Annotated in this window: 52 protein-coding genes and 4 pseudogenes (1 of these 56 only partly in view); 30 read left to right on the forward strand and 26 right to left on the reverse strand. The window is 43.6% G+C overall.

Annotation, left to right across the window (positions count from 1 at the left end):
- The 5 genes from luxQ to A3712_RS13210 form a co-directional block, all read right to left on the reverse strand.
- Nucleotides 1-560, reverse strand: partial view of a quorum-sensing autoinducer 2 sensor kinase/phosphatase LuxQ gene (gene luxQ, locus A3712_RS13190; protein ID WP_063523829.1) — the 5' end (the start) only. It extends 2,011 nt beyond the left edge of the window; only the first 560 of its 2,571 coding nucleotides appear in the window; its start codon is at nt 558-560; the stop codon falls past the left edge of the window.
- Entirely contained in the window at nt 560-1,654 is a 1,095-nt protein-coding gene (locus tag A3712_RS13195; RefSeq protein ID WP_063523830.1) for an autoinducer 2-binding periplasmic protein LuxP, read from the reverse strand. The genes luxQ and A3712_RS13195 overlap by 1 nt, the downstream gene beginning before the upstream one ends.
- 309 nt (nt 1,655-1,963) lie before the next feature.
- Nucleotides 1,964-2,278, reverse strand: coding sequence for a GIY-YIG nuclease family protein (locus A3712_RS13200; RefSeq protein ID WP_063523831.1), 315 nt, complete (start codon nt 2,276-2,278; stop codon nt 1,964-1,966).
- On the reverse strand, nt 2,279-2,935 hold the full coding sequence (locus A3712_RS13205) for a YceH family protein (RefSeq protein WP_063523832.1): 657 nt from the start codon (nt 2,933-2,935) through the stop codon (nt 2,279-2,281). It abuts the gene before it with no gap.
- Between the two features lie 63 nt (nt 2,936-2,998).
- Nucleotides 2,999-3,199, reverse strand: coding sequence for a hypothetical protein (locus A3712_RS13210; protein WP_063523833.1), 201 nt, complete (start codon nt 3,197-3,199; stop codon nt 2,999-3,001).
- 195 nt (nt 3,200-3,394) lie between these two features.
- Between A3712_RS13210 and A3712_RS13215 the strand changes: the two genes are divergently transcribed.
- The 3 genes and pseudogenes from A3712_RS13215 (at nt 3,395) to A3712_RS13225 (ending at nt 4,856) form a co-directional block, all read left to right on the forward strand.
- On the forward strand, nt 3,395-3,709 hold the full coding sequence (locus A3712_RS13215; RefSeq protein WP_004742367.1) for a DUF496 family protein: 315 nt from the start codon (nt 3,395-3,397) through the stop codon (nt 3,707-3,709).
- Between the two features lie 145 nt (nt 3,710-3,854).
- Nucleotides 3,855-4,454, forward strand: a pseudogene (locus A3712_RS13220) (hypothetical protein).
- Nucleotides 4,455-4,619: 165 nt separating this feature from the next.
- On the forward strand, nt 4,620-4,856 hold the full coding sequence (locus A3712_RS13225) for a hypothetical protein (RefSeq protein WP_063523834.1): 237 nt from the start codon (nt 4,620-4,622) through the stop codon (nt 4,854-4,856).
- Nucleotides 4,857-4,885: 29 nt separating this feature from the next.
- On the opposite strand, the gene A3712_RS13230 is transcribed toward A3712_RS13225, so the two are convergent.
- Entirely contained in the window at nt 4,886-7,450 is a 2,565-nt protein-coding gene (locus A3712_RS13230) for an ATP-binding protein (protein WP_063523886.1), read from the reverse strand.
- An 847-nt stretch (nt 7,451-8,297) separates the two neighbouring features.
- Here A3712_RS13230 and A3712_RS13235 point away from each other — a divergent pair.
- The 3 genes from A3712_RS13235 to A3712_RS13250 all read left to right on the forward strand — a co-directional run bounded on the left by A3712_RS13235 (nt 8,298) and on the right by A3712_RS13250 (nt 11,711).
- Nucleotides 8,298-9,734, forward strand: coding sequence for a glyceraldehyde-3-phosphate dehydrogenase (locus tag A3712_RS13235; RefSeq protein ID WP_063523835.1), 1,437 nt, complete (start codon nt 8,298-8,300; stop codon nt 9,732-9,734).
- A gap of 535 nt (nt 9,735-10,269) precedes the next feature.
- Entirely contained in the window at nt 10,270-10,500 is a 231-nt protein-coding gene (locus tag A3712_RS13245; RefSeq protein WP_008217274.1) for a hypothetical protein, read from the forward strand.
- 47 nt (nt 10,501-10,547) lie between these two features.
- Entirely contained in the window at nt 10,548-11,711 is a 1,164-nt protein-coding gene (locus tag A3712_RS13250; protein WP_063523837.1) for an alpha/beta hydrolase, read from the forward strand.
- Nucleotides 11,712-11,805: 94 nt separating this feature from the next.
- On the opposite strand, the gene A3712_RS13255 is transcribed toward A3712_RS13250, so the two are convergent.
- The 3 genes from A3712_RS13255 to A3712_RS13265 all read right to left on the reverse strand — a co-directional run bounded on the left by A3712_RS13255 (nt 11,806) and on the right by A3712_RS13265 (nt 13,909).
- On the reverse strand, nt 11,806-12,420 hold the full coding sequence (locus A3712_RS13255) for a LysE family translocator (protein WP_063523838.1): 615 nt from the start codon (nt 12,418-12,420) through the stop codon (nt 11,806-11,808).
- Between the two features lie 113 nt (nt 12,421-12,533).
- A complete protein-coding gene (locus tag A3712_RS13260) occupies nt 12,534-13,454 on the reverse strand; it encodes a LysR family transcriptional regulator (protein ID WP_063523839.1) in 921 nt (306 codons plus the stop codon).
- Nucleotides 13,448-13,909, reverse strand: a complete 462-nt coding sequence (locus A3712_RS13265) for an Lrp/AsnC family transcriptional regulator (protein WP_063523840.1) — start codon at nt 13,907-13,909, stop codon at nt 13,448-13,450. The genes A3712_RS13260 and A3712_RS13265 overlap by 7 nt, the downstream gene beginning before the upstream one ends.
- A gap of 231 nt (nt 13,910-14,140) precedes the next feature.
- Between A3712_RS13265 and yjeH the strand changes: the two genes are divergently transcribed.
- Nucleotides 14,141-15,400, forward strand: coding sequence for an L-methionine/branched-chain amino acid transporter (yjeH, locus tag A3712_RS13270; RefSeq protein ID WP_063523841.1), 1,260 nt, complete (start codon nt 14,141-14,143; stop codon nt 15,398-15,400).
- Nucleotides 15,401-15,421: 21 nt separating this feature from the next.
- Here yjeH and pdxR read toward each other — a convergent pair.
- Nucleotides 15,422-16,741, reverse strand: a pseudogene (pdxR, locus tag A3712_RS13275) (MocR-like pyridoxine biosynthesis transcription factor PdxR); the annotation flags it as partial.
- Between the two features lie 94 nt (nt 16,742-16,835).
- Between pdxR and A3712_RS13280 the strand changes: the two are divergent.
- Together A3712_RS13280 and A3712_RS13285 are read left to right on the forward strand one after the other, a co-directional pair.
- A complete protein-coding gene (locus A3712_RS13280) occupies nt 16,836-17,495 on the forward strand; it encodes a pyridoxamine 5'-phosphate oxidase family protein (protein WP_063523842.1) in 660 nt (219 codons plus the stop codon).
- A gap of 82 nt (nt 17,496-17,577) precedes the next feature.
- Nucleotides 17,578-18,468, forward strand: a complete 891-nt coding sequence (locus A3712_RS13285) for an urea transporter (RefSeq protein ID WP_063523843.1) — start codon at nt 17,578-17,580, stop codon at nt 18,466-18,468.
- A gap of 9 nt (nt 18,469-18,477) precedes the next feature.
- Here A3712_RS13285 and A3712_RS13290 read toward each other — a convergent pair whose 3' ends face one another.
- On the reverse strand, nt 18,478-19,485 hold the full coding sequence (locus A3712_RS13290) for an AraC family transcriptional regulator (protein WP_063523844.1): 1,008 nt from the start codon (nt 19,483-19,485) through the stop codon (nt 18,478-18,480).
- Nucleotides 19,486-19,617: 132 nt separating this feature from the next.
- Here A3712_RS13290 and A3712_RS13295 point away from each other — a divergent pair, with 132 nt between their 5' ends.
- From A3712_RS13295 to A3712_RS13320, 6 genes are all read left to right on the forward strand, one after another.
- A complete protein-coding gene (locus tag A3712_RS13295; RefSeq protein WP_063523845.1) occupies nt 19,618-19,968 on the forward strand; it encodes a hypothetical protein in 351 nt (116 codons plus the stop codon).
- On the forward strand, nt 19,962-21,185 hold the full coding sequence (locus tag A3712_RS13300; RefSeq protein ID WP_063523846.1) for an HlyD family secretion protein: 1,224 nt from the start codon (nt 19,962-19,964) through the stop codon (nt 21,183-21,185). Before A3712_RS13295 ends, A3712_RS13300 begins: the two co-directional genes overlap by 7 nt.
- Before the next feature lie 693 nt (nt 21,186-21,878).
- On the forward strand, nt 21,879-23,117 hold the full coding sequence (gene codB, locus A3712_RS13305; RefSeq protein ID WP_063523847.1) for a cytosine permease: 1,239 nt from the start codon (nt 21,879-21,881) through the stop codon (nt 23,115-23,117).
- A 9-nt stretch (nt 23,118-23,126) separates the two neighbouring features.
- On the forward strand, nt 23,127-24,404 hold the full coding sequence (locus A3712_RS13310) for a cytosine deaminase (protein ID WP_063523848.1): 1,278 nt from the start codon (nt 23,127-23,129) through the stop codon (nt 24,402-24,404).
- 363 nt (nt 24,405-24,767) lie between these two features.
- Nucleotides 24,768-24,980, forward strand: a complete 213-nt coding sequence (gene cspE, locus A3712_RS13315) for a transcription antiterminator/RNA stability regulator CspE (protein WP_004740083.1) — start codon at nt 24,768-24,770, stop codon at nt 24,978-24,980.
- A gap of 422 nt (nt 24,981-25,402) precedes the next feature.
- On the forward strand, nt 25,403-26,419 hold the full coding sequence (locus A3712_RS13320; protein ID WP_063523887.1) for a GGDEF domain-containing protein: 1,017 nt from the start codon (nt 25,403-25,405) through the stop codon (nt 26,417-26,419).
- A gap of 127 nt (nt 26,420-26,546) precedes the next feature.
- Here A3712_RS13320 and A3712_RS13325 read toward each other — a convergent pair whose 3' ends face one another.
- On the reverse strand, nt 26,547-27,146 hold the full coding sequence (locus A3712_RS13325) for a malate synthase (protein ID WP_063523849.1): 600 nt from the start codon (nt 27,144-27,146) through the stop codon (nt 26,547-26,549).
- Between the two features lie 184 nt (nt 27,147-27,330).
- Here A3712_RS13325 and A3712_RS13330 point away from each other — a divergent pair, with 184 nt between their 5' ends.
- A complete protein-coding gene (locus tag A3712_RS13330) occupies nt 27,331-28,848 on the forward strand; it encodes a DUF3612 domain-containing protein (protein ID WP_082856241.1) in 1,518 nt (505 codons plus the stop codon).
- 629 nt (nt 28,849-29,477) lie between these two features.
- On the opposite strand, the gene A3712_RS13335 is transcribed toward A3712_RS13330, so the two are convergent.
- Together A3712_RS13335 and A3712_RS13340 are read right to left on the reverse strand one after the other, a co-directional pair.
- Entirely contained in the window at nt 29,478-31,115 is a 1,638-nt protein-coding gene (locus A3712_RS13335; protein ID WP_063523851.1) for a DEAD/DEAH box helicase, read from the reverse strand.
- 162 nt (nt 31,116-31,277) lie between these two features.
- Complete coding sequence (locus tag A3712_RS13340; protein WP_063523852.1) at nt 31,278-32,633, reverse strand: diguanylate cyclase; 1,356 nt, start codon at nt 32,631-32,633, stop codon at nt 31,278-31,280.
- Between the two features lie 283 nt (nt 32,634-32,916).
- On the opposite strand from A3712_RS13340, the gene A3712_RS13345 reads away from it, so the two are divergent.
- Nucleotides 32,917-34,089 (forward strand): DUF3541 domain-containing protein, encoded by a 1,173-nt coding sequence (locus A3712_RS13345; RefSeq protein ID WP_063523888.1) that lies wholly within the window; start codon nt 32,917-32,919, stop codon nt 34,087-34,089.
- 109 nt (nt 34,090-34,198) lie between these two features.
- Here A3712_RS13345 and A3712_RS13350 read toward each other — a convergent pair whose 3' ends face one another.
- The 5 genes from A3712_RS13350 to A3712_RS13370 all read right to left on the reverse strand — a co-directional run bounded on the left by A3712_RS13350 (nt 34,199) and on the right by A3712_RS13370 (nt 38,993).
- Nucleotides 34,199-34,807, reverse strand: a complete 609-nt coding sequence (locus A3712_RS13350) for a class I SAM-dependent methyltransferase (RefSeq protein WP_063523853.1) — start codon at nt 34,805-34,807, stop codon at nt 34,199-34,201.
- Between the two features lie 31 nt (nt 34,808-34,838).
- Nucleotides 34,839-35,108: a hypothetical protein gene (locus A3712_RS13355; RefSeq protein ID WP_063523889.1), complete on the reverse strand. Its 270-nt coding sequence runs from the start codon at nt 35,106-35,108 to the stop codon at nt 34,839-34,841.
- Between the two features lie 297 nt (nt 35,109-35,405).
- Entirely contained in the window at nt 35,406-36,614 is a 1,209-nt protein-coding gene (locus A3712_RS13360) for a NupC/NupG family nucleoside CNT transporter (protein ID WP_063523854.1), read from the reverse strand.
- A 726-nt stretch (nt 36,615-37,340) separates the two neighbouring features.
- On the reverse strand, nt 37,341-37,616 hold the full coding sequence (locus tag A3712_RS13365; RefSeq protein ID WP_231891807.1) for a hypothetical protein: 276 nt from the start codon (nt 37,614-37,616) through the stop codon (nt 37,341-37,343).
- Nucleotides 37,617-37,718: 102 nt separating this feature from the next.
- Nucleotides 37,719-38,993, reverse strand: coding sequence for an HD-GYP domain-containing protein (locus A3712_RS13370; RefSeq protein WP_063523855.1), 1,275 nt, complete (start codon nt 38,991-38,993; stop codon nt 37,719-37,721).
- 226 nt (nt 38,994-39,219) lie between these two features.
- On the opposite strand from A3712_RS13370, the gene A3712_RS13375 reads away from it, so the two are divergent.
- Nucleotides 39,220-39,756 carry a GNAT family N-acetyltransferase gene (locus tag A3712_RS13375; protein ID WP_063523856.1) on the forward strand — a complete coding sequence of 179 codons (537 nt, stop codon included), beginning with the start codon at nt 39,220-39,222 and terminating at the stop codon, nt 39,754-39,756.
- A 110-nt stretch (nt 39,757-39,866) separates the two neighbouring features.
- On the opposite strand, the gene A3712_RS13380 is transcribed toward A3712_RS13375, so the two are convergent.
- Both A3712_RS13380 and A3712_RS13385 read right to left on the reverse strand, forming a co-directional pair.
- The gene (locus tag A3712_RS13380; RefSeq protein ID WP_063523857.1) at nt 39,867-41,216 is read right to left on the reverse strand and encodes a sensor histidine kinase; all 1,350 of its coding nucleotides are present in this window, start codon (nt 41,214-41,216) and stop codon (nt 39,867-39,869) included.
- Nucleotides 41,209-41,898, reverse strand: coding sequence for a response regulator transcription factor (locus A3712_RS13385; protein ID WP_063523858.1), 690 nt, complete (start codon nt 41,896-41,898; stop codon nt 41,209-41,211). The genes A3712_RS13380 and A3712_RS13385 overlap by 8 nt, the downstream gene beginning before the upstream one ends.
- Nucleotides 41,899-42,433: 535 nt before the next feature.
- On the opposite strand from A3712_RS13385, the pseudogene A3712_RS28875 reads away from it, so the two are divergent.
- From A3712_RS28875 to A3712_RS13425, 8 genes and pseudogenes are all read left to right on the forward strand, one after another.
- A pseudogene (locus tag A3712_RS28875) lies at nt 42,434-42,989 on the forward strand (hypothetical protein).
- Between the two features lie 110 nt (nt 42,990-43,099).
- Nucleotides 43,100-43,426: pseudogene (locus A3712_RS13395) on the forward strand (GGDEF-domain containing protein); the annotation flags it as partial.
- 98 nt (nt 43,427-43,524) lie between these two features.
- Nucleotides 43,525-43,896, forward strand: coding sequence for a GntR family transcriptional regulator (locus tag A3712_RS13400; RefSeq protein WP_063523860.1), 372 nt, complete (start codon nt 43,525-43,527; stop codon nt 43,894-43,896).
- Nucleotides 43,893-44,747 carry an ABC transporter ATP-binding protein gene (locus A3712_RS13405; RefSeq protein WP_063523861.1) on the forward strand — a complete coding sequence of 285 codons (855 nt, stop codon included), beginning with the start codon at nt 43,893-43,895 and terminating at the stop codon, nt 44,745-44,747. The genes A3712_RS13400 and A3712_RS13405 overlap by 4 nt, the downstream gene beginning before the upstream one ends.
- Nucleotides 44,747-45,601 carry a hypothetical protein gene (locus tag A3712_RS13410; protein WP_063523862.1) on the forward strand — a complete coding sequence of 285 codons (855 nt, stop codon included), beginning with the start codon at nt 44,747-44,749 and terminating at the stop codon, nt 45,599-45,601. The genes A3712_RS13405 and A3712_RS13410 overlap by 1 nt, the downstream gene beginning before the upstream one ends.
- Before the next feature lie 910 nt (nt 45,602-46,511).
- Nucleotides 46,512-46,802 (forward strand): putative quinol monooxygenase, encoded by a 291-nt coding sequence (locus A3712_RS13415; RefSeq protein ID WP_063523890.1) that lies wholly within the window; start codon nt 46,512-46,514, stop codon nt 46,800-46,802.
- Nucleotides 46,799-47,353, forward strand: coding sequence for a nucleotidyltransferase family protein (locus tag A3712_RS13420; protein ID WP_063523863.1), 555 nt, complete (start codon nt 46,799-46,801; stop codon nt 47,351-47,353). The genes A3712_RS13415 and A3712_RS13420 overlap by 4 nt, the downstream gene beginning before the upstream one ends.
- Nucleotides 47,354-47,496: 143 nt before the next feature.
- On the forward strand, nt 47,497-47,922 hold the full coding sequence (locus A3712_RS13425) for a bifunctional diaminohydroxyphosphoribosylaminopyrimidine deaminase/5-amino-6-(5-phosphoribosylamino)uracil reductase RibD (RefSeq protein ID WP_063523864.1): 426 nt from the start codon (nt 47,497-47,499) through the stop codon (nt 47,920-47,922).
- A 75-nt stretch (nt 47,923-47,997) separates the two neighbouring features.
- Here the strand turns inward: A3712_RS13425 and A3712_RS13430 are convergent, their stop codons facing one another.
- A complete protein-coding gene (locus tag A3712_RS13430) occupies nt 47,998-48,450 on the reverse strand; it encodes an NUDIX hydrolase (protein WP_063523865.1) in 453 nt (150 codons plus the stop codon).
- Between the two features lie 282 nt (nt 48,451-48,732).
- Here A3712_RS13430 and A3712_RS13435 point away from each other — a divergent pair, with 282 nt between their 5' ends.
- From A3712_RS13435 to A3712_RS13445, 3 genes are all read left to right on the forward strand, one after another.
- A complete protein-coding gene (locus A3712_RS13435; protein ID WP_063523866.1) occupies nt 48,733-50,445 on the forward strand; it encodes an RluA family pseudouridine synthase in 1,713 nt (570 codons plus the stop codon).
- 196 nt (nt 50,446-50,641) lie between these two features.
- Complete coding sequence (locus A3712_RS13440) at nt 50,642-51,025, forward strand: hypothetical protein (protein ID WP_063523867.1); 384 nt, start codon at nt 50,642-50,644, stop codon at nt 51,023-51,025.
- Between the two features lie 124 nt (nt 51,026-51,149).
- The gene (locus tag A3712_RS13445) at nt 51,150-52,163 is read left to right on the forward strand and encodes an alpha/beta hydrolase family protein (RefSeq protein ID WP_063523868.1); all 1,014 of its coding nucleotides are present in this window, start codon (nt 51,150-51,152) and stop codon (nt 52,161-52,163) included.
- A 20-nt stretch (nt 52,164-52,183) separates the two neighbouring features.
- On the opposite strand, the gene A3712_RS13450 is transcribed toward A3712_RS13445, so the two are convergent.
- Both A3712_RS13450 and A3712_RS13455 read right to left on the reverse strand, forming a co-directional pair.
- Entirely contained in the window at nt 52,184-53,254 is a 1,071-nt protein-coding gene (locus A3712_RS13450) for a helix-turn-helix domain-containing protein (RefSeq protein ID WP_082856242.1), read from the reverse strand.
- 107 nt (nt 53,255-53,361) lie between these two features.
- Nucleotides 53,362-54,318 (reverse strand): GlxA family transcriptional regulator, encoded by a 957-nt coding sequence (locus tag A3712_RS13455; RefSeq protein ID WP_063523870.1) that lies wholly within the window; start codon nt 54,316-54,318, stop codon nt 53,362-53,364.
- Nucleotides 54,319-54,408: 90 nt separating this feature from the next.
- On the opposite strand from A3712_RS13455, the gene A3712_RS13460 reads away from it, so the two are divergent.
- Nucleotides 54,409-54,969: a cysteine hydrolase family protein gene (locus tag A3712_RS13460; RefSeq protein WP_063523871.1), complete on the forward strand. Its 561-nt coding sequence runs from the start codon at nt 54,409-54,411 to the stop codon at nt 54,967-54,969.
- A 120-nt stretch (nt 54,970-55,089) separates the two neighbouring features.
- Here the strand turns inward: A3712_RS13460 and A3712_RS13465 are convergent, their stop codons facing one another.
- Nucleotides 55,090-56,448: a Na+/H+ antiporter NhaC family protein gene (locus A3712_RS13465; RefSeq protein ID WP_063523872.1), complete on the reverse strand. Its 1,359-nt coding sequence runs from the start codon at nt 56,446-56,448 to the stop codon at nt 55,090-55,092.
- A 236-nt stretch (nt 56,449-56,684) separates the two neighbouring features.
- The gene (locus A3712_RS13470; protein ID WP_063523873.1) at nt 56,685-57,467 is read right to left on the reverse strand and encodes a 2-keto-4-pentenoate hydratase; all 783 of its coding nucleotides are present in this window, start codon (nt 57,465-57,467) and stop codon (nt 56,685-56,687) included.
- Between the last annotated feature and the right edge of the window lie 204 nt (nt 57,468-57,671).

Raw genomic sequence — 57,671 nt, forward strand, 5'->3', positions numbered from 1 at the left:
ATATAAAGTTGGCCGAGAACTTCGCCTATTTTGTTGTCAACAATGGGGGTTCGGCGAGCCAACAAGTGACGCTTGCCAATCTCGGTCATTACCTGGATAAAGTGCCAGTTACTGCTAAAAGAGACCTCATCAGAAATATGCTCTAGGTTATTTCTGTCTAACCCATAAAACTGAGCGTTACCATCTTCCCACACTAGTCCATCATGTGTTGAGACAAAGCGTAGATCAGGAGCATGATCGGGCTCTCGCTGATCTACGCCAAAGAAGAAGTAGTTCAATACCTCCTCGTCGCCCGTAGCAAAGTACTCACGTAGAGTGTCACTGTGTGAGCTACTGTCTTGATGAATCTGTAAGACAGACAAACGATAATCGAACATGTTTTGAATCAGACTCGACGTCTGTTGTACCGTTCGATTAGTCTCTTGTTTTACAATGTTACTGCTGGTTTCATAATTGTGAATAAGCACGCCAAGTGCCATAACGCCTATCACTAAGATAATGATACGCGTAATAAGCTTAGCTAATGTGTTCCTAGGTGTACTGGCATAGCTTTTCTTCATTATTGACCTGAGTATCTAAATGCTCGCTGTTTCAGTTCAGAAATTCGTTCTGGGGAGTCTTCTTTAGTCACGATTTCAAAATCACCAGAGTAAACTGTAGGAACGGCTTCCCCGGCAAGGTCCCACTTAATGGCTTCTGCCATTGCGATCCCCGTGTCATCGTTCATACGCATAACAGTGACATCAAGGTCACCTCTTTCAATCGCTTCAAGTTCAGCAGAGCCGCCGCCCCAACCGTTAACTAAGATATCTCGACCCGATTCTCGTATCGCATCCGCTGCGCCCAAAGCGACATCGGTTGCACATGCATAAATAAAGTCTAGGTCTTTATCGTTCTCTATGCTGATTTTAGCCGCTCGGTAACCACTCTCTTTGTCCGATCTTGTGTAGAAAGAGGATTTTAAATCGAAGTTCGTGTCACTGTTAACATCGTGAATGAAGGTATCACCACGGGCATCACTAATATAACCTTCTGAGCGATACAGTACCGAATATTTGCTGTTCGGTTTGCTGACTTCTTTGAAGTAATTCGCTAATTTTAAACTGCCCGTCGCATGGTCAAAACCAACATACATGAAGGGTTGTCTATCAGCCCATGCTCGGACTGGCGTAGTGATGTTCTGCAGAATAAGTTTGGTATCAGTAGAGCTCAATACGTGCTCAATAAATTTACGGTGGCGCGTCGTATCCAGCGTAAAGATCAGGTAATCGGTTTTATTTTCTATAGCTTCCTGTAACGAGATACTTTGCTGCACGAGATCTGCGTTCACTCTCGTAAACACTTGGTTAATTTGATAATTAATTCTCAGTTTATCAAGTCGCTTTTCAAAAGCTTGGATGTTACGAACCCAATAATCAGAGATTTGTTGACCCGGATACACGACAGAAATCGTTATCGGTTCATCCTGGACTCGTTTCAGCGGAACGGGGTGGTTTTGCACAGCCTGAACCATTTTATCGGTTAAGGCTTTTTGTTCAGGAAAGTTAGAAAGGTAATCTTGGTACTCCCAATATCCTTTAAGAACATGGGTTCCGTGGGAAAGAGCGGACGCAGAAAATACGGCTAGTCCAAACAACATCAATAAACGTTTCATATTTTTCTCGTTTTATATGAGCTACTTTGGCTCATTTTTTTAACCTAGCATGACACCATCTCTTTGAATGGCTGAAAGATATTATGTAGGACAACGATGATAAATGATAGCGGCTAGAGCTAATTAGAACAACATTCCAAATGAGTGATATATCAAATGAGAGTGGAAACGGAAAAACTTTACTGTCAAGTGGCTAAACACGCCTTCCTAATTTCATATTTTTCAAATAAAAATCAAACACTTTATAAAAACTCTCTCGGAAGTTTTATTTATTACAATTTTATCAGCAGTTACTATTTTAGGTATGAATTATGAGACTTCGATATATTGAATGTTGTCGTCTTGCCACTCAATGATAAGTTTGAGCGATACTAACTTTTCTTTACGAAACTTAGGTAATTGTTTGATCGCGTATTCGGTTTTCAGCGCCTCACTTTTCGACTGAGCCTCCATACTCCAAACTAACTTCAGCGGCCCCTTGCCTTTTAGGGCTTTGGCACCTTTACCAGTTTGGTGCTGCTCAAAGCGGTGTTGTAGATTATTGGTGACACCACAATACAAAGCGTTATGACGATTGCGGATCAGGTACACGACCCAATCCGCCTTATTCTCAGATCCAGACATTTAAAGCAGAGATTCAACCAGAGCTTTCAACTCGGCTACTTCAGCTCTTAGGCTTGCAACTTCGGACTCTAGCTCTTCCAGCCTCTCACTCGATGCTGGCGGTGCTGCAACACCTGCAGATGCCGTCGCAAACGCTTCAACTTCGACTTCACCGCTGAGTAAATGCTGATAACGTGACTCACGCTTACCTGCTTCACGCGGTAGTTTAACAACCAAGGCGCCTGCTTCACGGGTCGCTAACTTTTCAAGCGTTGCTTCCACCTCTTTTACATCAGTGAAATTCGCTAAGCGCCCTGTCCTCGTGCGTAATTCGCCCGGCGTTTGTGGACCACGCAGTAACATACAACAGATGATCGCGCGCTCTTGTTCTGTAAATTGCAGATCACCAAACTCAGTATTGCAGAAGCGATGCTGGTACTTATTAACACGACTATTAAAACTACTTTCGTCACTCACCATGCGGCGAGCAATCAAGCCATCAACGGCATCTAATACTTCTGACTCAGACAACGACAGAACAGGCTCACGGTTGCTTTTCTGATTACAGGCTGTAGTCAGGCTGTTCAACGTTAGTGGGTAATGATCGGGAGTCGTCACTTCTTTTTCGATCAAGCAACCAATGATTCTCGCTTCAATTGGGGAAAGTACTGTGTTCATCGTTATTCCTTTTTATTATTTTGGTGATTCCGTCTCAGCACTAAACAATGCAGTCACCTAGGACTAATGCTCAGACAAAATTGGTACTCGTTTCTTTCTACCCTGTTCATCAATCATTATGATCTTAGAACGGTTTAGCTCTATTTCCACGACTTCCAAATAAGTACGCTCTTTTACATACGCATCACGAAGCTTGTTTTGCTCTGCTGAAGGTTCAGTCGCTTTATCACCTGAATCTTCGGTTTCCAATTGTTGTTGATTCATTTCACATTTCGTATCAATGCAGTATCTACATGGGATACTAACTTGAACGGCGAGATAAAAACAATCACACATCGGTGAGAGTGACGAATAATTAAACAACCTTACTTTTGCTTTGATCTAAAGACTGTTACATCATCAATTGATGTGCTTTAATCAGAACCAGATAACGTATTTGACGAATAGGAAAAGGAATCTATGAGCAGCGTATTTGAAATTGTTAACCAAGCACGACGTAAGAACAAACTTAAGCGTGAACTGCTTGACAACGAAAAGAAAGTTCGTGACAACCGTAAGCGTGTCGACCTTCTTGATAACCTACTTGACTACATCAAGCCAGAGATGACTCACGATGAGATTCTAGGCATCATCAAAAACATGAAAGCTGACTACGAAGATCGTGTTGATGACCACATCATCAAGAGCGCAGAGATTTCTAAAGCTCGTCGCGACATCAGCCGTCGTATCCGTGAGCTGACAGAAGAAGACAAGCAAATCCAAGGTAAGAAGTAATCTTACAAAGATGGATAACTTGTTTAGTAACCCACTCTTTGTAGTGGGTTTTTTTGTACCTAAATTCCAGTGTCTATACTTAAGCCTACGCATTTGATGATAAAAATATCATTATTAGGGTCAGCGTAAGAAATGGAGTCAACTTATGTACTCAACCATTCTGATTACCTTAGCGCTGTCATCAACTCAACCCTATCCACAAGAGTTTGAAAGGCTTTATACCGAAATCACTTATGACGATCTCGTGGTCGACGTTCATGGCTACAAAGTTCCAACTCGCTCGGCATTTCGAGGCTGGATGCTACTTAATCACGCTGAAGACAGAGTAAAAGAAATAGGACAACAGCTCAAAGATGCGGGAATCACCCAAAGCATGCCTTTGCACTTGGTGCTGTTACAAGTAACAGACTGGGCGATGAGTAACACCACCTTGTTTACCCTGCCGGATAAAAAGAATGTATCGAACATGATCAACACCTTGAAATACACTCAACAATACATTGAGCCTGAAATCGGTGTGGTAATTCCTGTATCTGGTGAAAGGACTCAGATTTATAACCAACAAGCAGGCACTTAGAATTTTGCGCATTGAATTTAGTCCCAGCCAATGACATTACTCGCGAACAACTGCATGTAAAGCTCAAAAAAGATTCATGCTGAGTTTGGCCAGAAAAATAACGTTGGCCTAGGTTTGTACTCAGGTGTTCGTTTCCATATCGATACCTGTGGCTTAAGGCAATGGTAAAAAAACACCACAAAGTCAAAAAGACACATTTAACAGCGAAGTCTTTTTGACTACAAAACAAAAGAGCACAAAAACAAACCATTGATAAATAACAACTTTAAAAACTGGAACGCTAATTGCTAGTAGTTAAGTATCAAAAGAACTAATAGTAACTAGGAATTTAATATGAAGACGATGACTCAACGCTTTCAAACTCTACTTTCTGTATCTAACTTCAGCCTAGCGATTACCACTTTGCTTATGCTAATCAGCATAATTATCGCTTACCCAATGGCGGATCATTTCTCATTACCGGTTCAGATCGTGGCGCACATCAGCACCATCATTGTGGCGGCTTTCATCAAAATTAGTTATGTCGGACGCTGCCTTGCTCAATACAATTTGGGAATGGAAGTGCGTTAAAAAGCACTAAACTTTTTTCCAGTTATCAGTTAGACAATATCGAGGCTGCTAAACAAGTCGTAGAGTTGGTGAGATTTATAAGGCTTGGGTAAATACGCATTCATGCCTGCATCAAAGCAACCTTTGATATCTTCTTCTAACACACTTGCGGTTAAGGCGATAATTGGCAGTGGTGTCGTTTGTTGCTCAACCTCCCACTGTCGGATTGCTCTGGTCGCGGTTATTCCATCCATGACTGGCATCATGCAATCCATCAATACGGCGTCAAATTGCGCGCCCTGAGTAATAACATCAACCGCCTCTTGTCCATTACTAGCAATTAAATACTCGTAGCCAGCTTGTTCAAGAAAGAAGCTCGCTATCTTCTGGTTCATCAAGTTATCTTCGACAATCAAGATACGTCGATTCAGAGGACGCACTGCTTCTTTTTCTGATTGCGCTTCGGGTACTGGCTCTTCATTCGCATCAAGTGACAATAGACTATTCAAGAAACGCCGTCCCAGGAATGGCAGTGTATGAGTTGATTGAACGGACTCTGTAATCACATTAATTTTGAATAAGTGGTGCTGACAAACAATCACGCGGTCTAACGGGTACTGTTCTTTCAACGCCGCTAAATCACTCTGCAATGAGTGATGTAAGGTATGACAATACAGTACAAAGTCGCTCTCTTTGATCTCTTTATTTAGCGACGATATCGATCCCACCACCTTGGGTTTTATATTGAGGCGCTCACACTCTTTGACTAGTTGATCGAGATAGTTAAAAGAGTTGGAAATGATCGTCGCACGATTTAAATTTTCAAAGCTTTGAACTTGCGTCTCGATTACATCGACATACAGACAAAACGTAAAGGTAGAACCTTCACCCTTTACTGAACGGGCAGTGATGTATCCACCCATTAAGTCGACAAGCTGCCTACAGATTGCTAACCCAAGCCCTGTGCCACCAAACTGACGCGTGATACTGCCATCCTCTTGAGTGAAGGGCTCAAAGATGGACTCTAGTTTCTCTGATTCAATACCAATGCCTGTATCCGAAACACTGCACTCGAGTTTGCCTCTACCCATCGACATTGGCGTATAGGCGATGTCCGTTGTAATGGTGCCGTTGGAGGTGAACTTGATGGCATTCGACAATAAATTCGTCAGCACCTGTCTAACACGATACTCATCGAAGAAAAGTTGCGGTGGTGTTTGGGAATCAATGTTTACATCGAGCTCAATGTCTTGACTGATCGCCTTAGATAAAATCACGCTCACAGAGTCATAGACGGCTTCACGTAAGTCAGCATTGTGTGGAGAGAGCATGAGGTTACCCGACTCAATCTTAGACAAGTCGAGAATGTCATTCAGCAGCACCAGTAATGAATGCGATGACGACTCAATATCCCCAAGTACCTCTTGTTGGTTAGGACTTAGCTTACTCTGCGATAAAATCTCCGCCATACCAATGATCCCATTTAAGGGAGTTCGGATCTCATGAGACATATTGGCGAGGAATGCACTTTTCGCCTTATTAGCCGACACAGCATCTTCTTTGGCTTCAATGAGCTCTTGATTACGTTGGTAGGTGCGTTCCATCACCCTATTTAAAGTTTCAGTAAACTCTACGAGCTCGTCATTGCCCTCGATTTTTATGGTGTTCGGCTTGCCATCGTTACCAGCGCATTCTAAAACGCCCTTCAAGATCGTTGATAGATTTTTGTTCAAGCGAATAGAGATCATGGCTCCCAACCACAACAACACACCCGAAAGAGCAAGGATCAAGAGCGAGATCACTAAAGTTTGTCTTTTCTGCAACACAATGTTGTTTGTTAAGTCAAACTGCAATTGCTTGGTGTAAGCACTGATCGCTTGAGAAATGGCTCGCTTTTTGACCTCTAGACTTTTTAAGTGCTCATACACTTCGGGCGATGAAAGTTCTCCTTCAAGGATTCGTGTTGCGAACTTGTCTTGAAACCCATCTTGAGAAACTGTATTAAGAAGTTGCCTAATACTCGGAGAGCTCGTATCTGATTGGAAAAAGGTCTCTAATAACTGCTTCTGTCGATCTAACGCACTGATGTAACTCAGTAGATATTGATTTTTTTGCTCAGGCGAACGGTACAAGCTGTAGCTCAACCATGCTTCTCGCTGGCTCCAAAACACATAGTTAGTGAGGTGGACGAACATCGCATCAGCTTGACTAATGTCTTCATCCAATAAAGCCACCCGATATTCGGATAACTGAAGCATCACGCCTTTTAATAATCCAAAAGCCTTCTCTATTAACACCTGATTGCCAGAACCTAGCGTCGCATTAGTCAGGCTCATTACTACATTCTTCAATTCGGTTAGCGGAGGCTCAATATTTAGGTTTTCATCAGACTGCTTTAATCGAGCCCCGTACTGAGAAAACCTATCCAACTCTGATTGCAGGGTTAAAAGCAACTGGCCTTTCTCAGAAGAGTCATTAGACAGAACTAACCATCGATGTGCATTACTTGAAACCGTGTTAAAAGATTGAAGAGCTTCAACCTTAATTCGTGTAGTTTCAAGATTCTTCATCTTCGTATCGTTCTTGATCACTTGGTTGACTGTAAACCCAAACATGGTGAATACAGGCACAGTAGTAAGAAGAATTAGAAGCCATCTAATTGACATGTTTATCATTTTTATAACTACTCCCTTCCAGAAAGTAATTTAACCCAGCCCAAATAAAGAATAGGACATTAACAGCGGTTATTGATCAAATTGGATATGAACAAACGATACTCTGAGTCCGGAAAGGCAAATAATGTGCAGTGTACGAAGCAAACGCTGGTACCAGAATAGTAAATCAATGAAACGTTTCATTTCCGAGAGAGAGTTATTATCGCTCGTATAACACGTAAAGAAGTCACGCTGTCAGGTCAGAAAGGCAACAAGTCAAAGTGCTAGGTACGAACAAATTACTAAATTAAGGCTAAATTTGTGATATCCAAACGTTTGCGCTCTGCATTTTTTTCACGCAACGATAGTTTATTTGAAGGCCAAACAAAAAACAGACTGGCTGGCTTACTTGTTGTTTACTATTTACGTGTAAATTGGGTTGACCCTCACAGCTTTAATGATCACTATGACTTTAATTACATATCATATTTTGATTTGAGTATTTTTTGGCGGAAATTAAGTGCTACAGATTGTTAAAGTCAATAGCCTTTATCTACGCATAAAACTTGATTTATGGCTAATATCACGCCAAGTTACAGATAATTTATCTGCATTTATTTTTCCTAGCAGAATAACTAGTCGTATCTTACAATCCTGCCACATAAAAATTACAAGTTACACACAACGCATATCAAGCACATATAAGTGGCACAAAAGACCAGCGCTTGATAGCTCAACCTCCTATGCTAATTGGCTTCCCTACAATCGCCATGACTGCAGAACTTAACGTGAAAGGTCCCGAGTAAAGATGAGTCCCGAAAAGCACCTCCTAGACTGGCAAACTAGTCAAACTATTGCTGAATCCATCGCTCCAACTTTAGGTCAGTTATACCGCCAAAAAGGCGTAGAAGTTATCCTCTTCGGTAAGACCTTAGTCAACGCAACAACGATCGACATAATCAAAGCTCACCGCATCGCAAAACGCTACACAGGTTCACCGCTAACCGCAGAACAAACTCAACCAATTATCCAACACCTACTATCAATGCGCTTGTCTCCTTGCCGCGTGGATGTTGGTCGTCTAGCAGCTCAATACTGGGAAAACCACGAAGACCTCAGCGCGATGGATGATTTCCTTCAAACGGCTCTAATGGGTTCATTAGAAGGCGAAGCGATGACCACACCTCGCGACGTTGTCTTATACGGCTTTGGTCGTATCGGTCGTCTACTAACTCGTATTCTTGTAGAAAAAAGCGGCCCAGGTTACCCACTTCGTTTACGTGCAATTGTGGTTCGTGGTGGTAAAGACGGTGATTTAGAAAAACGTGCAAGTCTACTACGTCGTGACTCAGTCCATGGCCAGTTCAATGGCAGCATCGTTGTAGACCAAGAACGTAAAGCGATCATCGTTAACGGTAATTTCATCCAAGTTATCTACGCAAATAAACCAGAAGACGTGGATTATACGGCTTACGGAATCAATAATGCTTTAGTTGTTGATAACACAGGTGTCTGGCGCGACGCAGAAGGTCTAAACCAACACTTAGCTTGTAACGGTGCAAGCAAAGTACTGCTTACTGCACCAGGCAAAGGTGACATCAAAAACGTTGTGTTCGGTGTAAATGAAGATGTGATTCAACCTGAGGACACCATCATCTCGGCGGCAAGCTGTACAACGAACGCGATTACACCAGTGTTGAAAGCAGTTCACGACAAGTTTGGCGTTCTGTCTGGTCATATCGAAACGGTTCACTCATTCACCAATGACCAAAACCTGATTGATAACTTCCATTCAGGTGACCGTCGTGGCCGTGCTGCTTCATTGAACATGGTACTGACATCGACTGGCGCTGCAAAAGCAGTATCAAAAGCGATGCCAGAAATGGAAGGCAAGCTAACAGGTAACGCGATTCGCGTACCTACGCCAAATGTTTCAATGGCAGTAGCAAACCTAAACCTTGAGAAAGGTACCAACAAAGAAGAGCTAAACACGTACCTACGTGAAATGGCACTATCTTCCGCCCTATCTGCTCAAATCGATTACACAGACTCAACTGAAATCGTTTCTACAGACTTAGTTGGCTCTCGTCACCCTTGCGTTGTTGACGGTGTTGCAACTATCGCACAAGACAATCGCGCAGTTCTATACATTTGGTACGACAACGAGTTTGGCTACAGCTGCCAAGTTGTTCACTGTATGGAACAAATGATGGGCGTACGCTACAAAACTTACCCAGCGGTTTAATACCTCTGAGTAAAACAAGCTCCACAACATAATAACTATATCCGCGAAGCCTGTTTCAGGCTTCGCATCCCCTTCTGTTTTACTCCCCCGTATAAACAGGAGGGTTGCCACTTAGATCTGATCTCTCTAACGGGTCTAAGTGGCCTTTTTATATCAGAAGTTCTGATAAACAATCACTTCTAAAGCTCTACCTCGATATCAGACTGAATCGCCTAGTGAATTAGCAAATGGCATACTCGGTTTTGCTTCCACTTCTTTGCCAAGCGTTGAGACAAATACTTTGATTGCACTGTTCACATTGAATACAGAACATATAGAGGCTCCAGTAATTTTTATTAACTGTAAGTACTTTGCATACAGTGACTTATTCCAAACCCTATAGAGCATCAAGCGTACCAACTTTTAATTTCTTGATTTTTATGGAATCAAAGCAAACACACTCGTGTCATAGTGACTCTCGGTAATTATTTGCGGCGTTCATGTTTCGTTCAGAAAAGGAGCGATAAAGTAACAACATAGAAAAAGAGGAATGAATATGAAAAATATATTAGTTACGATTGTTGCGCTATTTACTGGCCTTTTGGCGCTATTCACAAGCTTGATCCTTGCTATTCCTTTGGCTATCGCAGCATTAATCACAGGCAAGCGCATTCAAAATCAAATGAAGAAACAAGGCTTCGCAGCTCATATGAACACTCACCACTCATCAACATCTGATGCTGGTGTTATTGAAGGCGAATATGAAGACCTTTCAAATAGAAAATAGTCTGAGCTTTTGCTTCAAGACAACAACCATAGAGACTACACCAAACAATGCACAGAAAGACTATTCTAACTCTGCTCGCTATTACGACTTTAGGTCTCGTTGGCTGCTCTAACGAGACCATCACTCCAGCTTACGAAGCTTCGCCAAGCCTGCCTGAATATCAACAAGGCAGCTTCGATGACTATGTGACCGAAACTCAAGACTGGCTATTAAAAAACCGAGTGTTCATCACCGAAGACAAGCAACTAGAGGTTCAACTTAATTCACCCACTGAGTACAAACCGACCTCACCTAATGGTAAAGCAGTTCTGTTGGTTCATGGTTTAGGTGACTCGCCGTATTCATTTAAAGACATAGCAGAACATTTAGCCGACCAAGGTTACTTAGTGAGAACCGTGCTGCTTCCAGGCCACGGCAGCCGTGCAGGTGACTTAATGCAACCGCATCTCGAAGATTGGCAAGGCGTGGTGGCTCACCATACTAAGTTACTTGAGCAAGAGTACGATTCAGTATGGCTTGGTGGCTACTCTACCGGTGCAAACCTTGTGACTTCACAAGCGATAAAAGATCCAAAGATCGCAGGGTTACTGCTATTTTCACCTGCATTTCAACCGAACTCATCGGCCGTGCAATACGCGGGGCTAGCGAGCTATTTTGTGACTTGGGCGGATCAAGATCCAGAAGACAACATACTGCGTTATAACTCACTGCCAATGAACGGAGCATCGGTATACTATGAGACCTCAGAAATTGTTCGTGACGACTTAAAAGAGAAGCAATTCGACAAACCAGTGTTCATTATGATGAGTGAAGGCGACAGTGTGATTGACACTAATTTCGTCCAGCAGGCGTTTACTGAGTCTATGCCAAACCCAAATAATGTTTTGGTGTGGCAAGGAGAAACGAAACTCGATGACCCTCGCGCTGTTCAATACAGCATGAAGATCCCCGAACAACATATCTCGAACGGTTCTCACATGGGCTTGTTGTTCTCACCAAACAATCCATATTACGGTATCAATGGTAGTGAAAAAATCTGCTCTAACGGACAAGAAGAAGGCTTTGAGGAGAAGTGTAATGCGAACAGCGAAGTGTGGTATTCAGCATGGGGATACCGTGAAGAAGGTAAAAATCACGCTCGCCTAACGTATAACCCTTACTTTTCCGACTCAATGGCCAAACTAGATTCAGTGCTAAACTCGGCAGGTTAGCCAGACAAACTCATAAAAACTAAAAAGCTCACTAGCGATCCACTATGAGCTTTTTTAATACATACCTTTTATTGCGCGATTCCATTGTTTAACGCTATATGGTCCAAACCACGCGCACAGCAAGCAAAATCAAAACCACTCCTGACAGCCGATCAATCAACTGCGCTTTTGAACGGATTCGTTCAACAATGAGAGGGCTAGATAACACCAAGGTGATAAAGGTATACCAAAGGCCATCAACAATCAGCGGAGTCGAGACAATAATCACTTGGTTGGTCAGCTCATTGCCAAGCGCGACAAACTGGCTAAACAGAGCGATGAAGAACAGTGCGATCTTAGGACTCAAGATAGAGATCAAGAAAGCTTCACGAGCAGACTGCATGTAGCTCATCTGTTCACCTGCCTCTAATTTGGCAGCTACACCACCTTTCGAACGCAGAGCATTGACTCCCAAGTACAACAGATAAGCTGCACCCGCCAAGCTAATACCTTTAAATAACGTTGGAGATTGCTCCAATACCACTGCTAAGCCTACGATGGTTGTAAACGCATAAATACCGATACCCGCAGCGTGTGACCAAGCAGCGATAAGCCCGTTAATACGACCACCAGCCAAGCTGTGTTTTGCGATCATTGCTAAACTTGGCCCCGGAGACATCGCTCCCAATAGGCAAATAGCCAATAAAGAAAACCAAATTGTTACCGTCATCATTTCATTCCTAGTCAAACCATGCGTTCTTGCTGAACGCTCTACCATTGATATTTAGCATAATTATTACTAGGTATTATTTGAAATCAAAGATAATCATCATAGCTATAACTTTAATTCATACTGATATTGTAACTCGACTTTTGCATTGCTTGGAATGCCTTTTCTCGAGCCCACTTGTGTGCTGAGTCGTTATCATACTTCGGGTGCCACATTAACCAATAGGTGTGCATTTCGGTTTCGAATGGCAATGGAAAATACTTAACCTCAAGGTGCCTACCTAGGTTATAGGCAATATGTTCCGGTACGATCATCAAATAATCGTCTTGCATTAATACGTTACTCGCCGATGAAAAGAAAGGAACCTTAAATGCCACTCTGCGTTTCAGCCCTTGCTTTTTCAATGCAATATCGGCGTAGCTGTCTTTATCCCCTCCTCCATTCACCTTGATATGAGAGTACTGGACAATATCTTCGGAACTTAACGCCTCTTGCTGAGCCAATGGGTGTGATCTGCGCATTAAACACACAGATTTATCTTCTCCAAGCTTGATACTCGATACATGCTCCGGCTTTTTAGGAAACATGCTGGAAGCCAAATGGATTCCCGATTCATTGAGTGACTTAAGATAGTTTGGCTGCCACAAACGGTAGGCCAAATTGATATTCGGCGCGTCTGCTGATACCTCGGCAACAATCACTGGCAAAATATACTGAGCAACATAGTCACTAGAAGACAATACAAACTCTCCCTGCCACTCTTGTGGTTCAAACTGTTTGTCATCTAGCAGGTGGTCAAACTCACCGAGTAGGTCATCGAGTTTCTCTTTAAGCAAAATAGCTCGATTGGTTGGCACCAGCTTATTACCATCACGCACTAACAGAGGGTCAACACATAAATCTCGTAGTTGGCTAAGTTGGCGACTCACCGCTGATTGTGTGATATGCAGGCGTTGCGCGGCTCGGCTCACATGACACTCTTCAAGAAGGACATGCAATGAACGCAGTAAGTTTAAATTAATATTGCCTAGCATGAATGTACCGTCGGATTCAGCTTGTTAAAAAACTCGGTCAACACAGTATGAGTCATTAGATGGCGAAGCTCTGGATAGCTTTGCAGCTGATCGCGAACTTGATTTAAACGTTCCATACTCTCGACCTCAACATACAGCATCATATCGGTCTCTCCACTAATGGCGTGACACCATTGCACACCATTAATACCATGAATTTGGTTCGCGTAGGACTCGAAGCTATGGTCACTACTCGACAGGTCGAACTTCAACAAAAGATAAGCACTTACGTTTTTAGTTTGGTTGGGCTCAGCGACCAGTGCGCAGTAACCTTTGATTACTTTGTCGCTCTCCAATTTCCTAATTCTCGCATTCACCGCCGAACGAGAGAGGCTAACTGCTCTCGCAATATCGCTCACTGAGCTGCGAGCGCTGGCTTTTAGGATATCCAAAATTTGGCGATCAAATTTATCCATACTTTTACTTCTTCCGATTTATTGTTCTATTTCTAACTTCTAATTTGACACAACTTTGGCACTTATAACAGACGTCGCAGAGGACAGCCGGCACTTTCACACTTAATCCAACAAATACCGTTAAAATGACGGCTGCTTCTGACGTTTCGCTAGCTGTATTACTGATTACGAAAATGTAAGCTTTCATTCACACTCTTACCCAGATAAGAACCATCAAAAGCAGGAGAGCGAATGACACAACTAAAACAAGAAATCACACTAATGTCGGGGATCGGACAGCTTTCAACCACTTTACTTGGTACAGGTTTATTTATGATTCCCGCTATCGCGGCAGGTATTGCAGGTCAATTATCTCTGGTTGCTTGGATAATCCTGTTTATCGCTATTTGCCCTATTGCTCTTACTTTCGCCGCGCTAGGTAAGCGCTACCCGAATGCGGGAGGTACAGCCTATTTTGTTCGCCAAGCGTTTAGCGCCAAACTAGAAACCAGCGTAGCCTGGTTATTTGTCAGTGTTGTTCCAGTTGCAATACCTGCGGGGATCACATTAGCAGGCGGATTTGCTCAACAGCTATTACCAGCCCCGCTCAACACACCGCTTGTTGCTCAGTTTTTTACCGTAATGTTACTTCTCGTGGTTAACCTTATGGGCAGTAAGTCTTCAGGCCGCCTTCAAACCGTGATTGCCCTTTCGATCTTTGCCTTAGTAACCGTTTTTGTTTGGAAAGCAGAGATCACTATAGCCGATATAGCAATACCGAGGCTATCCTCTGACTCTATGTGGTCAATCGGCGCCGCACTGGCCGTGATGTTTTGGTGCTTTGTCGGGATCGAAGCTTTTGCTCATATGGGGGAAGAATTCAAGAACCCTCAACGAGATTTCCCTATTGCTATCGTAGTTGGTTGTTTCGTTGCTGGCTTGGTGTATTGGGCTTGTTCCGTGGTTATCCTCAAACTAGGCGCGTATGGCTCAGCGGAATTTGATGCCGCATCAATCCCATGGGTAACTGAACAAATGTTTGGGAATGGATTTAAAGCTGTTATCAGTGTTCTTGGTTTCTTTGCCTGTTTCGCTAGCCTCAATCTATACACACAAAGCTTGTCCCGTATGATCTGGGCTCAGGCTCGTCAACATCGCCCAGAAGGTAAAATGGCTCAGCTCAATACCCATGGGGTGCCACTTTACCCAACACTAATAGTCTGCTCTATCGCACTTATCTCTTCTATCATTAAGGAGCTTTCCGATTTAGACCTTGAAGTATTTTTGAAGCTCGCAAATGGTATTTTTGTGCTGGTTTATCTACTCGCAATGCTAGCCGCTTGCCGACTTCTGTATGGCGCTTCTCGATACATCGCAATGATTTCATTAGGTATATGTACTGTGGTGTTTATCTGCCTAAGTTGGTCAATGTTATATGCTGTAGCGATTTTTGTGACATTGTCACTCCCTTGGCAGAAGTGGTTTGGTAAACCCGCTGTTTCTATCGATTAGTTGTAAATACTACCGATACCTTTATTGATAAAAAAGCCGAGCGATCTCTTTGATTTTCGGCTTTATTTCTGCCAAACGAACATTCCCGAAACCCAATAACGCTCCATTCCAATCACGCTCAACACTAGAACCATATTCGTAAAAAGAAAATGGGCGAATAATAATACTATCGAGCTCAGCTCTTGTGCTCCATTCATTTTCAGAAATACCACCATCCCATTTGACGGTTACATGCAGTCCCGCCGCTTGGCTTATCACCTTAAGGTCACCATTAAACTCACTTTCAATAGCATCGATCATCGCTTCGTACTTAAGTTTGTACGAACGACGCATCTTCCTAATGTGTCGTAATAAATCGCCTTCACGAACAAAATCAGCCAATGCTTCTTGCGTATGGCTTGCGGTGTCCCCACTGAGCGCATCTTTTATGTCGAGACACTTAGTGACCAAGTGCTCAGGGGCCACTAAATACCCCAAACGAAGGCCATTGAACATCACCTTACTTAGTGAGCCGACATAGATGATTCGGTCATCCAGACCAAGCTTGCCCGCCAACCCTTGCATACTGGTATATGGTCGGTGCGCGAACTGAAACTCACTGTCGTAGTCATCTTCTATGATCCAAGATTGTTTTTTGTTCGCCCAATCAATCAGTTTTAAACGCTGCTCGGTATTAAGCGTAGTCCCAATAGGGTATTGATTACTTGGGGTGACATACAAAGCCTTAGCTTTACTGGAAAGAACTTTATCGATATCAAGCCCAACCTTTTCTCGCACCGCCACACCGTCAAATTTGAGCTTTAACAGAGCAATAATTTTATGGACTTGTCGATACCCAGGTTCTTCCATCAATAGCTCGTCCCCCGTCATCAGCGTTGCCATCAAACCAATGGAAATCGCTTGCTGCGCCCCCGAGGTGATAATAATTCGATCAGCATGACAACGAACAGATCGGCTACTTGCAAGATACCCACTGAGCGCATCTCGCAAGGCCATACTTCCTTGGACATCTTGGTTGCCTGCTATGTTATGACGCGTTGAATGGCGTTGTAATAGCCTTTGCCATTTCGCAAAAGGAAAAGCGTTGAGATCAGGTACTCCGGGGGCGAAACCACTATTGATATCAAGTGTTGTCGCTATGTTTCTACGTGCTACCTGAGCTTGCGCAGCTACCTGACCCGTCTTTTGAACAAGGTTAGGTTGAGAGGAGTTCAAGAAATGTTCAGGCTGTTCGACCGACACATAAAAACCGGAACCTTTTCGACTTTCGATATAGCCTTCCGTGACTAACTGCTCATACGCTTAGATCACGGTATTTCGGCTCACCGACATCGATAGGCTGCATAACTGGATCCAAATAGTGTTTAAAAGTGACTCTATTTAATAGACCAGTTAATCGCTACATTAATCAAAAGGCAATGATTAAGGAGCGATTATGTTATCCAACACGAAAAGAACCACGATTAAAAAAGGGGCTCACAAAGCCGTGTTTGAGCAACAGAAACTGCATCAGATTATTGATGAAAGCTTAATCGCACACATTGCATTGCAAGGTGAACAAGGCCCAATGGTGATACCAATGCTCGCGTGGCGAGTCGATGACATGGTCTATATCCATGGCGCCAAAAACAGTCGCTTACTAAAAGGGCTTAAGAAGGGAGAGCCAACCTGTTTAACATTCACATTATTTGATGGCTGGGTCTTGGCTCGCTCAGCCTTTCATCATAGCGCCCATTATCTTTCTGCTGTGGTGCTCGGATCATTTTCAGTCGTCGACGACAATCAAGAAAAGGATCGCTTGCTGAATATCTTCATTGAGCAGATAGCCCCAGGGAGAACCGACGAGGTTAGACTGAGCAATGAAAAAGAGCTCACTGCGACTGAGTTATTGGCGATACCGCTAGCCGAAGCATCAGTAAAAATTGGGAAGTATGGTGTGAACGACGACAAAGCAGATATGGATATCCCTGTTTGGGCGGGGGTACTTCCTTATCGAACCGTTGTTGGCCCGCTAGAAACTGTACCCGAGCAAGAGGGGCTCATTGAAAAGCCGGATTATCAACAGGCTTATGGTGAACGCTGGTATCAAAATTAACAGACCAAAATGGCCAACGCGTTAAAACTGTATACAATCTGGCTATCAAAAATTTAACATCAGTAAATAGCGTAGCCGAGCGATGCAGACGAATAAGGACTTTCAACAACATCAGGGCTTGCTCAATGGTATTGGGCAAGTCTACTTTACTCCAACAATCATCATGTCTGTTTTATTTCTGATTGCCATCTCAGTCGAATCCCTTCCCCTCTCAGCCCTTACACTATTCGGTGCAGTGAGCAGTTATGTATTTGCTTGCTATACCAGAAAGCCAATCGACAATATCAATAATGGAATGTATGCGTTGAATGGTGCTCTCGTCGCCCTGTTTATCGGAAATATATTTGGGATCACACCCGTCTTAGTGATGGCTACCTTCTTAGGCGCATTGTTTACTGTTCCCATCGCAACCGTAGTATTTGGTTTTAAAAAGTACCTTGGCTATACCAGCGCTTTCGTCATAACAACTTGGTTGATTTATCTAGCTCAGTGGAGCTTGAATCTAACGGTATTTTCTCCTTCTGCCGATGAGCAAGCTACGCACAACAATATAGCGACAATCTTAGAGGCTCACCTACCTCCGTTTATCGTGACCATGCTAAAAGGAGTCAGCCAAGTCAGCTTTATTAACAATACGTGGACGGGATTAATTATTTTAGTTGCTATCATGCTTAACAACATCCGAAACGCTATTTGGGTAGTGTTGGCAGTAGCCATCAGCACTCTGTTTAGTGAGGTAATTGGCGCAGAAGACCAAATGATCACTCAAGGGCTATATGGATACAACGCTGTACTAGCGACACTCGCACTGGTTCTATATCCAAGAGTTTCGTGCTTTTTAGTGATATTAGGCGGTATGTTGAGTTGCCTCGTTACACTCCTATTCCACACTCTTAACTTGCTACCGCTAACCGCACCTTTCATTATCAGCACTTGGGCCATGGTGTACTTATCGAGCAAGCAGCACACCTGATAAAGCTCCCTATAAACCTGTCCTAAACCTTTCGACATACTGCTTCGGAGTCAAGCCACGGTGCTTTTTGAACATTCGCGTAAAGCTTGCCACATTGGTATAACCGAGGCGTCTCGCTACCTCTTCAACAGGTAACGAATAACTCAACAACTCAACGGCAACATTACTCAACGTGTAACCCATAATGGTGGAAAAGTTGACCCCGAGTTTGTGCAGTCGTCGCTGAAACTGCTGCTCAGACAAACCAAGTAAACTCGACACCTTATTCAACGTTGGTAAGCCAAAGTGGCGACTATAGTTGATCATTTCATAGGTCACCTTATGTTCATCACCTGCGTCTGGCATATTGAGATAGTTATCTAAGTCATGGAAATTCATCGCTAAACTCATTTTCCCTTCTGACGGTGAGTGATTCATAGAAAGCCTAGATTTACTCGGTATCCATACCTCAGTTCTTGGTTGTCCCCACTGAATATTGCAACCAAAGTACTCGTGATAAAGCTCAGTATTTTCTCGATATCCGGCAATGGAAACCGCAGATGGCACGAAATCAGGCCCGAGATAACGCCTTAATATCTTCATCATAAAGATCGCAACACGTACGGAATCGTGAACCTTGCCAGTCTCAGAGTATTCAGGGTTGTCATAACACCACTTAATCAAGTTGCCCATTTGCGCCCCATATAAAAAAGCGCCGGATTGCAAGCAATGTAGCCCGATGTTCACGCGTCGAATGGTCGAAGCTAGGTCGTGCCCAGAGAAAAACCAGTTAGCAAGTGGCCCTAATTTCTCGATATCGACTCTATCAGTAAGCTTTAAGATGATGTCTGGATCATTCGTCTTCTGCTCGAGTAAGCCATACCATTTATCCACTTCATTGACCGGAATCAGGTTCATAGCGTTAGCAAATACTGATTTGGGAATGCCCAAAGAGTACATATCTAGCTCGCGATTCGCCGCTGCGTACTGGTATATACCTAAAATTCCTAATGCTCTTAAGAAGTTACAATTATTCATCCGTCGAAAACCCTAGCTGAAAAATCACAGATCACATCGTATAAGAATTATTATTAAAGTAATTAGTAAATTTGCAACCCATAAATCTGATATCAATCACACTCAGCGCTCAATTTAACCTAGGGTATATCAATGAGTTTAGTAAGTGTCCCATTTGTTGGAACTGGCGCTGACACAGCGCTACATGTGGTTGCAGGAGTTGTACTCGTCGCAACGATTGCAGCTGCATGTTACGGGTTCTGGCGTGTCCATGAACTACCAATCAATAAGGCTCACAGTAAAGAGCATCAACAACTCGGTTTGATCACTGCGCTCACTTGGATTGGTTTTTTATGGCACTGGGTGTGGGTACTCGCCGTCATTTTGGCCTTCGTTGATATGGAAAAAGCAATTATCAACCTTAGGGATACATGGAAAGCTCCCGCAACACCGAAAGAAACCAGTAACACTGATAACAAAGATGAGGAGAACCAAGCATGTTAGAAGGCTTAGCTATTTGGGCACTTTTCATCTATTTACTAAGGCTGATTGGTATGCCTTGGAATAAAGGAACGAAAGCCTTTGCGTACCTAGGTGGTACTTCTTGGTTGATGTTTGTGTGGGTAGGACTGATTAACTTTACGCCGATGGATCTCTCAGGTGGTTCCGTCGTTCAATCTCCCCATATTCAATTACGTCCAGATTCAACCAATGTGACGGGGAAAACCACGAAAGTCCATATTCACCCAAACCAAGACGTAGCTGAAGGTCAGTTGGTCTATGAAATTGACGACACCAAATATGTGATCGCTCGAGATAAGGCGAAGGTTCAACTTGAGTCAGCAGAAGTCGCGTTAGACACAGCTCGCCAAGAAGTCAGCATTGCAAAAGTCAGCTACCAATCAGCGCTTGAAGACATCAAAGCCTCGATAGCACAGATTGAGTCAGCAAAAACCGACTTAGTTTTGCAGTCTAAGACACTGGATCGTTATCAAAAGCAAAACAGTGTGGTTGAACACACCATTACAGAATCTGACATCGACCAACAAACCGCAAAGGTCGACTTAGCAACACACAACGTCACTACGCTTGAATCTCAGTTGAGTAAAAAAGAGGTAGATGCAGAGAACGCCAAGTTAAACATCCACAAAGCCGAAACCAATGTAAGTAAGAAGCAAACTGAGGTCGATTCTGCAAAAGCCACATTGGCACAGGCACAGTGGGACTTGAATAGTACCAAAGTAACGGCGCCATCAGATGGCTTTGTTACCAACTTTATTCTTCGTGAAGGGCAACGTGTTTCGATGATACCTCGTATCCAAATGTATACCGAAGAGAAATACGTGTTAATGCGAGTAAACCACCAAGCGATTCGCAACATCAAAGTAGGTCAGCCTGCGGAGTTCGCAACAGCGGTATACCCAGGGAAAATCTTCTCTGCGACAGTAGAAGGAATTGTGGAAGCAACAGGTGAGGCACAAGCCAGCTTATTAGGTATCGATGAACAGGTTCGAGCAACCACAGGTCGAAACCTTCAGAACAAGCACCACTTCGTTCGTTTGAAGATTGATGAAACAGAAGGTTACGACATCCCTGTCGGCTCAGTAGGGCTTGCTTGGGTTAGTGGTGAGAAGCCAATTAGCTTTATGGCCTTCCTCGATGTTATTCGTGGCATCATCATCAGAATGAAGTCTCAACTGTACTTCTTCTACTCTATCTAACCACCTTATGGACTAGAAATACCAAGCCCGAGTGATCATTGATTACTCGGGCTTTTCGTTTGTTGAATACAAACCGATAAGTTTAAACCGGTGAGAAGAGCCAACAGCGTGAACTCCCCACTATTTGTCGTCAAACCGACACCAATTCGCAAAATGCATTTGCATTATGCAAATTGGTAATTTCGAAGCGCTTAAATACGCACCAAATTGCTATCGAACAGCCGATAATCAGGGTTGTTAGAGTTGGCACACTAACTGCAATGTGTGCAGCGACCCTTCTTAAGCCGAGGGTCACCTAGCCAACTGACGTTGTTAGTGAATCAATACTTGTTCACAAAATATATAAGCCAATCGCGGTTATTGTGATTGGCTATTTTTTTACCTATCGTTTACCAAGCTTGCATTTCCTGTATACAGACAACCATTCATACCAATAACATTCAACATTCGTACTCAACCTATACCTTGTTAGTCACCAACAATTGATAGAAAACGTTTTCTGTCAATTTCTATGAAATAATTCACAAAAAAAACCTTATGTTTTATATAAAAATTTTAGCCAAAACTGGTGTTAACGACTGACTACTGACAAATTTAACATTGACTATGTGATTTATATCACCATAATGCGCACGTTTGCCTGCAATATGGCGACCGTTAATTTTAATTTTGATCATTTGCGGAGGTTAAAAAATGGCTGCTGATAATAACTACAGTCTAGGGCCGGTTCCAACATCGGCTAGGAAAGGAGTTGCTTCACTCACCATGGTAATGCTTGGGCTCACTTTCTTCTCTGCAAGTATGTGGACAGGTGGTTCACTGGGGACAGGCCTTTCATTCAACGATTTCTTCCTCGCCGTTCTCATCGGTAACCTAATTCTCGGTATTTACACTTCTTTTCTTGGCTACATTGGCTCATCTACTGGCCTCTCAACTCACCTCCTAGCTCGTTTCTCTTTCGGTACCAAAGGCTCATGGCTTCCTTCAGCCCTACTTGGCGGCACACAAGTCGGTTGGTTTGGCGTAGGTGTGGCTATGTTTGCAATTCCGGTACAAAAAGCGACAGGCATCGATACCAACACACTAATCATCGTATCGGGCTTGTTGATGACAGGAACAGTGTACTTCGGCATCAAAGCGCTAATGGTACTCTCAGCTGTTGCAGTCCCTGCTATCGCGATTCTAGGCGGTTACTCTGTGCTGACAGCGGTAGACAGCGTAGGTGGTTTAGAACAGCTACAGCTTATCAAGCCAGAAACACCAATGGACTTTTCTGTTGCTCTAGCGATGGTTGTGGGTTCATTTGTTAGTGCAGGTACATTAACGGCTGACTTCGTGCGCTTCGGTAAGAAACCAGCAAGTGCGGTACTCATTACTATGGTCGCATTTTTCATCGGTAACTCACTGATGTTCATCTTCGGTGCAGCCGGTGCAGCCGCTACAGGCCAAGCCGACATTTCGGATGTCATGATCGCACAAGGTCTTCTACTTCCGGCGATTATCGTACTAGGTTTAAACATCTGGACGACTAACGAAAACGCACTTTACGCATCAGGTCTAGGCTTCTCAAACATCACCGGAAGTTCAAGTACTACAATGTCTATCATCAACGGCATTATCGGTACCATTTTCGCGCTTTGGTTATACAACAACTTTGTTGGCTGGCTAACGTTCCTTTCGCTAGCGATCCCACCAATTGGTGGCGTAATCATCGCTGACTTCTTCGCGAACCATAAGCGTTACAAAGATTTTGCAAATGCGGAGTTCCAAACCGTTAACTGGGCTGGCATTATCGCGGTTGCAACAGGCGTAGCAGCAGGTCACTTCCTTCCTGGCGTTGTTCCATTGAACGCAGTATTAGGCGGTGCTATCAGTTACCTAGTGCTAAACCCTCTATTGAATAAAAAAGCTCTGAAATCTCAGGCCGCTTAAGGACACACTATGACAACCTTATTAATCAAGAACGCAAAACTTCAAGGCCAAGAAGGCTTGAAACAGATTCTGATTGAAAATGGTCAATTTTCTCGCATTCTCGATAATGACGCTCAAATCAACCATCAGGGCGAAACTCTTGATGCACAAGGCGGCATTGCGGTTTCTCCTTTCTGTGAACCGCACATTCACCTAGACACAACTCAAACAGCTGGTGAGCCTAACTGGAATATCTCTGGTACCTTGTTTGAAGGTATTGAGCGTTGGGCTGAGCGTAAAGAACTGCTTTCAATTGAAGATGTTAAGTCACGTGCGAAGCAAACTTTGAAATGGCAAATTGCCAACGGTGTACAATACGTTCGTACTCACGTAGACGTGTCTGACCCAACGTTAGTCGCGCTAAAAGCGATGGTTGAAGTGCGTGAAGAGATGGAAGAATGGGTCGACATCCAGATCGTTGCATTCCCTCAAGAGGGCATTCTTTCTTACCCGAACGGCAAAGAACTTCTAGAAGAAGCGGTGAAGATCGGTGCTGATGTCATCGGTGCTATTCCGCACTTTGAGTTCACTCGGGAATACGGTGTCGAATCTTTACATTATGTATTTGAACTTGCACGTAAATACGACTGCTTGATCGACGTTCACTGTGATGAAATCGATGACGAGCAATCTCGTTTTGTTGAGACACTTGCAGCCCTAGCTCACAAGTTCGAAATGGGTGAAAAGGTAACGGCAAGCCATACAACAGCAATGGGCTCTTACAATGGTGCTTACGCATCTCGCCTATTCCGCCTATTGAAAATGTCTGGTATCAACTTCGTTGCAAACCCGTTAGTGAACATTCACTTACAAGGTCGTTTCGATGATTACCCTAAACGTCGCGGCGTAACTCGCGTTAAAGAGATGCTCGCTGCCAACATCAACGTTTGTTTTGGCCACGATGATGTCTTTGACCCATGGTACCCACTAGGCACAGCAAACATGCTTCAAGTACTGCATATGGGTCTGCATGTGACTCAAGTGATGGGCTACGACCAAATCAACAACTCGCTTGATTTGATTAGCAAAAACTCTGCTCGCACACTGAATATTCAAGACAACTACGGTATCGAAGAAGGTAAGCCTGGTAGCCTATTGATTCTTCCTGCTGAAAACGGTTTTGATGCAGTGCGTCGTCAAGTGCCTGTGCAGTACTCAGTACGTCACGGTAAAGTGATCGCAGAGACACAACCAGCAAAGACCAAAATTAATCTAGATAAAACGGAAGATGTAAGCTTTAAACGCTAATATCGTCTATAATTATTACCGAATAAAAGGAAGCTGAGATACTTCCTTTTGTTGTGTTATGTGAAGCGATAAAACTCTCACTAATTCAGTGTGTTTTTTGTGGATTCGCACGGTATGACAAAAAAAAACACTGATTTCGCAATCAATGTGTGTACATCTCGAAAGACTGTGTTAACATGCACTCGCTCTGTTAGCCGGAGTTATTTAAGTTAGATGAATAGTAAAAAATTGACATGTAAAATCGTTACCCGTTTTTGTAAGTAGTTTTTCCTTATTTCTTAGCAATATTAAATAATTCAATTATCAGCGCATTGCATTGAATGCAATCAACAATTTAGAAAATTTATGAATAAGGGACAAATTATGTCTAACACAAATACTGGCACTGTAAAATGGTTCAACGAAGAGAAAGGTTTCGGCTTCATTTCTCAAGACAACGGCGGTGCTGACGTATTCGTACACTTCCGTGCTATCGTTTCTGAAGGTTTCAAAACTCTGAAAGAAGGCCAAAAGGTTTCTTTCGAAGTTGAAAACGGTCAAAAAGGCCTACAAGCAGCAAACGTTGTTGCTCAATAATTAGCATTTAGCTAAAAAGAATTTTAAAGCGCTGATTTTTATTCGGCGCTTTTTTATATCTATCGAAAAATTTCTACACCCTCCTGCTACTGAGCACTTCCTCTATCCCACGCTAAACTCACATGCTGCCTAGCAAACAAGCTCATTTCAACTCACTCACTTAAAGCGTCGTGTCTTCGAATCCTTGCCTAACTTCAGTACTGCCATCTACATCGCTGTTGCAATGTGAATAACCCAAAATATGCTTAAAGAACAATCCATTAGATCGCCGTTGTAAGTACACAATCGATATTCATAATAAAAATGAGTGAATTATCCAACCCTCATCCATTAATTATATAATTTTTAAAGCAAAGCTCCTTGAAATCCGCTAACCTTGTCCACAAGTGGCTTTAGTTGGTTTGATATCTGCAGTAAAAACAATGAACAAAGACGAATTTCAGAAATCCACCGCTAACCTAAAAAAAGCGGTGCCTCTTATGATGAAGAACAGGGTGTCGACCACACCTGCAAATTACGCCCTTTGGTACACCTACGTCGATAATGCGATTCCGCAACTGACTAAAGAGATGGATGGCGTGCTGGAGCATTATGGCGTCTGCCCTCCGGCTGTTGGTGAACAGCTTTACAACAATTACGTTGCCAGCAAATCAGAAACCAATATCAATGATCTGCGCGCTAACTTAGAGCTATTGGTATCTGAAGTATCAAACTCTATGAATGATACGCTAACGGATACTTCTGCTTTCTCAGATATGATTGATAAAAGCTTTGAAGATCTGTCTCGCGTCGAAAATGAAAGCCTCTCTATCGACGAGGTGATGTCTCTAGTACGTCAGCTTGTTTCTGAGTCTCGAAACATCCGTCACTCAACTCAATTCTTGAATTCTCAGCTCAACTCAGCGACCTCTGAAATCTCTAAGCTCAAAAGCCAGCTTGTTGAAGTACAGAAAGATGCACTGTTTGACAGCACCACCACCCTATACAATCGTCGCTCTTTTGACCGAGACTTAGCAACCCTCTGCGAAGCGAACCAGTCTCTTTGTTTGATTATCCTCGACATCGACCATTTTAAGAACTTCAACGACACCTATGGTCACCTTTTTGGAGACATGGTTCTAAAAGGCATCGCTCGTAAACTCAAGCTAAGTTGCCGTGAAGGCATTTCTGCTTATCGCTTTGGCGGTGAGGAATTTGCACTGATTGTGCCGAATAAATCAGTACGCATCGCACGCCAACTGGCTGACACCAACCGTCGTTTGTTAGAGAAGCTGTCGATTAAAGACCGTCGCAGTGGTGAACAGGTCGGAAATATTACCGCTTCTTTCGGTGTGGCTGAACTCGAACCTGGAGAGTCACCACATTCATTGATTGAACGCGCAGATAAGTTACTTTACGAAGCAAAGACGCTTGGCCGTAATCGCGTTATGCCTCTTTAAAGGCAATCATTTGCTAGGCTATTGGAGCCAAATACACCTGTTGAATACTAATAAAAACTAGAAAGCCCCAAAGGCGTTACCTTTTGGGCTTTTTGTTTACTGTGCTCTTGGCTCTGAGAACTAGGCTTTAAATTTGGAAGCAATAGTTAAGGCAGTAATCCTCACCACTTTTCGCTCTAAATTCTTTATCTTCACTGCACGCCTTTGGCTTACCCTTTTCATCGCCTTTAACTAGGCTGATCCAGTGGCGCATCGCAGCAATAGTTTCTTGTTGTAAAGTCGTATTCGTTGCTTCAGTTGGTGCTTGACCGAATGTCGTGCACGATTCCAGTTGGATATCATCTATCTCTACCAGTTCAATGCAACCAGTGCCTTTGTGACAACCAAACATCACTTCTAAGTGGCTTCCGCTACCATCACGGAACAAGATTGAATCAGGATCGTTCTTCTCACCCATGTAGGCTACAAAGTGCTTAGGGTGTTTTAAGCCGCTGTGCTGCCCGTCCTTGAAGTAAGCCATGATATGACGATAATCAACTACATAGCTCGTTACATCTTGGTGAGAGCCATGCTCAAGAGGAAATAGACGGTCAAGCAATTGCTTTGCTTTAACTTGCTTCTCACTTTGCCGGTTTGCACTGATTGTCTCCACGGCAAAGACAGCTTCAGCGATAAATGGCTTTGATTGTTTTTGAATTTCTGTTTTATCGAATGTAAGCATATTCATAGTCTTTCCCTCTTGACTAGTCCGGTGAAAACCACCGGTTCATAACGCAAAAATGTGTGCTAGAGCAATTATTCCAAACGAACGTTTAACTTATTTATCGTTTTGTGAATTGCTTAGTTTGTAGATTAGCGCTTTTTTACATACAATTTCACAACAAAAATTTTACAATGTAAATTTTACAAATATGGCCTTGTCAAAAAGTTTAGTTCGTCAGTCACATTTCCTAGGTACGAAGATACGTAACCTTAGGAAGCGTAACCATTTAACGATGGAAGATCTGTCTGCGCGTTGTATTAGAATCAACCCAGAGTATGCACCTTCCGTTTCTTACCTCTCTATGATCGAACGTGGAAAGCGAGTACCAAGCATCGATATGCTTGAAGTCATTGCGCAGGTCTTCCAAAAGAGCCCAACATGGTTTCTTGACGACGAATCAGAACAGCAAGCGATTGCTCCCGACAAAGGTAATCGAGGCGGGATCAGTGGTATGGCTCTTGAGCCTAGCTTCCTTTTCTCTAACGATATCCTGCAAATCGCGATACCAGAGATGTTGTCGCAAACAGGTATCTCCGGGCGCCAATTTGCACATCTTTTGATCAGGGCCCACCAAGAGAGCCACCAGAACCACTTCCCTGACCTTGAGCGGGCTGCAGAAGAGGTAGGTCTAAAGCGACTCAACCTCAGCATAGAAGGTCTAATAGACATCGCTAAAAGCCTCGGAATCAACATCCGCTGGGTAACACGCACACCGCAAGACGTGGTCGATGAACTAGGCATCAATGCCAAACAGTTGGTAACGTCCTTCTTTGAGCCGCCAGGCACGATCTTTTTAAATGAAATCCTCAAGGAGTATCCTACGCGTTTGAAATACGACTTGTCGGTGTATATTGGCCATTGCATTTTGCATAGCAAAGAAGGGTTAAAGAGTGTCTTGTCTGTAGGTAATAACAACACCTGGGACGACAACCAAGTGTCAGGATCCTCTCAACTCAACTCTCAAGATATTTTGCAAGCATGGCGAGATTTTGAATCTAGCTTCTTTGCTGGAGCGCTGCTGTGCCCTAAAGTTCCATTCAGACAATTGCTTGACCGCACCGGTTATGAAATCGACGTTCACGAAAGAGCAGGGGTTTCCCCCTCTGTTGCGATGCGTCGAATGACGGTAGTATCGCCATACCCTCACTGGCACTATTTTGATGCTTATGGACCGGGGAAGCTCAAAGCGGTATACCGCGGGAACGGGATTCCACTGCCTTGGGGAAATATGAGAACGGTCGCCGACCCATGCCAACATTGGGCTGTGTTCCGTCGATTATCTGAGCCCCGTGCGGGTACCTCGGCTCAAATCTCCATCTTGAATGTGGGAGATGAGCCAAGAATCTACTGTTGTGAATCCATCAATATGACGGATCCAGCGGGTAACAATCGCGTATTATGTGCAGGCATAGACCTCAACCCTGCGATTGATGCCCAAGGCGGTAATTCAAGAGAAATAGCAGAGCAGCTCAAGGCTTCATGCGTTAATAATGGCGGTTCTGTAGCTATCCCACGTAACATCAAGAAAGATCTCACGACAATAGCCAAGATTCTAAATATAAATTGGATTGAACGTGGGATTGAAACAGAGGCGAGGCTTATCTGCTCAAGAGGCGGAGAGTGCCCTCGCCAACCAAGCTGTTATTCCAAATGCGGTGAATGTTAATAGCGAAACCAGTCGAGCATGGCTCTTGGCATTCATACTCTGCTTGTTTTGCTTAGCAAAGCTGAGCTAATTAGGGTTAATGGATAATTTGATTTGCTTGGTTTTGGAAGAGAGTAAAAAGTAAAACAAAAATAGAATCTCAAATTCAAACAAAAAAAACCAATCACAAAAGGGTGATTGGTCATGTATTTTGTGTGAACAATAAAGGTTCACTAACAACGTCAGTTGGCTAGGTGACCCTCGGCTTATTAAGGGTCACCTCTGACAATGCAGCATACGTGCCAACTTTCAAACCACCTATTTACTACGCACCTGGACACGTATTAGCCGTAAATTCCTGTTTATTTTGCAAACTGGAATTGCAAATTGCAAATAACAACAAAACGCTAGTGATTATACTGCCATTAAACAATCATTAAAAATTGATTACACTTGAGTCAAATCACTATTTTTTAGTTTATTCAATAGTTTTAGCCTCCACCAGCTCTCTTCTCTTCAGAACATCACGCATAAAAAACGCGAACATTGATAATCAATATTCGCGCTTATTCGATTCAATACAAACTGGGGATATTTCTTAGAAACAAGGCTCTACCCAGCACCCTATCCTCTGTTTGTATGGTGCTGGTTTACTTTTGAGGTGCTGGCTTCGAGCGAGAACGAGACGGTTTATTCGCTGAAGGCTTATTTGTTGATGGCCTGTTCGATGACTTACCTGGTCCGTAACTACCACCGTATTCAGGCTTCTTCACTTTACCAGAGCCTGTCGGTTTACCTTGATTGTTTTTTGAACCCGAATGGCTTTGTAAACCTGAGTGACTTGGTGAATTAGATTGGTTCGAAGCTGGCTTCTTACCTGTATTCCCACGCTTGAAGTTGCTGCCATTGTTTCTTACTGACTTCTCTTCACCAACAGCAGTTGAACCGTTTTCAGCTGGCTTCCTAGCGCGTGTAGGTTTACGTTTTGGTGCAGAACCTGTAGCTGGTACATGGCGCTTGTTCTTACCTGCGGGCTTATGACCGCGAGCATTATCACCCGAGCGTTGGCCATCCACATGTTCACGTGGTTGTTTTGCTTTCTTCGGATTTTTAGGCTTGATTGGACGCGTATCCAAACGAGACTCAGGTAGCTTATTTACTGGGGAGAAACCTTCCAGCTCACGACGCTCTAACACTTGCTGGATAAGGCGCTCAATTCCGAAAAGCTCACCAACTTCATCTGCACAAACCAATGAAATTGCTTTACCAACTTCACCAGCACGGCCTGTACGACCGATGCGGTGTACATAGTCTTCTGATACGTGTGGAAGGTCGAAGTTAACTACTTGAGGTAATTGTGGGATATCAATACCACGAGCCGCGATATCAGTTGCAACCAATACTCGCACCTTACCCGTTTTGAAATTCTCTAGCGCTTTGGTACGAGCGCCCTGGCTCTTGTTACCATGAATAGGTGCAGCAGTAATGCCTTGTTCATCTAGGAAACGAGCCAACTTATTAGCACCGTGCTTAGTTTTGCTAAATACCAACACCTGACGCCAATCATTATCTTTGATCAGCTTCGCAAGCATTGGGCTCTTTTTCTTCTTATCTACTGGGTAGATACTCTGTTCAACAGTTTTCGCCGTTGAGTTTGCAGGGCTTACTGAAATTTCAACCGGGTTATTAACCAAGCCTTTCGCCAGGCTACGGATATCATCAGAGAAGGTTGCAGAGAACAGTAGGTTCTGACGTTTCTTAGGTAAGAAAGCCAAGATCTTACGAATATCGCGGATGAAACCCATGTCTAGCATACGGTCCGCTTCATCTAAGACTAGGATCTCAAGTTGATCGAAGCGCACAGCATTTTGGTTGTATAGATCAAGCAAGCGACCCGGTGTTGCCACCAGCACATCACTGCCTTTACGCAGTTTTTGCATCTGAGGGTTAATTTTTACGCCACCGAATACCACACCTGAAGTCAAAGGTAGATTGATACCGTACTTAACAACACTGCCATTGACCTGAGCCGCAAGCTCACGAGTCGGTGTTAATACTAATGCGCGCACTTGGTTCTGACGAACGCGAGGGCCTTTTGATAGCAATTCAAGAATAGGTAGCGTGAAGCCAGCAGTTTTACCTGTCCCTGTTTGAGCAGCGGCCATTACATCTTTGCCCGTCAGGACAGCTGGCACGGCCTTCTCTTGGATTGGTGATGGCTTATCGTAACCTTGTGCTTCAATAGCTTTAAGGATTGGTTCAGAAAGGCCAAGGGAGGTAAAACTCATAGATTATTTTCTCAGTTGAATAACATTTAGTACGAGCGACAAATGATAAAGGGTGCCGCTGCAGCTTTTGCTGATCAAATTCTTGATACGGAGCAAAGCGCGGTATTCTGAGGCTTTTCCCCACATTCAGCAACTAAATTCTAATCGCAACTGAGATTATCTCTAGGTAATCTGACGCTTCTGGTCGTACATTTTTTCATCAGCGACTTTCAAGAGACCATCGACGTCACTATAGCTGTCGTTATAAATCACCCAACCGACACTGATTCTGAGATAAATAGAGTGCGCCTCATAAACAACGGGCGTTTCGCAGATAACATCTTGTAGTTTTTTGGTAATCGATGCCACATGTTGCTCATCAATAATACGCGGTAGTAGAACCAAGAACTCATCCCCACCAATCCGCGCGACAATATCAGAAGTACGTAGCTTGCCCTTCACTCGCTTAGCACACTCAACTAACACCTTATCACCCGCTGCATGTCCAAAGGTGTCGTTGATCGCTTTAAAGCCATCAAGATCGATGTTCACCACTGCAAAAGTTTTCGTTCGCTGTTTCTGAACGGTTCTGAATGCTTGCTTAAGGCTATACATAAAGTAACGGCGATTTGGCAGCATAGTCAGCTCGTCATGCATGGAGCGACTATCAGCAATCCGATATAGGCGATAAATCGCAATAAAGGCAAGCGCAAGCATCAACATTATGGTGTAGCCCACGATCCTAACGGCTTGAATTCGATACCAAGGCACATCCATCAGTACGTGGTCGTTACCCGATAACGCCAAATACCATCCCCCGTAAGGAAAGCTAACTTGTTCGGTAGTAAAGGCATTGCTAAACACCTCTTGCGTCCCATAAAACACCTGTCCATCTTTACCGGCACTGTTTGCACCGCGAATGGCTAAGTTATATTTGTTTTCAATTTTGCCCACACCTACATCTTCTAACAGCGTATCTAGATCGATAACCGCACTCGATACGCCCCAATAGTCTTGGTTAAAAGGAGGATCTCTAAAGATAGGGGTTCTTGTTATTAAGGCTTGCCCACCTTGGAACAGTTCAAAAGGACCCGCAATAAATGTGTTACCTATGTTGCGAGCGATCTCGACCGACTCCCATTGAATTGGATGGTCTCGATAGTCAATACCAAGGAGCTGTTCGTTGCCTTCCAGTGGATAAACAAAATTAAGCACATCCTTCTCAGCAAGGCCGATTAAGCGAATGTGGAAGCCATCTCGAATGATATTCTGAGCAATCTGGTCCCAACCTTTTTGGTCTCCATTAGGATTAATCGTCACAAGTGTTGAGAAGTTATTGAGAATATACATGTCTGACACGATCGTCGCTTCTATACGAGATCGAATAATGGAGAGCTGCTTTTTAGCGACAGAATACGATTCATTTTTAAGAAGGGTCAATTGCTTGGCGTGAAAATGCTCAATTGCACTTACGACAACAAAGAAGAATAACAACGATAATACTTTGGCAGGCCACTGCTTGCTAAAACGACTTGGCATACGAGAACCTCTAACACTATTGTTCTGTTTACTGCCTTTAATCGGCTCATTTCTGGCTTGTTTTTTCAGTATGCCGACAAGCGATTAAAAATCCATACTTTAAGTCTGGTCTACATTCATTATTGAGTCATCCATCACTCATAGCCAGTTAACTACACTGATTACTCAATCAAAAAACCTAAATGAACCTCATAAAGCTTACATTGTATTGACCCAAACCTTACATTAAAGGATGCATCAGTGTTATTTTGTACTCATGATTAATCAGCTTGGTACTACTCATATGAAGTTAAAAACTCTCACTCTGTGCACCTTGTTATCAACTTCCGTTGCCATTGCGTTCCACGTACAAGCTTCCTCTGAAACAAACAAGGCTGTTGACGTACAAGAGAACCATAAAGCAACAAGCGTACCAGCTGTTCAATTGCAAGCTGAATCTATCTACTCTCAAGAACAGCCTTTCAAACAATCAGCCGACTTGATTCGTCAGACCTATGAAAGCCAGCTTTACACGCTGTCGGCCTTTAAAGAGGGGCATTACGGACTGCGCATGTATCGTCAAACATTAGATGATAAATACGCTGCAGCGGTATGGAGCGATATGGCTCGCGTGGCAAGTAAGCTCAGCAGCCTGTCTAATGACGTCCATACCATGGAGCAGATCGTTCTATATTCAGAAAAACGAGTGTCTTCTTATGTCGGCGATGACGATGAGCGTAGTGTACGACGTTACAACATTACCAAACATATGCCCGAGTACCTCTACCTTGGCGTAGACCTTCTAGGCTCCATGGCCCGTGCCAATGAATACGGTTTAAAGCATAAGAACGACGCCAAACTACGCGAAATCATCCGTCGCTATGACTTTTCTCGTTATGTCACCAATGAAGACATGGTGAAAGCGTGGGCTGCTCAGCTCGCTAATCAGGTTTATTGGCTACGCCAACTGGGTGAGCAAGATGTCGTTGATGATTTCGTCGAAACCTTTAAAAAAGCCTACCCTGACGACAAGGATAAAAAGCTCTCTAGCCAGCAGTTTGGCAATAAGATTTACGGCATGACACACGTCATCTTCGGTGACTCTGAGTACTATCAACATCAAGTCAGCGAACAAGAACACCAATGGATCTATGATTACTTTAGAGAGAACATCGATACTATCCTGCTGCGTGCCAAAGAAGATGTTATTGCCGAGGTTGGCTTAACCTTCCTATTGGCAGGCCTTGAAGATGATCCAGTGGTAGAGAAGACTCAGCTTGTTATCCAGTCCTCGATTGATAAGCAGCGTGGTATGATCCCTTCAATCACCGGTGATTTTGACCTTGAATACGGAGAGCACCGCAACGTATTGGCAATCATGTTACTTGACTGGCAACAGGTGAATGAAGCACCAACCTTCAAAGGGAACCCCAAGGTATTTAAAACCCTCCCTTACGGACTCGTTGAAAATAAATGAGCACTTAAGCCAGACTACAAAAGCCAAAAAGCCGCATACCTTTAAGGCGTGAGGCTTTTTAATACCTGAAACATATCAATAGCGCGTACAAAGCATAAAACTAAAACGCTCATACAGCCTTGTTCATCACTATAGTGAAGTCACCTTCGGTGTAACCCTCAATCAAAGAGACATCGTCACACAGCGTTTTACAGAAGCGATAAACACCTTGAGGATGATAGCTCATCAAGGTATTGCGCGAGGGGTACTGACTAGAGTTAAGAAGGTTAAATATGACGGTTTGATTCGCTAGGTCAAACATCCGAGAAATCATATTAGTCAGGTAATCAGAATCTCGACATATGTAATTCAATGAACCACTAGCAATAACCACATCATGGGTTTCAAGAGGCACCTTGCTCATATCACCCGCAATAAATTGGCAGCGAGCTTCTGTGTACTTTTGCTTAGCCGTTTTAAGGAAGCCAGAGTGCTGGTCGACCCCTGTGTATGATTGGAGACGATAAATGCTGTCGAGTAGTCCAAACAGATCTCCGTAACCACACCCTAGGTCCAAAACACTTTTTTTCTCAAAGTCTGTAGCGCGTGCGATCACTTCGAAGCGACACAACTGGCTCTCTTCACTGGTCCAACCTAGAGACTTTGCTTTCTCCCCTTTCCAACGATGGGTTTGCTTTCGGTGATACCAATACACCTTAAAACGATCGCACCAATGCATTACATGCAACTCAACCACATAGTCAGACTAGCTAGGTTTCAGAGTCGTTAGTAAATAAGCCACCGATCTTGTAGCCAATTGCATAACAAACCGCAGCAACGGTCACGAACACCAGTGCTGAGAAGAAGTACGCTGCCGATGCTGCTACACCCGCGCCCCAGACAACACTAAATACCAAACCTAGATAAGCTTCTTTTGGCCACTGAGATATAGGAAACTGTTCATCACCAGCAATAAGATAAACCATCGCAAATAAGCCAATGAAGGTGGTGATAAGACCAATGAGAACGCGCATGTTCATGGGAAGACCTTTGATTTTTTGAATTTGGTTGCCACTATTGTTCATCGGTACCAAATATCACTACTCGAAACCGCATATGACTAGTCGCAACCCAATAATATTCAAGTATATAGGATAAAAGAGGCTTGCTCTATTACTCTTCAGAGTGAAGCTTTTCGCACTCTACAGCACGAAAAACCTAGTGCTCATCTCATTCGACTTTGTAACAGACACAAAAAAGCGGAGACCTTCTTTACGTAAACTCCGCAAGCAAGGCCTCCGCTTTAACTGAATCTAGCGGCTTTTGCTCAATCTAGATTAAAGCAGGATGAAGATACCCGCTAAACATGCACTCATTAGGTTTGCTAGCGTACCAGCAGCGACTGCTTTTAAACCTAGGTTCGCTACTTCTGCGCGACGCTCTGGCGCCATTACACCGATAGAACCCAGTTGAATCGCAATAGAGCCGATGTTAGCAAAGCCACACAGTGCAAATGTCACAATCACCTGGCTGTGTTCAGACAGTAGCGCTTTGTTTTGAACGAAGTCGATGAAAGCAACAAACTCGTTCATTACGATCTTCTGACCAATGTAAGAACCCGCCATTAATACTTCATCACTCGGAATACCGATTAGCCACGCTAGTGGTGAGAATAGGTAACCGAAGATAGCTTGCAGCGTAATACCCGCAAAGCCGAACGTATCACCTAGACTTTCTAAGCCTGTGTTTACCATGGCAATCACACTCACAAATGCAATCAACATCGTACCAACGGCTACCGCAACCTTCATACCGTTCATCGCGCCGCTAGCCAATGCATCAATTACGTTGCTTTGATCAGCTTTATCTAGCTCAATGTGGTCGTAGTCACTCGGTGTGCTGCGTTCAGGAACGATGATCTTCGCCATTAACAAGCTACCCGGAGCCGCCATGAAGCTAGCAGCAATGAGGTATTTAAGTTCAACACCCAAGCCTGCATAACCACCAAGCACACTACCAGCTACCGATGCCATACCACCTGCCATTACAGCAAACAGTTCAGAACGAGTCATAGACTTTAAAAAAGGACGAATAAGAAGAGGAGACTCACCCTGAGAAAGGAAGATATTACCAGTCGCAACCAAAGATTCAGCTTTACTTGTGCCAAGCAGTTTTTGCACCGCTCCACCTAAGATTTGAATCACTTTCAGCATGATGCCTAAGTAATAAAGCGCAGAGATCAAAGCACTGAAGAAGATAATGATAGGAAGTACGCGAACCGCGAAAATGAAACCTTCAGTAGCAAGATCACCGAAAAGGAAAGCAATACCCGCATCTGCAAAACCAAGCAGGCTAGAAACACCATTACTTAGACTTGTTAACGCTAATTGTCCCCATGGGAAATACAAAACTAAAGCTGCGAAGCCGATTTGAAGTAGTAGTGCACGGATCACCGTTTTCCAGTTAATCGAAGAACGACTTTCAGATAGCAGGTACGCGCAAGCAATCAGTGTAATAACACCGACAAAACCAAATAGAATATTCATAATGAGTCCTTGTAATCCTTATAGAGTGAACATGAGCCAAGCGAATGACATCAAAGGAACAGGACAAAGAACCGCAAGCAAAACGCTACGCGATGAAGGGGCTAACAAAGTTAGCGACTGTAACGACGAGTTGTTCATGTAAAAATCACCTTATACAAGCAGTGGAACGTAGCTGGTCCGGTCCGTGGGGTCATTCACATATCCATGTGACGGCTTGTATTGGCTAAGCACCGGCTTAAAACCGGAAGAGAAGTATAAACAGTTGATTGAGACTTTCATCACATTTTTTAATGCAAACGATCGCGCGGTCATAAAACATACAAAACGAGCTTTTACCGAGGCGATTAACTTTATCAGCAAGAAATAGGATAAATAAAAGTCGCACCAAAACAAAAGCCACAGAGTGTGGCTTTTTTAAGATATGATAGAAAACAGAAGTGACTAGTTTAGCAATGCACTATTCACTTCAGTGTCTTGGAAGCGCTTTTTATAGATAAGTTGCATTTCATTGATGTCATTATCGCTGCAAAGACAGAGCAAAAGATCACCGAGATCTTAAAACGATACTAACCTCGCTATATTGCTCCTGAGCGATTAAGCCCCCAAATAAAAAACGATAGCCTCGGCTATCGCTTTTCTGTCTCTCTTTAATCAATGCTCGTTGTTCATCAAACTCGATTTATTGTACTTACCGTTTACTGAGCGCTTGGTTTGATCATCTTAAAGTCATAAAAAACCGTCGTTGACAGCTCTCTCCTTGAACAACAACTCCCCGTTATAAAAGGTAAAAGCGAGAAGATCGCGCTCATATTCATAAATATAAGCCACAGAACCATTATTGTTGATGATGCGATCGGGCAGCCCCAGTTTCTTCGTCACATCTTCAATATTCGCTTGTCGATCGACAAGTTGCTCTAAAACCGCTTCATCGTAACCATCTTCATCCATACAACCTGACAAAGCGACGACCAGAGCTAGCACTATGATTTTCGTTCTCAACATCTCATTCCTTTAATATTTTTTTACAACCATATCAGTAGCCTTGCTCAGTCACTGCCAGTGCCATAAATAAAATGAGAAGGGATTGAAACGACTCCAAGATCCTCACTTTTCGTAAATCGGGTAAGCCCACTTATCAGTCGACAGCTCAAAGCAATACTGAGCGTACTTCTTCAAACACTCAAACACTTCACGGTCGAGCTTATGGTTCTCGACATGCTCAGTCAAAATCGTCATCGTCTCTTCCAGTGTCATCCCCTTTCGATACGGACGAGATTGTGTCAATGCTTGGAACACGTCGACAACCGCTACAATTCGACTGGGCTGATCCAGTTCTTCTGCTGTTTTCCCCATGGGATAACCCGAACCATCTAGCCTTTCATGATGATTCGACGCCCACTCACAAATCTGAGGCGAGCTGAACAACTCTTGCAGGGCGAACCTAGTATCCGTTGCATGGCGCTTAATACAACAATACTCCTCATCAGTGAGTAGGTCTGGTTTGTGGAGGATATCACTTGGCGTTTGCAGCTTACCGATATCATGTACTAAGCCAGCCAAATAAAGCTTACGCTGCGTTGTATATGAGTAACCCAGTTGCTTTGCGAGGTATTCTGAAAGCTGCCCTACCTTCAACGAATGCTTAAAGGTAAACGAGCTTTTGGTATCCACGACATTGGCAATAAACTCTGCAAAAGCGACCGTTTCATCCAACGACATCTGTTGAGAAAAGAACGATACGGGTTCAAAATTATCCCTCATATTCTCAATGTAAGGGATCTCCATCGAGAACCAGAAATCATCCAAGTCGACAAGCTCACACATATGTTGCAAAAGGTTAGTTTCGAACATCTCTTCCGCTTGCTCAGTCAAACGTTCGATAATGCTCGCTTTTCCATCTGGGGTGAGGTTGCCATAGCGATCGGAAGAGGTGATGCCATAGAGATAGTCAACCCTATCGGCAAGCATGACAATCGCGGCCAGTTCTTTCTCTAATTCACTAATAGGTAACGCTTTAAGCTCCACCCAAGGAGTATGATGATAAAGCACTGGTTTAGAGAATATCGAAAGTACGGGACACTCTTTTAATATTTGATAGCCTTTCTGACAATGGTGGTGGGTGGAATCAGGAACAAAACCTGAGACCAAACTGAGCTGTTCATCAACTTGGGATACACCACAATCGTGAATGAGCCCCAACGAGAACGCAAGCTGTGCTTGTTCTTCTTCCCAGCCCACGCTGAGGGCACAGCGGTAAGCGATATAACCGACTCGTTGCCCATGATTTTTGCTTTCAAAACCTACGCTATCAAGCGCCTTAGCTATGCCAAATAGAGCCTTTCTAAGGTCTACGGTTACGTCTTGGCAATGTTGATTCATTACTTAAGCCTAGAATTTTTATTGTTCTTATATATTTAGGCTGCCAATACTAATGCATAGTTAATGTTTATATGCACAACTAATGTAAGGTTTAATGAGTTTCGTGATAGATCTAACGTATCACGGAAAAACCGTGCTACAAGTGGTTGCATATTAAAAAACATGCGACATTATGTTCTGCCGACTAAAATCCACTCAACTGAACAGTCAAAAGAAAAGGAAATGCATGTTTAAAACAGTTATCGATGATGAATTGTCTATTGCTTTGGTTGAAGAACGTTTCGCCTCTCACTACGCGGAACTCTCACAAAGTCAAAATGAGTATTTAAGTCAGTGGCTTGCATGGCCGCCACATTGTAAAACCGAACAAGATTTTAGGCTTTTCGTTCAACGCTCATTACACGATTACGCAGAAGGTAAAAGTATGACCTGTGCCATCGTGTACCAAGACAATATCGTTGGCAACTGTAGTTTCAATACCATTGATCACGATGTGCAAAAAGTAACGATAGGTTATTGGCTGTCTGAACCATACCAAGGAAGGGGAATTGTGACGCGTGTGGTTAAAAAGCTGATTGATATTGCTTTCAATGAGTTAGATATGGAGAAAGTCGAAATATCTGCCGCCATCGAGAACCAAAGCAGCCGCAAGGTTTGCGAGCGCTTACAATTCAATTTAGAAGGTATCATTACACGTAGCGAGAAATTAAACGGTCGTATCGTTGACCACGCAATCTATGGTCTTCACCGTTCAAAACAGTAACCGTTTCCAGTTTAGAAGGTACAAGCCACGGTTTAAACTATTGGATGTAAGTTCAAACCATGGCTTTGTTTGACCTAAGCGAGTGCAGATTCAATAAAGATAAATAACGGTTAAGCCGCCTTAGCAATTACAATCGTAAATTTAGCACCACCATGACTGCTACCATCGATCTTAATACTCCAACCTAACTTCTTAGCCGCAGAGTTTGCAATGGCAAGCCCCAATCCAAAACCGCCGGTTGAAGCGCTTCTGCTCGAGTCTAAGCGAGAAAATGGAACAAAGACTTCATCACGACGCTCCTCAGGAATACCAGGCCCATTGTCCTCAACGACCACTAGCCAGCTTTCCGAGTTTTCATCTAAAGTCAGCCAAACTTGGTCTTTAGTATAGTTGCCAGCATTCTTGATGATATTATCAAATACCAAACGAACCATTGAGCAGTCACACTTTATCGTACTGTCTTGATTCACCTTTGACTCAAAGGTCACATTGTCCAACTCGGAATAACGAATTCGGTCTAAACAATATTCAAGTAAACTCGCTCTTTCTTTCATCAACTCGAAGAAAGAGTTGTCAATAACATTCAGCTTCGAGAGCATAATGATCTCTGATGTGAGCTCGTTGATATCGTCCACATAAGTATCGATATCATCAAAAAGTGCTTGATGCTGATCAGGCGCTCCTCGCCTCAGTATATCAGTCGCTAACTGTATTCGACTCAACGGAGTGCGAACTTCATGGGGAATTGCTTGAGCAAATATATGGCTCTCTTTCACCTTGCTTTCTATCTCTTCAGCCATGCAATTAAAACTGCTAGCCAATTCCGAAACAGGATGAATATCTTCAGTCTCAAAACGCGTACTCAGTTTACCTTTACCAAACTGTTTCTGCTTCTCAACTAACGACTCAATTCTCTCTTGAAAGCCTCTGACAGGTAAGTAAATACTTGCTCCAATCACAATGATGACCGCAAGCAGAAGTCCAATTAAAAAGTGTCGCTCTGAATCCTCATACCATTCAATTTTAGGCGAAAAAAAATCCCCGACTTCATAAAATGCAAAGCTATACTTGGAATTCGGCAGTTGGTACACAGCCGCGTACAAATTGTTTTCGCTGAGGTAAATAGGCACACCATTTAAGATGGTATGTAACTCGCATCGTTGACAAGGAGGTCTTCCCGACCCATTCTCTAAAAGCCGTAAATTGAAAATAAAAAACTGTTGATGACCTGTTCTATCGAGTTGCTTGTAGAGCGAATCTTCTTTGTCTCGTTGTTGGATATACTGCTCGACAAAGTACAACCCATCATTGAGAAAAGTCTCAATCTCTGTTTTTCTCATATGTCCTTCACCAAGGTGTAGGAACAAAAAAATTGTCGTCGACACCCCTGTAATAATACCAAGGTAGAGCCGAGCAAACATCGAAACAGAGCGAAGCTTCTCTTTAATAAATTTAAGCAACCAGCATATACCCCTTATTACGTACCGTGCGTATTAACTGTTTGTCTTTGGCGTGAACACGCAGCTTTCGGCGTAAACCAGATACACGCATGTCAATCGAACGATCGTTAAACGCATAATCTATCCCTCGGAATAGCTGGCAACATTGGTCTCGGGTAACGACTTGGCAAACATTCTTAACAAGAAGGTTCAAAATCTCAAACTCTGCGGATGTGAGTTTCAAGTTTTGTCCGTATAAAGTGGCACTTTGGGCTGCGCTATTGATGACGATCTCACACTGGTTTTCTGACACCGTTTCCGCCGTTGTTGTAACCGGCGTTGCACGTCTCAACAGAGCTTCGATTCGGGCAAGCAATGCATGCCCTCGTATCGGCTTAGCCACATAATCATCAGCACCGAACTTAAATAAGCTTACTTCACTCATTTCATCTGCAGAGGCAGTAAGCACTAAGATCATTCCATTGTAAAACTCACGAGCCTCCCGGCAGATTTGTGCGCCACTCATACCAGGTAGCATAAGGTCCAGCAGCACTAAATCGGGTTCAATACTTCGGATAGCTTCAAGTGCCAAGTTTCCCTCATGAACAACGCTCACTTCATACCCTTCCGCTTCTAGGTAGAGTGTGGTTAAACGAGCGATCTCTTGGTCATCTTCGACAATGAGTACTTTGGTTTTCGACATATCTATCACCAGTATTTATTAAAAGCGTAGGCAGTATATATACTGGTCATATATCATCAATATTGTTATTAGAGTCAAGACTTTACCGTACGCAAAACATAATAATCATATTTGTACACCTACGTTTACAAAATCAGACATCAAGTCGCCTGCAAGCCTCGATTTATATAGGATCCGCAAAATGACACCGATTGCATTTAATGTCGTATCCCATCCTAATCACTTACACTTGCTTTATTTTCTTACCTACACTTACACTAAAATTGTTTACAAACAACAATCAAATCAACCATCTTTTAACCAGTCATACTGCAGTTTATAAAACCAAGAAATAGATTCCATTTAGGTTAAAAAGCCAGAATATTCGACTGGCCACTAAAAGAAACCGATAACCTGCCTCACTCATCAGCACTTTCTTTTTTTACTCCCCCCATTCTTCCCTATTAACTCATTAGTACTTCAAGTAATATTCACATAGCCAATAGGTCGCTTTGTTATTTGTCATTTAATCACTCCCTGTAGGGACCCTATTAAAATGAATAAACCGCTTTCACTGTTACTGGCTACGTCTGCTTTATTTTCAGCACCATTGCTTGCTGATACGGATAAGCAAGAAACGATAAATAAGATTCAATCTCGGGTGAGTTCTTGGGTTGATATTCGGGTCGCTCCGCAAAGCAGAATTATTCAAAAAATGGTCTTTGACTGTGAGTTCCACAGCGCAACGCCTTATATCAAGTCTCCAGATGGCAGTGAAAGCAGTTCAGGCTCATACCGTTTCTATTCACAAAAAGGTGTACTAGTTACCGTCACTGAATCGTTTACGACTCAGCCATTGCCTGAATTACCATGTGCTTAGAGGAAGACTCACCCTAGCGAGTCAAGATCAAGCACTGCTCCTATTCGAAGCTATCGAAACGGTCTATCCAAATCATTCTATGTTTGATGAGAACTTCCCTAAAGAAATCGTAAAGAAACCAAATGGATGGCTTTTTATTGATGGTGAAATGTTCGATGATAAAAAAGGCTATATCATCGAGACAACACAGGAAGGGAAAGTGACTAAGATCATCCGCTCATTAAACCTATAAACACACCTCTCTCACTAATATGGAAAGGGGGTGATTTGTATTGATAAGTCACCGAAGTAGGCTGCCTGCTCGGTGGCATCTAACTAAAACTTCCTCACGTGGAGTCCAACATGATGACAAGTTATCAATCTTTCGAGTACCTAAAGTGTCCTATTTGGATATATGACATCGATAACAAAAGAATCACATGGGCAAACCAAAGTGCTCTTCCTTTGTGGGAGGCAGAATCTTTGTTTGAACAAACGTCACGCGACTTTAGTGTCGAGATGTCAAAGGCAATAGAGGCGACTCTCGAAGAGTATCAAAGACAATTTCTACGTGGTGAAAGCATTAAAACATGGTGGAACTTCACCCCCAAACACATAGCCAAACGCGCACTATGCCAGTTTTCAGGCATTCCTTTACCTGATGCTCGAACGGGCATTTTACTGAACATCCAACCATAAAAATATTCTATTAATTTTTATAAAAGTCTTGCCAATACGAATAAAAAGGTTAGTGTTATATACATGTATATCACCATACAGTTTTAATTATGACCGAATGGAAAGACGACCAACCGATCTTTAGGCAGCTTGCCACTAAGATCAGCGACCAAATTCTGCAAGGTATTTGGCTTGAGCAACAGGCCCTGCCCTCTGTGCGCGCTGTTGCTGCTGATCTTAAAATCAACCACCTTACCGTCATGAAAAGCTACCAGTTACTGGTTGATGAAGGCTTGGTTGAAAAGAAGCGAGGCCAAGGTATGTATGTAGCCGAAGGTGCACTTGAAACACTGAAAGAGTCCGCACACCAAACTTTCATCAACACACAGATCCCAGCCATCGCTGAGACACTAGGCATCATTGATATGAGTGTCGAAGAACTCGTGAAACAGCTAGAACAACATATAAAGGACAAGTCATGAGTACTTTACTTTCCGCGAAAAACGTCACGAAAACTTATTCAAATCAAGTGGGTGTAAAGAACATCAGCTTCGAACTAAAACCTGGACAGGTGCTTGGCTTGCTTGGTCATAATGGCGCTGGTAAATCGACTCTCATCAAGTCACTGCTTGGTGGGCATAACTACCAAGGTGAAATCGAAGTCAACGGCTACCACCCAATCCACCAGCATGCAAAGCTCATGCAGCACCTATCTTACATCTCTGATGTGAATGTGCTCCCTGAATGGATGACCATCAAACAACTACTTCGTTACACCGAAGGCGTACACCCGAGTTTCAACCGACAAAAAGCCGAGCAAACTCTGAGTAGCACAAACATTAAACTCTCTTCCACGATCAAACAGCTCTCTAAGGGGATGAAAGTACAGGTTCACCTTGCGATCATCATCGCAACTGACACTCAGGTACTCATCTTGGATGAGCCAACACTTGGCCTAGATTTGATTTACCGAGACACCTTCTACCGCCACCTTTTGGAATGGTTCCACGATGGCGAGCGTGCGATGATCATTGCTAGCCATGAGGTTTCTGAGATCGAACATCTACTGACAGATGTACTTATTCTCAAACAAGGCCGCTGCGTGCTGCAGAAAAGTATGGAAGCGATCGAGAGTGATTACTTCATTATCGAAGTTGCTAACAACCACTCAAGCGACATTCAAAAACTGAAACCACTCATTTCACAACCGGGGCTAGGAACGACTAAATGGTTATTGGAAGGTCAGTACAAACCACAAGTTGAATCACTAGGTAACATCTACAACGTTGGTCTTGCCGACCTATTCCTTGCAACACAGACGGAGAAGGCATAATGCACCCAAGTTTTTACATGCTAGAAAAAGAACTTATCGAGCACAGAATCAATACTCGATTACCTTTATTCGTTGCGTTGTGTGGTTTGTTACTGTTCGTGAGTCTGTTCTTTAATGGCGCGGCAAAGCATGAGTTTTTCTTCCAGATGGAAATTAACGGTGATGTGAGCGACATCCACAGAGAATTCGCACAAGACCTTAACTCAGTGATCTACTTTGGCGCGGGCCTAATTTCACTGCTGCTTTCAACGCTGTATATCCCAAAAACACTGCGTAAAGAGCGCCAAGAAGGCAGCTCAATGTTTTGGAGAAGCATGCCAGTATCGAATGCTCTGACTCACGGTGTGAAGCTAGGCTTTGGTTTAGTGGTGATACCCGCTATCTGCGCCCTATTGGTTCTATTTGCCGATGTTCTATTCTGGATTCTAAACGTATCTAGCGAGCAACAACTGGCGCTATTAGTAGAACAGCAATCACTGCTTTATGTGCTCACCAATTGGTTGGTATTCTTTGGTCGAATGCTGTTAGTTGCCTTGGTACTATTACCGTTAGCGACAATGACACTGGCGATCTCGCAGCTGGTTAACTCGCCATTGCTTGTGATCTTTGTTTCAAGCTTTGCAATCAAATGGCTGGCTATCGCACTGTTCGGTTTCTATGGCATCAATGACTTCTTTTCTGTTATCGCTTCACTACCGATGAAAGTACTTACGGCAAGTAACCCGTTCATTGCGCTCTCTGACGTCTCTATCTTATCTTTGAGTATTTATGTCTTGCTTGGTATCGGTGGCTATCTACTGAGCCTTAAACTAAACAGAACGGACGATGTAAGTCTAAAGACGCTGTTCCAATAATAGGTTACAAAACCTATCGCGTGATAGGTAAATAATGCAATCAAAGCTTCTGAAAAATCGGGAGCTTTTTTATTGCCCGTAATTTCTGTTTGGATCTTGGGTGTGGAATCGTTGTGCTAAGTAGGAAATATACTAGGTAACAGATTAACTGTGTAAGAGGTTTGCTTTGAGAGGTATTAATGAGCTGACATTAAATTGCATTGTTATTAATGCCTGCCAGCTCTTTGAGGGATGATTTCTTTAGCTACCGACCAGATGAAGGTCATTGAGAGTGCTATCGAAATCGGTTTGTTTCATTTTGTTGCCATTGATGGCTGTGCTTGAAAGCCTTTCAGCTTTGTAATTTTTTAGCTTTATTACTTGATATGTAGAGCTTATTTCTTTGAAGCTTCTTTCGAAGTGTCTTTCCAGTATTGGATACGAACGCGATGAAGCTGTGCTCTTCTCATTTTTTTCATAAGGTATTTTTCCTTTTCATTTAGCTGCTCTTCATGAGCTTTTTATTGCCAACCATTCGAATCTAACGGCGTTTGATGGCCAGATCAATGATACAAATCACAAAATATAAAGAGTTCTAAGTATCATTTACATCAAAATATGACCTAGATATCAACTGTGGCTCAATTTAATCCAACAAGCCGTTCTACCTATTAAAGGTTAGATCTCTCAGATGACAAACTCATTTCAGTATCAATACACTTCTATGATACTCATTTAATAGACCGGAACATCGAGGATTTAGTTCCCAAATTATTATACCCTCACCAAGTAAAGTTACACCGTAACAGGAAAGGGGAGTTAAGTCTATTTTTGTTCACATTGTTCTATACGACACATACTCAAAATGGGATTATGTTGATGAAAGGCAACATGATAAGTAAAGGATGGGCAGACCAAAATGGACACAACAATCAGTAAAGTGATTTTACAAGGGCACATTGTCGTACCAGACGATGATTTAGAAGCAGTTATACAAGCACTGACCATTCATAAGGAACTCACGTTGGCTGAGCCGGGCTGTATTGTATTTCGTGTTAGCCAAAGCTCACTGCAGCCAAACCGCTTTGAAGTATATGAAGAGTTCACTAACCGTGAAGCGTTTGAGGCCCACCAAAATAGAGTGAAAACCTCTAACTGGGGTAAGATAACTAAGAACGTGACACGCCATTATCAAGTGACTGATATAACCACACCATCATGACCCAAGCATTGACCCACCAAATCGTGGCCTTGATCGAACAAGATCCACTGCGAACAAAAGTCTTAGAGTGCGTGGCTCAATTAGATCTACCACAATGCTATGTCGCTGCAGGTTTCGTAAGGAATCTAGTTTGGGATCACTTGCATGGTTTTGATAGCCCCACGCCGCTCAACGATATTGATGTGATCTACTTTGATCGCGGTGATTATGGTTACCAATCGGACATAGATTACGAAGCTCTGCTAAAACAACAGCTACCTAAACTCAACTGGCAAGTTCGTAATCAAGCTAATATGCATACTCGAAACCAAGATAAACCTTATCAAAGTACACTAGATGCAATGAGTTACTGGCCTGAGAAAGAAACCGCTATCGCAGTAAAGAAAAACTGCCATGGACGTATCGAGTGTGTATCGGCTTTTGGTTTAGAGAGCTTGTTCCATTTGAAAATAACGCCAAATCCAAACCGCTGTCGCGACGTATTTGAGCAACGAGTCCAATCTAAAAACTGGCTAACTCATTGGCCAAAGTTAACCATTAGCCGGAGTTAACTATTGCTGACAGCTAACTATCAAACAACTTCACAGCTAAAACCATTGACTAATAGCCCAATCAGATCGAACATGCCTCACTTATTAGCGAAACCGCACGCGGTAACAAACAATTATTCTTCTCGTCATACTGAGTAACAACCATGAACCAACAATACATGCTGCAAGCACTTGAAGCTTCGCGCCAAGCCCTACCCGATTGCCAACCAAACCCACCAGTAGGGTGTGTATTGGTGAAGAACGATAAAGTAGTGTCTGTTGGTTACACACAAAAGGTTGGTAGGAACCACGCTGAAGTCGAGGCACTGAATCACTATGACGGCGAAATGGAAGGCGTAACAGCCTACGTGACATTAGAGCCGTGCTCTTTTGTCGGTAGAACACCAGCTTGTGCCAATACTCTGGTTGAAGCCGGTGTAAAGCACGTTGTCGTCGCTATGCTCGATCCAGATCCTCGCAACAATGGTCGCGGTGTAGCAATACTAGAATCGCATGGTGTGAAAGTTGACGTGGGACTATGCCAAGCACAAGCTAGTGCCTTTTTAACCCCATATCTTGGTAAATCTTAGTGCTCAGCATCTGTGGAGTTTAGCTATTGCGCTAAGCTTATTGAGGACTCGTTACTCACATGCAGTAAACCAAGTCTAACCCACGTCTACTCGATAAAGTGGGTTAGCTAGCGTATCAACAAAGTATGCCCAGATATGATCATAAACCGCATGTTGGTTAGGGAATGGCGCTAACGCTTTCGCTTCCTCTAAACTGCACCATCGATACTCAGTGTGTTCATGGTTTAATTCTACCGCTTGGTCTGGCGGGCAAAGCACAGCAAATATCGGGATAAGTTGAATGACATTGACGTTCGCCTCGTAGAACTGCTCCAAAAATTGAGCGTTGTACAATTCTTTCGCTTCGATTTTAGTTTCTTCTTCAAATTCGCGTACGATTGCCTGCCAACCAGTTTCACCCAATTCAATCGAGCCTGCAACATGGCACCAATAGCCGCCCTTTACGCGTTTCATTAATAGCATTTTCGTTTGTCCGTCGATCTCAGAAAGAGCGACACCAGCCACAATCGATGTATTGAGTGGAATCATAACATTACCTTATTTTGAACACGAAGCGAGCAAGCCTAGCATCCTTCTATTTGTAAGTAGTCCTCGATGATAGAAAACGAGAGACCAATCATTAATTTGAATTCCTCCCCTGAACACTCCAACCTTATGCGAACAATTAAGTTTACTGTATAAAACCACGGTGCGATTTCTTATTTGAGGCGCTTATAGATTAAGAGTAGAATCGCCTGCCTTATACTGTATTTAAGCTCTCAAAACACAGTAGACTCATAGCCATTTATCATCATCAAGTAAGACGACTATATGCACTCATCAAAACCAACGCACGACTCAGAGAACAGCCATACACCTGAGCACTGCTTCACTCGCTTTCAACAGCCGATCGAGTCATATTCGTTGCCTGAGCGTTTCACCTTTCCGTTCTACTATGAACCGCATCCATTATGTGAAATTGCGTCTCACCAGCTTCAACAATATCTAGAAACCCAAACCGATTGGCAGCACGACTTCGGACTAGATTCTGATGAAGGTCGCGGCAAGATGTTTGGTGTATTACTAGTAAGAAGCCCTGAAGGTGAACTTGGTTACTTCTCTGCATTCTCAGGGAAAATCGCCGATCAAAACCTACTGCCGCACTTTGTTCCACCGGTATTCGACATGCTGAGCAGTGACAGCTTTTTCCGTCAAGAAACCGCAGATATGATGGCGGTAAACGCCGAATTTAAAGCGCTGCAGGTCAACGCTCAATACCTTGAGTTGTGTGAACAATTAGCACAGCAAAAAGCGCAGGCAGAGCAAGAAATCGAAGCTCAACGCTTGTTGATCATTGAAGGTCGTAAAACGCGCAAAGAACAACGAGAACAAGGTAAAGAGAGCCTTGATGAGCAAGCTTTCGAGCAATTAAACCAAGAGCTAAGCAAAGCTAGCGTTGCAGATAAAAACCAACAGAAATACCTGAAGCTCAATTGGGAACAAACCCTAAACGAGCTACAAGGCAAGGTGGATATATTTACGGCTCAATTGGCTGAATTAAAAGGGCGAAGAGCGCACCTGTCTCATCAGCTGCAACACAAGTTGTTTTCACAATACGCTTTCCAAAATGCGGAAGGAGATGTCGAAGACCTTAACCAGATCTTTGAAAACACACCAAATAAAATACCACCGGCAGGCTCTGGTGAATGTGCTGCGCCTAAGCTTCTGCAATATGCCTATTTGAATGGCTATACGCCATTGGCATTAGCTGAATTTTGGTGGGGGCGCTCTCCGAAATCGGAGATACGCAAACACAAGAAATACTACGCGTCTTGCCAAAGCAAATGTGTACCAATACTTGGCCATATGATGAAAGGCCTTGAAGTGGATCCAAACCCATTGCTAGAGAACCCTGCTGAGGACAAAGAGCTCGATATCCTGTTTCAAGATGAGCATATCGTTGTGGTACATAAGCCAGCAGGGTTCCTTTCAGTGCCGGGCAAGACCATCAAAGACTCTGCCTACACTCGCGTTCAGGAAATGCATCCTAATGTGGAAGGGCCGTTCGTTATACACCGCTTGGACATGGCGACCTCTGGCATTCTGATATTTGCCCTGACTCGACGTGCAAACAAAAGCCTGCAGAAGCAGTTCATTACTCGTGAAGTCGAGAAGCGATACGTCGCGATGATTGAAGGTGTTCTGGCTGAAGATGAAGGTTATGTTCGATTACCGCTGCGTGGCGACCTGTACGATCGTCCTCGTCAAATTGTCTGCTACGAGCACGGCAAACCTGCAGAAACTAAATGGGAAGTGATTGAACGCAATCAAGAGACCACCAAGGTTTATCTGCACCCTAAAACAGGACGCACACACCAGTTACGCGTTCACTGTTCACATGAAGAAGGGCTGCATATGCCTATCGTCGGTGATGGATTGTATGGCAACAAAGCTGACCGTCTTCATCTACACGCAGAAAGACTTGCCCTTCACCACCCAGTTACCAAAGAGTGGATGGAATTCCAGTTTGATACAGAGTTCTAAAAACTCTTATCAATAACAAGTCTTCATGAAAGGAGTCACACCATTTGTGGCTCCTCCTCTCCCACCTCCCGACACTTCACGCCCTCGTTTCACCTACCTTTTTCGGATATATCTCCACGCTTATTGCACTACATCAAGGTGCACTTCATTTTGAGGTGTAGGATGCCCCTCTTCACCTTTCCTTGAGGCCTTTGATATGTCATCAGCTGCTTTGAATTTACATGCCAATACACAAACATCTTCTTTGGTTACTGCGCAAACACCAGCAAACGTAAAGCCAATCACAACGAAAAAACCGGATCTGAATTCGGCAATGCTGAATCTCATCGAAGAAGTGAAAAATGAACTCCCGCTCTATGAGTCAGAGACATTCATTTGTGGGCCAAAAGGAAACTGCTCAGGTTGCTCTAAGAAATTGCTTGAGATGGTCGACACAGAATTGATGTACTGGGAACACAGCATCTCAATGGGACAAGGGCCAAACTTCGAAGAACTGCGTCGCTTCGGTAAACTATGCAGCAGCGTAAGACGTGGCTTAGAAAGAAACGGCTTGGTAGAGAAGCGTCATAGAAGAAGATAACTAAAACCAAGTCACTAGCTTAGGTACTAAAACACGATTTAGGGCGTCCTCGATCGTGTTTGAGGTCTCGTGATACCTAGCCTTAGCGCATATTAGCTCCAACCACATCAATTGGAGTTAAAAAATGAAATGGATACATTTACTGTTCACATCCTTGCTTTTCCTTAGCAGTTCAGCCATCGCTTCCGGTGTCGGATTCACTCAAGTCACCTTAACTGACGAACCTAATCGCCCGCTCAACACTGTCATTTGGTATCCCGCGAGAGATGCATCAGACAAAACCATAATTGGCGATAACCCCGCCTTCATTGGTACACAAGTCATCAAAGATGCAGACATTCAATCAGGTACTTTTCCAGTAATACTGCTATCACACGGCTACCGAGGAAATTGGCGCAATCAAAACTGGTTAGCCACCAAACTTGCGAGTAAAGGCTACATCGTAGCGGCCGCTGATCATCCGGGAACCACCTCTTTCGACCATTCTCCAAAACAAGCAGCAAAATGGTGGGAAAGACCAAAAGATGTATCACGTATTCTGGACTACTTGTTATCCGAAACTCAATGGAGTCAATCAGCTAGCGCCAACAATGTTACCGCAATCGGGCATTCGTTAGGCGGCTGGACAGTAATGTTATTGGCGGGAGCGAAAATTGACAGGCAAACCTTTGAGGCGAATTGTCTCATATACCCTAACCCACGAACTTGTGGGCTTGCTGAAGAACTAGGGCTAGACAAAGTCCAAGATGAAGAGCTTGTTCAAAAAGATCTTTCAGACCCTAGGATTCAACGTGTGGTCAGCCTTGATCTGGGGCTTGCTCGCAGCTTTTCAATCGTCAGCTTAAATGACATTAAAGTGCCAACCTTGATACTGGCTGCTGGGATCGATATTGGAGATCTTCCTCAAGCATTAGAGTCTGGCTATATTGCCGAACAGATACCGCTAAACTCTAGACGCTACAAAGTCTATGAAAAAGCCACCCACTTCAGCTTTATTCAAAGCTGTAAACACGGTGCTATAGCCATGCTGAATGAAGAGGTGCCAGGGGATGGCATTATTTGTAAAGATGGCATTGGTTCATCACGCGACCAGTTACACCAATTGTTCTTCAATGACATCGTCCGCTTTCTAAATTAATAAACCAAAGGCAAACACACTCAATCTAAAACAGGTGGCGAACTTCGAAACTCACTCGGAGTTTGCCCTGTTATCCTTGAAAACTCCCTATTAAAATTCGACTTGGTCTGAAAACCTGAACTCAGATAGATCTCAGTTATCGCTTCATCAGTATGCTTCAAGCGATTCTTAGCGTGTTCTATTCGATAGGCGTTAATCACCTTCGAAATGTTCTGTTGGTGAGTTTGATTAACCGCAGACGATATCTTGCGAGCAGGAATGCCCAGCTTTCGTGCCAAGCGATTGAGAGACAGGTCAGGATCCTTGAATACTTGGCGCTCTCTCATTAATGCATCGAACTTAGCCATGATCTGCGTGGCCTCTTCAGCTTGGTCTTCATCTGAGCTGATCGCGAGTGTAGTCGATATATCGACCTCTTCTGGAGAACCTTGTGACACAGTAGGTAAAGCCTGCATCTGCATGGTTTTTTCTTCGGCAGGCATGCTCATACTTACCACCATCACAGCGGACACAATGGCTGGAATAAGGACAAGATAGCTAATCGATAAGATCAGATTGGTGTGCTGCGCATCCAATAGCAAGATGTCGAAAGAAAGTGCACTATCAACCAAAGCTGAGAATAGTAGCATTACACCTGCAACTCGTTCAGCAGCCAACACTTTCGACACATCGGTCAGCCGCACTTGTTCCGGCACTCGCAGCGACGACTTCAGCAGCAAGCTACCATATCCAAAATAGAGCAAGATCAGCAATACATCAAGAGTTCCCGCCCAGAGATGCACATAGAAAAGTGAGCCAACTAAAACAGCAATCGGGCCTAGCCAATGCAAATGTGTGCTGGATTGGCTTCGATGAGCTCCCGAAAAACAGAGCCAAGCCGCCACAGGAACACAGGCACCGAGAATGGGTTGTAAGAAGCGAAACCACGCAATATCAAACGTCCACCGCAGGCCTACTACCGTCACCATCGACGCGCAGAGAATGATAAACCAAAATGGCTTTTGACTGGTTTGTGGGTAACGGCATCGAAACAGCACGCCTGTCATTAATAACAACAGCGCCGCGACAAATGGTAAAGGAATGGCAAGCATCAACAGTCCGTTTAAGTTCGAGAAAAGATCACTTCCCCTTCAAGCACTTCATTAGCGAAGTTACTTAGCGAACCAGTGATACATATTGAATATCAACCTATGGTAAATCATTTTTCTGATAAAAATCTAGAGCGAAACCTTGAAGGCGTTAAACCAATGATTTTCATAAAGACTTTGCGGAAACTGTTGACGTCTTCATACCCAACTAAGTAGCTGATTTGTTCTACTGGTTTGTGAGAACTTTCCAGTAACCCACACGCGCTTTGAACACGCACATGTTGAATATAGTTAATCGGAGTCAAGGTCGTCGCTTTGGTAAATTGTCGAATAAAGGTTCGTCGCGTCATGAAGGCTTCCTCCGACAATTGATCGAGTGTCAAAGGAAGGTGGTGATTCTTTTGAATAAAGCGCTGCACAGAGACAATCTTGTCATTCCCGTGAGCGTAGTTAGGCACAAAACTTTGGTAGTAGCGCTGCTCTCTCCCCCCCGTATCCAACACCAAATACTTACCCAAATTACGCGTATTGGTTGGCGTCGTGTATTTAGTCAGGATAAACAGAGCCAAATCCATCCACGACATCAAACCACCAGCAGTAATGATGTCATCGTCATCGATCAGGATTTTGTCTATATCCACTTCGATTCCAGTATGTAACTCCGAAAACAATTGTTGAGCTTGCCAGTGCGTGGTGACGGTTCGCCCTTCCAGTAATCCGGTTTGAGCAAGAATGAACACGCCTGCGCACGCTGAGCACAATATTGAACCCTTTTGATGGGACTTAATCAGATAATCCGTTAGCCTATCATCACGCTCTAGGTAGTAACTGCCATCTAAGTTTGGCGGCAATAAAATGATATCGGCTTTAGATTCTTCATTTGAGTTAGCCGATGAAACCGACAAGTCATCATAAGGCCTAATCTCAACCTGAAACCGAACAGTTTCACTTTCAGAATCAAGGCTATTCGCCATCTGAAAAAATTCTTTTACTCCAAACACAGCGCTCTGCAGAGAGCCTGGGTAATCGATAATTTCGACCCTTACTGATTTTGTCACTATTGCCATATAGTCTGTCATTTTTGACGTGCGTTAAAAAACATAGAGTAGTCATAATAGCTCCACACCACAAGACATTAACAAATAAAGGTATGGATTATGAGCAATACTGCATTACTACTTATTGATTTCCAAAACGACTACTTCCCTTCATACGAAGGTGCAAAATGGGCACTCTCTGAAACAGAGAAAGCAGCAAAAAAAGGTGCACAGTTGTTATCAGCTTTCAGAGACAAGCAACTTCCTGTGGTTCATGTACGTCATGAGTTTCCGACGGATGATGCTCCTTTCTTCTTGCCAGAATCAGATGGTGCTCAAATCCACAGCAGCGTGACTCCGCTCGAAGGTGAGCCAGTCATCGTAAAGCATCAAATCAATAGCTTCAGAGACACAGAACTGGACAAAGTATTGAAAGAGCAAAGCGTTGAAAGATTGATCATTGTTGGCGCGATGAGCCACATGTGTATTGATGCAGTGACCCGCGCAGCAACTGACTTAGGCTATGAATGTCACGTTGCCCATGATGCTTGCACAACCTTAGATATGGAGTTTAACGGTGTTAAAGTACCAGCAGCACATGTCCACGCCGCATTCATGGCAGCACTTAGCTTTGGTTATAGCAACGTTGCAACAGCAAACGAGCTAGAGAAACTACTTTAATCAAGATCCGCCTAAGTGGGAAGCACTCAGATTCATGATTGCCACCTAAACTGACGGTCTTCATATTAAGAGCAAAAAAGGCGCCGATTAAGGCGCCTTTTTACTAGAAGAGAGCTTTCATTATGCCGCTGCAGTTTGGCGAGTAGGGTGTTTGATGAATACCGCAATCACTGCCACGATAGCCAATGCGAAACAGTAGTATGAGTTAGAAACGATCTCTAACGGCGATAGGTTAAATACCGAACCTAATAGCAGCACCTGCGCACCGTAAGGCAACACACCTTGAATCACACAAGAGAAGATATCCAATAAGCTCGCCGAGCGACGTGGAGATACATCGTTCTCTTGTGCTAATTGACGAGCAACACTACCAGAGACAATGATCGCTACTGTGTTATTTGCCGTGCACATGTTCACCATAGATACCAAACCAACAATACCCAACTCACTTGCGCGGCCATTCGCTTGCTTAAAGTGTGAAGATCCGAACGCACGAATCATGCTACTTACTAGGTTAGTCAAGAAAGCTAGACCACCTTGGCGACGCATCAATTCACTCAAACCACCGATCAGCATCGACAGTAAGAAAATTTCCTGCATGTTGCCAAAGCCAGCATAAATATCTTGCGCGTAATCCGTTAAACCGTAGTTCTCCAGAGAACCTAAGCTAACGCCACCCGCCAGTAAGATACCGATGGTTAGCACAACAAACACGTTCATACCTGATACTGCAAGGATCAAGATAGTGATGTAAGGCAGTACTTTCAGCCACTCAATAGGACCCATTTCAGGCACTTGAGTCGCAGTGCTGTTAAAAGCGAAGATAACAATCGCGATCAGTGCAGCAGGAAGTGCGATACGGATGTTCTCTTTAAACTTGTCTCTCATCTCACAGCCTTGCGAGCGCGTTGCAGCAATCGTGGTATCAGAGATGATAGAAAGGTTGTCACCAAACATCGCGCCACTTAAAACAACGCCTGCTGTCAGTGGAATGCTCATACCTGCAGAATCAGCAATGCCTAGTGCAACAGGAGCTACCGCGGCGATGGTGCCCATCGAAGTACCCATTGCTGTTGCGATGAAAGCAGAAATTAGGAAGATACCCGGTAGGATCATACTCGTCGGGATTGCCGACAAACCAAGGTTTACCGTCGCATCCACACCACCAGAAGCCTTAGCAACCGCCGCAAAAGCACCTGCCAATAGGTAGATCATACACATTGCGATAATGTCTTTGTGACCGACTCCACTCAAGAACTGTTCGATAGCACGGTTCAATTTATCTTTACTCAGCAGCAGCGCCAACATCACAGCAGGTAGAGCCGCAATCGGAGCTGGAAGCTGATAGAAAGCAAAATCGACGCCTTGCAACGACAAGTAGGTACCTACGCCAATAAACAGCGCTAGGAACACAATCAGAGGGATAAGCGCTACGGCCGAAGGGGCAATAACCGCATTGGAATTTTTTGAATTGGACATGGAACGACAACACTATAGAACAGGAAGGGGAGCAGACTAATGGCACATTTAGGACTTGTCAACGTCTAGACGTCTAAACGCCCAATATAATGCAAAGTAATACGAACTCTATTGAACATCACATAATAAAAAAGGCCATTTACTCACCAGTACATAGCCTTTCGAGGAAAAATTGCTTAGACGTGAAGAAGAGTTCTAGAGATCTGCTTTCTTAACCAATAGAGCTTTTAAATAGCTTATAGCTTTTGTGTGAAAGTCACTTGGTACTCTCCGATACCATCATAAGCAACGGTCGTCAGCTCGTCGAAGTCAAGCTCAACCACACCACAGTAAGACCCTGTAATGATAGCCTCGCCCGCTTCAAAACTGACTCCACGCTTGGTCATGGTATCGATCAACCAGTAAACGGGATTTTGAGCTAATGCGTTAGGGTGTGTCCCAGAAAGTGCCTGTACTTTTCCAGCTTGAGTTATAGCCACTTCGACCTTGGCAGCAGTAAACGCTTTATCTTTCTCTATCTCAGGACCAAGAAACAAGCCTTGGTTTGCCAAGCAATCGGCTAAAACCTCGTAAAACTCCGCGCCACTGTCATCAGCAAAGCGAGATTGAATTAACTCAAGTGCCATATGGCAAGATCCAATGGCATCATTGATTTGCGCTTTGCTGTAGCCATTTGAGTTTGCAGGCAAAGGCTTAGCCAGTACAAAAGCGATTTCTGGCTCTACTCGGACTACCTCTTTGCCTGACACTGAACCTGTATCTGCGAACAATTCACAAACTTCACCTTGCTGCACGTTGTCAGCGAAAATAGGCGCTACGATAAATTTGTTTTCTGCAAGAGGTAACAGACACTTCCAGCCCCCCACTCTATCTGCACGAATTTCAATCATGGATTCTTGAATGGCTAACGCATCATCTAAACTGATTGGGCGATATGGTTCGATTAATCTTGGCGCTTTAGTTCCCGCTGTGCGACGGCTTAATAACTCTTTAGCTGCCTGCTCACATACACTTGTCATAATATACCGTTTAATTTAGAACGATTAGAAATAGGCTTGGGCAGTGACATCGCTCGTGCGATGGCTACACCATAAAGTGTTCAAAGGCCTATTGTCACATGTCCCGCAAGTGAACACATACCGCTAAGTCAATATATTAAAAGAAAAGCCAGCACCTGATGATCAGTTTGCTGACTTTTGAATATGTCATTACCGGACAAGCAC

This window comes from Vibrio sp. HI00D65 (genome assembly GCF_001635455.1).
Classification (GTDB): Bacteria; Pseudomonadota; Gammaproteobacteria; order Enterobacterales; family Vibrionaceae; genus Vibrio.

What these genes read in the sequence shown, in the direction of transcription:
- A3712_RS13195 (WP_063523830.1), bottom strand. Translation starts at nt 1,654, where the DNA reads ATGAAACGTTTATTGATGTTGTTTGGACTAGCCGTATTTTCTGCGTCC.
- A3712_RS13200 (WP_063523831.1), bottom strand. Translation starts at nt 2,278, where the DNA reads ATGTCTGGATCTGAGAATAAGGCGGATTGGGTCGTGTACCTGATCCGC.
- A3712_RS13205 (WP_063523832.1), bottom strand. Translation starts at nt 2,935, where the DNA reads ATGAACACAGTACTTTCCCCAATTGAAGCGAGAATCATTGGTTGCTTG.
- A3712_RS13210 (WP_063523833.1), bottom strand. Translation starts at nt 3,199, where the DNA reads ATGAATCAACAACAATTGGAAACCGAAGATTCAGGTGATAAAGCGACT.
- A3712_RS13215 (WP_004742367.1), top strand. Translation starts at nt 3,395, where the DNA reads ATGAGCAGCGTATTTGAAATTGTTAACCAAGCACGACGTAAGAACAAA.
- A3712_RS13225 (WP_063523834.1), top strand. Translation starts at nt 4,620, where the DNA reads ATGAAGACGATGACTCAACGCTTTCAAACTCTACTTTCTGTATCTAAC.
- A3712_RS13230 (WP_063523886.1), bottom strand. Translation starts at nt 7,450, where the DNA reads ATGTTTGGGTTTACAGTCAACCAAGTGATCAAGAACGATACGAAGATG.
- A3712_RS13235 (WP_063523835.1), top strand. Translation starts at nt 8,298, where the DNA reads ATGAGTCCCGAAAAGCACCTCCTAGACTGGCAAACTAGTCAAACTATT.
- A3712_RS13245 (WP_008217274.1), top strand. Translation starts at nt 10,270, where the DNA reads ATGAAAAATATATTAGTTACGATTGTTGCGCTATTTACTGGCCTTTTG.
- A3712_RS13250 (WP_063523837.1), top strand. Translation starts at nt 10,548, where the DNA reads ATGCACAGAAAGACTATTCTAACTCTGCTCGCTATTACGACTTTAGGT.
- A3712_RS13255 (WP_063523838.1), bottom strand. Translation starts at nt 12,420, where the DNA reads ATGACGGTAACAATTTGGTTTTCTTTATTGGCTATTTGCCTATTGGGA.
- A3712_RS13260 (WP_063523839.1), bottom strand. Translation starts at nt 13,454, where the DNA reads ATGCTAGGCAATATTAATTTAAACTTACTGCGTTCATTGCATGTCCTT.
- A3712_RS13265 (WP_063523840.1), bottom strand. Translation starts at nt 13,909, where the DNA reads ATGGATAAATTTGATCGCCAAATTTTGGATATCCTAAAAGCCAGCGCT.
- yjeH (WP_063523841.1), top strand. Translation starts at nt 14,141, where the DNA reads ATGACACAACTAAAACAAGAAATCACACTAATGTCGGGGATCGGACAG.
- A3712_RS13280 (WP_063523842.1), top strand. Translation starts at nt 16,836, where the DNA reads ATGTTATCCAACACGAAAAGAACCACGATTAAAAAAGGGGCTCACAAA.
- A3712_RS13285 (WP_063523843.1), top strand. Translation starts at nt 17,578, where the DNA reads ATGCAGACGAATAAGGACTTTCAACAACATCAGGGCTTGCTCAATGGT.
- A3712_RS13290 (WP_063523844.1), bottom strand. Translation starts at nt 19,485, where the DNA reads ATGAATAATTGTAACTTCTTAAGAGCATTAGGAATTTTAGGTATATAC.
- A3712_RS13295 (WP_063523845.1), top strand. Translation starts at nt 19,618, where the DNA reads ATGAGTTTAGTAAGTGTCCCATTTGTTGGAACTGGCGCTGACACAGCG.
- A3712_RS13300 (WP_063523846.1), top strand. Translation starts at nt 19,962, where the DNA reads ATGTTAGAAGGCTTAGCTATTTGGGCACTTTTCATCTATTTACTAAGG.
- codB (WP_063523847.1), top strand. Translation starts at nt 21,879, where the DNA reads ATGGCTGCTGATAATAACTACAGTCTAGGGCCGGTTCCAACATCGGCT.
- A3712_RS13310 (WP_063523848.1), top strand. Translation starts at nt 23,127, where the DNA reads ATGACAACCTTATTAATCAAGAACGCAAAACTTCAAGGCCAAGAAGGC.
- cspE (WP_004740083.1), top strand. Translation starts at nt 24,768, where the DNA reads ATGTCTAACACAAATACTGGCACTGTAAAATGGTTCAACGAAGAGAAA.
- A3712_RS13320 (WP_063523887.1), top strand. Translation starts at nt 25,403, where the DNA reads ATGAACAAAGACGAATTTCAGAAATCCACCGCTAACCTAAAAAAAGCG.
- A3712_RS13325 (WP_063523849.1), bottom strand. Translation starts at nt 27,146, where the DNA reads ATGAATATGCTTACATTCGATAAAACAGAAATTCAAAAACAATCAAAG.
- A3712_RS13330 (WP_082856241.1), top strand. Translation starts at nt 27,331, where the DNA reads ATGGCCTTGTCAAAAAGTTTAGTTCGTCAGTCACATTTCCTAGGTACG.
- A3712_RS13335 (WP_063523851.1), bottom strand. Translation starts at nt 31,115, where the DNA reads ATGAGTTTTACCTCCCTTGGCCTTTCTGAACCAATCCTTAAAGCTATT.
- A3712_RS13340 (WP_063523852.1), bottom strand. Translation starts at nt 32,633, where the DNA reads ATGCCAAGTCGTTTTAGCAAGCAGTGGCCTGCCAAAGTATTATCGTTG.
- A3712_RS13345 (WP_063523888.1), top strand. Translation starts at nt 32,917, where the DNA reads ATGAAGTTAAAAACTCTCACTCTGTGCACCTTGTTATCAACTTCCGTT.
- A3712_RS13350 (WP_063523853.1), bottom strand. Translation starts at nt 34,807, where the DNA reads ATGCATTGGTGCGATCGTTTTAAGGTGTATTGGTATCACCGAAAGCAA.
- A3712_RS13355 (WP_063523889.1), bottom strand. Translation starts at nt 35,108, where the DNA reads ATGAACATGCGCGTTCTCATTGGTCTTATCACCACCTTCATTGGCTTA.
- A3712_RS13360 (WP_063523854.1), bottom strand. Translation starts at nt 36,614, where the DNA reads ATGAATATTCTATTTGGTTTTGTCGGTGTTATTACACTGATTGCTTGC.
- A3712_RS13365 (WP_231891807.1), bottom strand. Translation starts at nt 37,616, where the DNA reads ATGTTGAGAACGAAAATCATAGTGCTAGCTCTGGTCGTCGCTTTGTCA.
- A3712_RS13370 (WP_063523855.1), bottom strand. Translation starts at nt 38,993, where the DNA reads ATGAATCAACATTGCCAAGACGTAACCGTAGACCTTAGAAAGGCTCTA.
- A3712_RS13375 (WP_063523856.1), top strand. Translation starts at nt 39,220, where the DNA reads ATGTTTAAAACAGTTATCGATGATGAATTGTCTATTGCTTTGGTTGAA.
- A3712_RS13385 (WP_063523858.1), bottom strand. Translation starts at nt 41,898, where the DNA reads ATGTCGAAAACCAAAGTACTCATTGTCGAAGATGACCAAGAGATCGCT.
- A3712_RS13400 (WP_063523860.1), top strand. Translation starts at nt 43,525, where the DNA reads ATGACCGAATGGAAAGACGACCAACCGATCTTTAGGCAGCTTGCCACT.
- A3712_RS13405 (WP_063523861.1), top strand. Translation starts at nt 43,893, where the DNA reads ATGAGTACTTTACTTTCCGCGAAAAACGTCACGAAAACTTATTCAAAT.
- A3712_RS13410 (WP_063523862.1), top strand. Translation starts at nt 44,747, where the DNA reads ATGCACCCAAGTTTTTACATGCTAGAAAAAGAACTTATCGAGCACAGA.
- A3712_RS13420 (WP_063523863.1), top strand. Translation starts at nt 46,799, where the DNA reads ATGACCCAAGCATTGACCCACCAAATCGTGGCCTTGATCGAACAAGAT.
- A3712_RS13425 (WP_063523864.1), top strand. Translation starts at nt 47,497, where the DNA reads ATGAACCAACAATACATGCTGCAAGCACTTGAAGCTTCGCGCCAAGCC.
- A3712_RS13430 (WP_063523865.1), bottom strand. Translation starts at nt 48,450, where the DNA reads ATGATTCCACTCAATACATCGATTGTGGCTGGTGTCGCTCTTTCTGAG.
- A3712_RS13435 (WP_063523866.1), top strand. Translation starts at nt 48,733, where the DNA reads ATGCACTCATCAAAACCAACGCACGACTCAGAGAACAGCCATACACCT.
- A3712_RS13440 (WP_063523867.1), top strand. Translation starts at nt 50,642, where the DNA reads ATGTCATCAGCTGCTTTGAATTTACATGCCAATACACAAACATCTTCT.
- A3712_RS13445 (WP_063523868.1), top strand. Translation starts at nt 51,150, where the DNA reads ATGAAATGGATACATTTACTGTTCACATCCTTGCTTTTCCTTAGCAGT.
- A3712_RS13450 (WP_082856242.1), bottom strand. Translation starts at nt 53,254, where the DNA reads ATGCTTGCCATTCCTTTACCATTTGTCGCGGCGCTGTTGTTATTAATG.
- A3712_RS13455 (WP_063523870.1), bottom strand. Translation starts at nt 54,318, where the DNA reads ATGGCAATAGTGACAAAATCAGTAAGGGTCGAAATTATCGATTACCCA.
- A3712_RS13460 (WP_063523871.1), top strand. Translation starts at nt 54,409, where the DNA reads ATGAGCAATACTGCATTACTACTTATTGATTTCCAAAACGACTACTTC.
- A3712_RS13465 (WP_063523872.1), bottom strand. Translation starts at nt 56,448, where the DNA reads ATGTCCAATTCAAAAAATTCCAATGCGGTTATTGCCCCTTCGGCCGTA.
- A3712_RS13470 (WP_063523873.1), bottom strand. Translation starts at nt 57,467, where the DNA reads ATGACAAGTGTATGTGAGCAGGCAGCTAAAGAGTTATTAAGCCGTCGC.